Consider the following 53,875-nt stretch of genomic DNA (forward strand, 5'->3'; position numbering starts at 1 on the left):
CCCGGTCGCCAGCGGCGCGGTAAGCCGCAGGCAGGCATGGGTCTGGCTCGTCGCGCTCAGCCTCGTCGGCCTCGTGGTGCTGCTGCAATTGCGCTGGCAGGCGCAACTGGTGGCGCTGGCGAGCCTCGCTGCGGTGGCCGCCTATCCGTTCATGAAGCGGATCACCTGGTGGCCGCAGGCGTGGCTGGGCCTGGTCTTTTCGTGGGGATTGCTCGTCGGCTGGACCGAGGTGCGGCTCGCGGACTGGGACGCGCTGGCGGCGCTTTATACCGGCTGCGTGTTCTGGGTGATCGGCTACGACACGATCTACGCGCTTCAGGACCGCGAGGACGATGCGCTTGTCGGCATCCGTTCGAGCGCGCTGCGTCTCGGCGGCAGGGTACGCGCCGGTGTTGCGCTGTTCTACCTCGGCGCCGTCGTCCTGTGGGCGCTGTCCTTCTGGCTGCTCCGGCCGGACTGGGTGGCGCTGCTTGCGCTCGCACCCGTGGCGCTGCACCTTTTCTGGCAGGTTGCAACGCTCGACCAGGACGATCCGGACAATCCGCTTGCGCGCTTCCGGTCCAATCGCTTCGCGGGGCTGCTGATGGCGCTTGCCTGCTGGGTCGTGGGCAACGCGGGGGCCTGAGGCGATGTGCAATCTCTACCGAATGACCCGCGGCATCGACGAGGTCGCGCAATTGTTCGATGCCCTGCCCGACAGGGGCGCGAACTTCGGCGAGGAAGTCTACCCAGGCTATCCGGGCGTTGTCATCGCCGAGGGGCGGGCGCGGGCGATGACATGGGGTTTCCCTCTGGTGCTCAAGGGCAGGAAGGGGCAGCCGCTCAAGCCCAGGCCCGTCAACAACGCGCGCGAGGACAAGCTGACCGGCGGCTTCTGGGCGCCCAGCTTCCGCGCCCGCCGCTGTCTCATCCCGGTAAGCGCATGGGCCGAGGCGGAAGGGGAGCGCGGCCGGATGACGCGGACCTGGTACTCGCTCGGCGGCGGAGAGCCGTTCGCCGTCGCCGGACTGTGGCGTCCCACCGCCGAATGGGGCGATGCCTACTCGATGGTGATGACCGATTCCTGCGCGCAAATGATCGACGTGCACGACCGGATGCCCGTCGTCCTGATGCCCGAGCACTGGCAGACCTGGCAGCACGGGGGCGAGGAAGAGGCGCTTGCCCTGTGCCGCGCCTGCGACCTGCCCCTCGATATCGAACGAACGGCCGAAAAGTGGACGGGCGCTCGCTAGTCCGCGCGCCGCTTCGCCATCTCGGCCACGTACTCCACCGCCTTCCAGTGCCCGCCCACCGGATCGTCGGGCGGGTAGATGTCGAGCGGGACCACCGGCGAAATGCCGCGTTCCTCGTAAACCGCGCCATCGGGCGCGGCGAAGGTTTCGTTCGAGAGTTCGAGCAGCCATCCGTTGGGCAGGGGTTTGGGCAGCGGCGTCGAGAACGCCCCGCGCGTCGGCATGCCGACCTGCACGACCTGCGGCAGTTGCCGGAAGGCAAGCGTCGCCAGTTCTCCGCCACTGACCGTCACGTCGCTGGTCATCAGGTAGACTGGCCCCGCAAATCGCGGACCTTCTACCGGTTCGATCTCGTGCGGGAAGGGGGCCTGCCCCGAGTTTTGCGCATGTGTGGTGAAGGCGATGAATGGTTCGCTCGTAAAGCGCGCAGGCAGCAATTTGGCGACGCGGTCCCAGCCGCCGCGATTGTTCGAAAGGTCCAGGATCACCGCATCGAGCCCCGCGAACGAGGCAAGCGCTTCGTCCAGAATGCGGTCGAGTTCGGCATGTTCGGCCCGCGCCCAGCCGGAGGATGCAAAGTCCTCGCGGTCGGTAAAGCCGCCCATCACGAATAGCTGCAGGTAGCCGATGCGGTCGTCGATGGTGCCCCACACGATGCGCCCGTTCCCGTCGACTTTCGAGGTCGGGCCGAGCCTCTCCTTCGTCTGTGCGATCAGCGCCGAAAGCCACGCGCTCTCGCCGCCCTCGCTTTCGCGGATGCGCGGCAGGATCTTGCCCTGACCGTCCTGTATGCGGCGGCGCTCACCACCGACCGTCCCGATCAGCTTAGTGTGGCTGTCCGACAGGCCGTCCATGAACGAGGCAAGCGCTTTCCACAGCTGCACGTCGGTCATGCCGGGCCGGATCGTGCCCTCCAGCCTTGCCGCGCGCCCGGCGAAACCGGGCGGACGGCGGTCGAAGAAGGCATAATGCCGCTCGAAGTGATCGAGGAAAGCCGCCGCAACGGCCTGCGGCGAGGTATCGGCAGGGGAAGCACACCCCGCAGGCAGCGCCTCGATCCGGTCGAAAACGACGTTCGTGTCGCCTTCGAGCAACTGGAAGATTGCGGTATCTCCGTCCGGCAGCATCCTGAACCAGCGATACCGGGTAGAGTCCATCTCGCTTTGCGGACCCCCGGTTCCGGCAGGACGGTAGCAGGCATTGCCTTCCTGATAGCGGATTGCGCCCGTTTCGCCGATGTCGAGCACCCAGCCGTAGCCACGCGATCGCCAGACGCCGCGCACCGCAGGGTCGGTGGTGCCGTCTTGCGAAGCGATGGGGCGCATCGGCCCGGCATCGAGCCAGGGGCGGTCGCCTCCGGTGACCGGCGCCGCAGCGACGGTCGTCACCGCAAGCACCAGCGCGCCGGCGACTCGGATCAGGTGGGTGCGGTACCGGTCATGAAGCATGGCCCCAGCCTACCGGACGTAGCGGTATCGGCAAGCGACGTGCTTTCGGCTTGGGCGCGGTTCCCGGCTCACGCGGCTCGCTTTGCCCATCGGGACCGAAGATCGGGCGGGTGAGGATCGGCTCATTCATAGCTGACCACCTCGAATTCGATCCCGTCCCAGTCGAAGAAGTAGAACCTCCGGCCGGGCTCGTAGTCGCCGTGGCTGAACGGTTCCAGCCCGGCCTCGATCACCGTGCGCTCCGCCAAGTCGATGTCGTCGACGAGCAGGCCGAGGTGGTTGAGCGGGGCGCCCTTGGAAAAGCGCTCGTGCGGCTGGCGATCGGTGTAGAGCGCGATGTAGTCGAGATCCTCTCCGACGTGGATCGTCTCGCCGCCGTTCATCGCCGGACCGCGCCACCGTTCACGCCATCCCAACAGTTTTTTCAACAGCTCTGCCGAGCGGTCGGGATCGCTCACGGTCAGGTTTGCATGCTCCAGTCTGCCCTTTGCCACTTCCCGTTCTCCTTTCGATTCATCAGTTTGCAACACTGGCGTTGCACGCGGCGAATCACCGCGCTTGTGCAATGTGCAACCTCAAGCTAAGTTGAGGTCAAGCAATTGTGGGAAACCGATGCCCGAAGACCGTTTCATCACCATCGGCACGCTTGCCAGGCGCACTGGCGTGGCGGTTTCGGCGATCCGTTTCTACGAGGAGAAGGGGCTGCTCCAGGCACTTCGCACGAAGGGCAACCAGCGCCGCTTCATGCGCTCCGACATCCGGCGGATCAGTTTCATCCTGATCGCGCAGAAGCTGGGCCTCGGCCTTGCCGAGATCGAGACTGAACTTGCCAGGCTGCCGCAGGGTCGCACGCCGACCGTGGCCGACTGGCAGAAGGTCAGCCGATCGATCCGCAAGCAGCTCGACGCAAAGATCCAGCTTCTGACACTGACGCGAACCAAGCTCGACCAGTGCATCGGCTGTGGCTGTCTCAGCCTGTCGAAGTGCCAGCTCTACAACAAGGACGACCGGGCGGGCGCGGCGGGGCCGGGACCCCGCTTCGTGCTCGACTGACGGCTACTCGGCGGCGAGCAGTTCCGCTTCGCCGAGGTCGACGCTGACGAGGCGCGAAATGCCTTTTTCGACCATGGTGACGCCGAACAGGCGGTGCATCCGGCTCATCGTCACGGCGTTGTGCGTGACGATGAGGTAGCGCGTCTCGGTTTCCCTCACCATCGCGTCGAGCAAGTCGCAGAACCGCTCGATGTTGGCATCGTCGAGCGGCGCGTCGACCTCGTCCAGCACGCAGATCGGCGCCGGGTTCGTCAGGAACAATGCGAAGATAAGCGCGACTGCCGTCAGCGCCTGCTCGCCGCCCGAAAGCAGGGTGAGCGACTGGAGCCGCTTGCCGGGTGGCTGGGCATATATCTCCAGCCCTGCCTCCAGCGGATCGTCCGAATCGATGAGCGCCAGATGCGCCCGCCCGCCTTCGAACAGCCGCGTGAAGAGCCGCTGGAAATGCCCGTCGACTGCCTCGAACGCGGCGCGCAGGCGTTCGCGCCCCTCGCGGTTCAGGTTGCCGATCGAGCCGCGCAGCCGATGCACCGCCTCGGTAAGTTCGGCCTGCTCGGCAAGACTTTGGCCGTGCTTTTCCTCGGCTTCGGAAAGTTCGTCCGCGGCGACGAGATTGACCGGCCCGATCCGCTCCCGGTCGGCGACGAGCTTGTCCATCGCTGCCGATTCCTCCGGCGCGCCCGAGACGTCGGCGGAGGCGAAAGCGTATCGTTCGGGCAGGACCGGCGGCGGGCACTGGAAGCGTTCGCCCGCGATGCGGTTCATTTCGTTGCGGCGTTCCTCCTCGTTCTCGGCGCGCGTCGCGGCGGCGGCGCGATGCTCGCGCGCACCGGCGAGCGCCTCGGTGGCCTCGGCGAGCGAAGCGTCGGCTTCGCGTCCCGCCGCGTCGGCCTGCGCCATCGCGGCTTCGGCGTCGGCCAGTTCCTTTGCGATCCGTTCGCGAACGGCATCGCCCGCCTCGATCTCGCGCATCAGCGATGCCGGTTTCGCGGCGACGATGGCGCGTTCCTCCTCGATCTCGTCGAAGCGGCGTCCCATCTCGGACAGGCGGCGGGCGGCATCGCCCGCGCGCGTTTGCCAGCCCCTGATATCGGCGCGCTGCGAGGCCGTGCGCTCGCGCGCGACGGCCAGCGCCTGGTCGTGCGCCGCGACCGAAGCGGTGGAGGCCTGCAAGGTGGCGCGTGCGGCATCGTGCTTTCCCTGCGCCGCTTCGAGGGCCGCGCGCCCGGCATCGGGCGCGGGAAGGCCGTCGAGTTTCGCTTGCGCCGCCGCCAGTTCCTCGGCGGCCTGCTCGCTGCGCCCGGCAAGGTCGCGCTCGGCCTCGTCGAGTTCGGCGCGGCGGGCGGTCTGGCGGGCAAGCGCGTCCTCGGCGCGGTCGAGCGCCCGCAGGGCGCCGCGTTCCTCCTCCGCTGCCTGCGCCACGGAGCGGTCCCCGGCGACGATTGCCGATTGCAGGCCGGAGAGCGACTGCTGCACTTCGGCCTGCCGCGCCTCGGCCTCCTCGGCGCGGGCGCGGCGCGCGGGCAGCTCGGCCTCGAGTTCGACGAACCGGTTTTCCGCTTCGAGCCGTGCGGCTTCGGCAGCGCCTTCGCCCCGTGCGACGAAGCCGTCCCACCGGCGCAATTCGCCGGTTCGCGTAACCAGCCACTCGCCCGGAGAAAGCGCGCGCCCGTCGTCGGTATCGACCACGTGGACGAGCGCAAGCCGCGCCGCCAGTTCGTCGGGGCAATCGGTGACGTGCGCCGCAATGCTGTCGGGCACCGCGCCCGGCACCGGAGCCGCCGTCCAGAACCGCCCGTCGCTGCCTTCGGGTGGCTTGCCGAGCGGAGCCCTGGCATCGCGACCGAGCACGGCTGCAAGAGCGCGTTCGTAGCCGGGAGCGGCCCGCACCCGGTCGATGGCGAGCGGCAAGCCGTGCTTCGCATTCGCCTGCTTCGCCCTCGCCTCGCGGTCGCGTTTCAGGGCCGAGTGTTCGCGTTCGATCCCGGCGAGGTCGGCACGTGCGGAGGCGAGCTCCGAGGCCGCGGCGTCGCGATCCGACTGGAGCCGTGCCTTGCGGTCCTGCAGGTCGGAGAGGCCAGCGCGCGCCTGCTCGAGCGCGGCCTCAGCGGCAGTCAGCTTGGATCGTGCGTCCTCGACCGCTTCCTGCGGATCGCCTTCTGAGCGGAGCGCCTCGCGCCGGGCTTCGATCCGCGCCTTCTCCTGCGCGATCCGGTCAACACGCGCCCCTGCCGAACCGATTTCGGACTCGGCGATTCGCCACTCGGCCTCGACCCCGGCCTGTTCCGCCGTCGCCTGCGCCAGCGCCAGTTCGGCCGCGCGTGCCGCGCGCTCCGCATCCTCGAGCGCACGGGCAAGGGCGGGACGACGGGCCTCGTCCTCGGCAAGCCGCTTCTCGCCCTCGGCGACTTCGACTTCCAGCTTTTGCAACGCCCCGGCGGCATCGCGGGTCAGGCGGTCGGCATCGCCCCGGTCTTCCTCAAGCCGCGTGCGTTGCCGCTCCAGGTCGGCGAGCTTCTCTTCCGCTGCCTCGAGCTGGCTGGAAAGCGCCGCCATGCGATGTCCGTGCGCACTGGCATCGTCGCGGCGGTCGGCAAGCTCCTCGCGCGCATCGGCCAGCCGCTTCGCCGCTGCGGCCTGCGCATCCTGAGCCGTCTTCACCGAACCCTGCGCCTCTGCCACGCGAGCATCGGAGGCTTTCGCCTCGGCCCGCGCCGCGTCCGCCGCCGCCGCCGCATCGCGCCAGCGCGCGAAGACGAGCCGCGCTTCGGCCAGCTTTATCCTATCGGACAGCGCCTTGTACCGCTCCGCCGCGCGCGCCTGCCGCCTGAGCGTCGCCATCTGCGTATCGAGCGCGTTCATCATGTCCTCGAGCCGCGACAGGTTCGCCTCGGTCGCGCGCAGTTTCTGTTCGGCGTCCTTGCGCCGCGCGTGGAGCCCGGCGATGCCTGCTGCCTCTTCCAGCATCTGGCGGCGTTCGGCGGGCTTTGCCGCGATGACGGCGGCGATGCGGCCCTGGCTGACCAGCGCGGGCGAATGCGCGCCGGTCGCCGCATCGGCAAAGATCAGCGAGACGTCCTTGGCGCGCACGTCCCTTCCGTTGACGCGATAGGCGCTGCCCGCGCCCCGCTCGATCCGGCGGACGACCTCGAGGTCGTCACGCGCGTCGGTCTCCGCCGAAAGCACGACTTCGGCGAAGGCACGGGGCGGGCGACTCTCGGTCCCGGCGAAGATGACGTCCTCCATCCCGCCGCCGCGCATCGACTTGGGCGAGCTTTCGCCCATGACCCAGCGGATCGCTTCGAGGAGGTTGGACTTGCCGCAGCCGTTGGGGCCGACGACCCCGGTCAGGCCCGGTTCGATGCGCAGTTCGGCGGGCTCGACGAAGCTCTTGAAACCACTGAGCTTGAGCCGCTTGATGCGCATCGGGGCGTTACCGTGCCGTCATCCGCGCGATCCTATCGCGCCCCGGCGTTCTCGAGGCGGGCCTTCACCTCGTTCCAGGTGTTTATGTCAAGCTTGCTGCCATTGAGGAAGAAGGTCGGCGTGCCGGTGATGTTGAACTGCTCGCCCTGGTCCTGTGCCTGCTGGGCAAGCTGCGATGCCGCCTCGGCATTCGACAGGCACTGGCGCGCCTGATCGGCCGAAACTCCGCGCGCCGCGAAGAAGTCGATCAGGCCTGCCATCTGCGCGATCGCCACGCCGCGCCGCTCGGGCGGCTGTTCGACCGCGCTGGAGAAGGCGCCTTCGCCCGCCGACTGGACCTGCTCGAACATCTGGGGCTGATAGGCGAAGACCTGGTCGGTCAGCGCGAAATAGCTTTCGGGCGCGCCGCATCGGGTAAGCTGCGCGGCGGTCAGGTCGATGGGGTCGCGAACGAAATTGCGCATCTCGAAGCTGACACGACCGCTGTCGACCATCTGGCGCAGTCCCTCGGCACTCGCTTCGGCGAAGTCGGCGCAGTGCGAGCAGGTCAGCGAACCGTACTCGACCAGCTTGAGCGGAGCTTCCGGATTGCCCATGAGATAGCCGCCGCCCTCGGTCTGCGAGACCGTTTCGCTCCACGTCTGCCCTTCGGGAGCCGCGATTTCGGCAATCGGCTCACCTGCGGCGGCGGTTGTCTCCCCGGCCTCGGTGCCACCCGAGCACGCCGCCAGCGCAAGGGCGAGCGGCGCGGCGAGCAGGCCGGATGAGACGGAACGGAAACGCGAGCGGGTCATGGCATGTCCTTCGGTGAAGTGAGGTAGGCTAGGCGTGCCCGGTGTGCTCCGGAAGCGGACCGGGCGGTCCGGGCGGGAGAATTCCACAGAAATCGGCGATTTACGGAGCGATCAGTCCTTGATTTCGGCATCGATGGCCTGGTTCAGGCCCTGCCAGGTGTGCGTGCCTTCGAGGACCACGCCGTTCATCGCGAAGCTGGGCGTACCCTGCACACCCGATTCGATGGCGCTCTGCGTCTGGTCGAGCAACTTCTTCATCGTCGCTTCGTCGGCAAGGCATTCGTTCGTCCGGGTACGGCTGAAGCCGCGCGCTTCCATGATCGAATAGAAATCGAAATCGGCGGCGATGGCGCGCATGCGCTGGGGTACCGGGCCTTCGCTCCAGCGCTGGCGCTGCTGCGTGCTGGCGGACTGGATCTTCGGCAGCCACTGCTCCTGGCTGCCGAGAAAATCGTTGTGGCGGCGGAAGAAGCCCTCGGGCTCGCCGCAATTGGTCAGGAGCGCGGCGGCAAGATCGACAGGATCGCGCAGCAGGTGGTGCACTTCCAGCGAGACCGTGCCCGGCTGTACGTAGGCGAGGCGCAGCGGCGCTTCGGACTCGATCTGGAAATCGGCGCAGTGCGGGCAGGTGTAGCTGACGTATTCGGTCACCTTCACCGCCGCTTCCGGGTTGCCGAGCGTGTGCGTGCCGCTTTCGGCGACGCTGACCGTCGCGGTCCAGTTCGCGTGCGGCTCGTCCGTCGCGGCGACGGATATGGCAGCGACCGCGCAGATCGCGGCGATGGGAAAGAAGCGCATGTCCTAGTCCTGTCCTTTCGAGCCCATGCTGCGCGCCAGCGATTCGAGCACTGCGCGCAGTTCGGGATCGCCGATATCGCGCAAACTATCGCCCAGTTCCACAGGAACCGGCTTGAGCGACGGCGGCGCAGCCCGCTTTTCCTCAGCAGGGGGCGCCTTAACCTGTCCTTGCCGAAGCTTGACCCGAGCCACCGCGTTGTACCCGAAGAAGCGGTTCACCCGCTCGACGATCTCGGGGACGACATGCTGGATCAGCGGCGCGTGCGCGGGAAGCACGACGAGCTGGAGGATACCTTCGCTCTTCTCGCCGGGAGGGAAGCGGATCGATTCGGGGACGCACACGCGCGCGTGCTCTCGCCCGACGATCTCCGGCCAGCGCGTGACGACACTCGACTGCACGAAGCCGAAGCGGCGAAAGGCGGTGCGGCCGATCTCCGGCATCAGTTCGCTGATCGAGCGCGCGGGGCCGCCGCGCGGCCGCTCGTAGCGGCGCGCGCCGGGCTTGCCCTTCCTGCTTTCGCGATCCCGTTCCATTGCGGCGGCAGCAATGCCATAGCGTCGGCATGGATGCCAGTTCGACAACCGTTTTGGCCACCGGGTCGGCCACGGGGATCGCCCGGCGTCTGCTCGACTGGTACGACGAGCATGCCCGCGACCTGCCCTGGCGCGCGCGTCCCGGCGCGGCAGCGCCCGGGCCCTATCGCGTCTGGCTGTCCGAAGTGATGCTGCAGCAGACGACCGTGCAAGCCGTGCGCCCCTATTTCGAGCACTTCACCGCGCGCTGGCCGACGGTCGAGGCGCTGGCGGCGGCGGACGAGGGCGAGGTGATGGCGGCCTGGGCCGGGCTTGGCTATTACGCGCGCGCCCGCAATCTCGTCGCCTGCGCACGCGAGGTGGCGGCGCGGGGCGGCTCGTTTCCCGATAACGAGGACGGATTGCGCAAGCTGCCGGGGATTGGTGCGTACACGGCAGCGGCGGTGGCGGCGATCGCGTTCGGGCGACGCGCTGTGGTGATCGATGCAAATGTCGAGCGGGTGGTTTCCCGCCTGTTCGCGATTTCCGATCCGCTACCCGGTGCGCGGAGCGCGATACGCGAGGCCGCCGATGCGATCACGCCGGACGAGCGCGCAGGCGACTTCGCACAAGCGATGATGGATCTCGGTTCCGGCCCGTGCACCGCGCGCGACCCGGCCTGCCTCCTCTGCCCGCTGTCGCAGCATTGCGCAGGCCGTGCCGAGGGCGATCCCGCGCGCTTCCCGGTCAAGGCGCCGAAGCGAGCCAAGCCTGTCCGGCAGGGGCGCTGCTTCTGGATCGAGCGCGACGGCGCGGTCTGGCTGGTGCGCCGGCCGGGCAAGGGGATGCTGGGCGGGATGCGCGCCTTCCCGGACGACGGATGGCACGCGGGCGAGGACGGCTCGGGAGAGCCGCCGCTGCCGGGCGACTGGCAACCGGCGGGACGCGTTCAGCACGGCTTCACGCACTTTGCGCTCGAACTGGCGTTGATGACGCTCCATACCCGGGCGCAACCGGAAGGCGACGGCGAGTGGTGGCCGGTCGCCGACATCGGGAACGCCGGCCTGCCAACGCTGTTCGCAAAGGCGGCGCGGCTGGCGCTGTCGCAGCGAGAGGAAATGGCATGACCATCGTGCAGACCGAGACAGACAGGCGCGCCTTCGTTCGCGGTTCGCTGCTGGCGGGGCTGGGCGTCCTTGCCGCGCCGCGGCTTGCGCTGGCGAGGAGCGATGCGGACCTGCTGCCCGCCGTCACCGAGGTGATCGAGCGGTGGGTCGGGCCGGGCAAGTTTCCCGGCATTGTCGCATCGCTCGGCCTGCCGGGACGCGAGGCGCAGTACGTCGCGCGCGGCAGCGAGGGCTTCACCGATCCCGATCCGATCGGCGCCGACAGCCTTTTCCGCATCTATTCGATGACCAAGCCGGTCACCGGCATGGCGACTATGATGCTGATCGCGGAAGGCAGGCTGGGGCTCGACCAGCCGCTTCACGAGATCCTGCCGCAGTACCGCGAGATGAAGGTGCAGGCGACGCCCGACGGGTCGGTGACCGACGTCAGGCCCGCTCGCACTCCGATCACGATCCGGCACCTGCTCACCCATACCTCGGGACTGGGCTACACGATCATCCAGAAAGGCCCGATCAGGGCGCTGATGGAGGAAAAGGGACTCGTCGCCGGACAGATCGCGCGGATAAAGCTGCCCGGCATATTTCGCGGCGCCACCGTTGGCAGCCTCAAGCTGTTCGCTGACCGCCTCGCCGACGTGCCGCTGGTTTACGAGCCGGGCACGAAGTGGAGCTATTCGCTCGGCCTCGACCTCCTGGGCAGGGTGATCGAGGTCGTCGGCGGCACGCCCTTCGACCGCTTCCTGCACGAGCGCATCTTCGAACCCACGGGAATGACGAGCACGTGGTTCCGCGTACCCCGGTCGCAGGCGCACCGGCTCGCGACCAATCACGCGATGTTCGCGGGACGGCTCATCCCGTTCGACAAGCCGGGCAATTCGATCTTCCTCGACGAACCGGCATTTCCCTTCGGAGGTTCGGGCCTCGTCTCCAGCCCCCGCGATTACGACAGGTTCCTGCGCATGCTCGCGGGTTTGGGTGAAATCGACGGCACGCGGGTGATGCCGGCCGAGGCAGTCCGGCTCGGCACCTCGAACCTGCTCCCCGCTGGGGTGGAAGGCCCCGCGCTGATGATGCCGAAAAGCGATTTCGGAGCAGGAGGCCGCGTCGGGATCGGGGAGGAGGCAGGCATCTACGGCTGGGCAGGTGCCGCCGGCACGGTCGGCATGGTCGACGTCAGCCGGGGGTTGCGTTCCTCGATATTCCTGCAATTCATGCCGCCCGACGCCCTGCCGATCCTCAACGAATTCCAGCACGCGCTACGCAGCGACGTCATGCGGCTGGCCGAAAGGAATACATGAACGTCTCGATCGCCTTTGCCGGATCCCGCATAGACCGGGCCGATCACGTCCGCGCCGACCCGGAAAGGCTCTCCGGCCTGATCAATCCGCGCGCGCGCCTGCTGCGCATGAACGGCCTGTCGCCGGTGGTCTCGACCGAAGGAAGCCTCGAATGGGGGACACTCGCGGAGGCAGCGGACGATGCCGACCTCGTCTTTCTCGGGCTCGACGGGGAATGCGCGTGCTTCGCCCAGGTTCCGACGTCGCTCGGCGGCGATCCCGGACCGGCAAGTCGCGAGATGCGCTCGGCGATGGCGATGCTCGGCGAATCGGACCTTGCGACGTTCGGCGGTGCGCGCAGCCTGTGCGACTGGCACGCGCGGCACCGCTTCTGCGCGCGCTGCGGCAGCGAGACGAAGATCGGCAAGGGGGGCTGGCAGCGCACCTGTGTGTCGGAGAGCTGCGGCGCGCAGCATTTCCCGCGCGTCGATCCCGTCACGATCATGCTCGTCGAGCACGAGGGGCGGGTGCTTCTGGGGCGTCAGCCGCGCTTTCCGAAAGGTTTCTATTCGGCACTCGCCGGCTTCGTCGAACCGGGCGAATCGCTGGAAGAAGCCGTCATGCGCGAGACGCTGGAGGAAGCGGGGGTGAGAGTCCGCGATGTCGAATACGTCGCGAGCCAGCCTTGGCCGTTTCCGTCCTCGCTGATGATCGGGTGCTTCGCGCATGCCGACGATCCCGGAATCGTTGTCGACGAGACCGAACTGGAAGACGCGCGCTGGTTCGAGCGGGCCGACGTGGTCGAGGCGCTCGAGGCCGAGGAACGCGGCGGGCCGGGCCGTGCGTTCACCGCACCGCCGGCCTACGCGATCGCGCACCTGCTGATGAAAAGCTGGGTCGGGCGCGGCTGACTGCGCGCTGCGTTCAGGGGTTGGTCTTGGGTTGGGGCTCGCTCTCGGCCTCGTCGCTCTTGCGAACGCGTTCGACTTCGGGATCGGCGTCCTTCACGTGATGCTTTTCGGCGCGCTTGCCGACATCGCGTTGCAGGTTGCCGCCCGCCGAACCGGCCTGATCCGGCGTGTCGCGGTCGGTCATGCGGTCGATGAGATCGTTGTCGGGGTGGCGTGACTGGCGTTCGGGCATGGTTCTTTCTCCTTTGCCCTCACAACGAGCCGCCTGCCGCGCAGGTTCCGACCGCGCGGTCAGACGAGGCCCAGCTTCGCCAGTTCGCCGACAAGGCGGGGCGGCAGCGCTTCGCCTTCCATGTCCCCGTCGAGATCGCGCGGGGCAGCCTCGGCCTTGAGGTACCGCCAGCCCTGGTGCGCCCGCTTGGCGCGCGGTTCGACGGCAATGAGGCGCGGTTCGAGCCGGATGTCCCAGCGGCCGTCCTGCCGCTGCTCGAAACCGATAAGCGGCGAGCGTCCGACGATGGCATGTTCGTGAATCCAGAAGAGCGAGCCGCCGTTCATCTCCTCGTGCCGCTTGGGCAGGTAGCGAGTGGACAGGCGCGCCTCGGCATCGTGGCTTTCCAGCCAGCGCCTTAGCGATGCGGCGCTTTGCGCCCCGTAGGCGATCTTGGTCATGTGAAGCGGCATCGGCTTCCAGATAGGAAGCGCGCGCGGCCCCCGCAAACGTCAGCCGACCAGCCCGCTGACGACGGCAAGCCCGAGGAATGCGAAGAACCCCATCGAATCGGTGATCATGGTGACGAACACCGAGCTGGCGACGGCGGGGTCCTGCCCCAGCCGCTCGAACAGGACAGGGACGACCACGCCCGCAAGGCCCGCGGTCAGGATGTTGATGATGACCGCCAGCGCGATGACCGCGCCCAGCATCGGCGAGAATATCGCCGCCGTCGCCAGCCCGATCAGCACCGCGACGGTAGCGCCGTTGAGCACGGCGACGCGCGTTTCCCGCCAGAGGATGCGCCTGGTGTTCGACCGCGTAAGCTGGTTCATCGCGATGGCGCGGACCGAGACCGCCATCGTCTGCGTACCGGCGTTGCCGCCGATCGAGGCGACGATGGGCATGAGGATCGCCAGCGCGACGAGCTGTTCGATTGCGGCCCCGAACATCGCGATGATGAGGCTGGCGATCAGCGCGGTGCCGAGGTTCGCGACCAGCCAGCGCACGCGCGAGGAGTAGGCGTCGCGGATCGGCTCGTTGATGTCGCCTTCGCCCGCGCCCGAAAGGAGCAGCACGTCCTCACCCGCTTCGGCCTGGACGATGTGGACGATGTCGTCGACCGTCATCTGCCCGACGAGGCGACCCGATTCGTCGACCACCGCAGCGGAAATGAGCGCGTACTTCTGGAAGCGCAGCGCGACTTCCTCCTGGTCCATCATGACCGGAATCAGCGTCTGGTCGCGCGTCATCACGTCGCTGAGGGGGACGTGGCGGGGCGTGCGCATGATCCACGAAAGCGCGCAGGTGCCCAGCGGACGGTGCGCCGGATCGACCACGAAGACTTCCCAGAAGTCGGTCGGCAGGTCCTTGTTCTCGCGCAGGAAGTCGATCAGGTCGCCGACCATGAGGTGCTCGGGAACCGCGATGAAGTCGCGGCTCATCAGGCGGCCGGCGGTCTCCTCGGGATAGGCGAGCGCCGCCTCGATCGCGGCACGGTCCTCGGGCTCGAGTTCGGCGAGGACGGCGCGCTGGTCGTCGCGGTCGAGGTCCTCGATCATCGCGACGGCGTCGTCGGTTTCGAGTTGTTCGGCGATGCCCGCCACAATCTCGGCCGGGAGGTTGGCGAGGAGCTGCTCGCGAACGTAGTCGTTCAGCTCGGCGATGACTTCCGCGCTCATCTGGTCGCGGATGGCGCGTGCCACGTCGAGCCGCTGGTCCTCCTCGGTCAGCTCGAGAAGGTCGGCGATGTCGGCGGGGTGCAGCGGCTCCACGAGTTCGTAGGCGCGGTCGTAGTCGCCCTCGCGCACCGCCTCGTGCACGTTGCGGACGAATTCGGGCTTCAGGCGGTTTTCCTCGTCGAGGCTCTCGCTTTCCGGCTGCTCCCCGGCGGGCCGTTCGCCGTCTTCGAGCACCACGTCTTCGAGATCCTGCGGAGTCATGCGCGCCGGTCTACGGCGGCCCGCGCCAAAAGCAACCGTCCGAAAAGCGGCGGGCGTGACTTTGCGATGCACGCCCCTATATCGGGCGCGAACACGCACAGGAGATTCCCATGGCCGACGAATACCTCACCCTCACGCTCGACACCGGCAACGGCGAAGGCGGCGACGTGAAGATCAAGCTTCGCCCGGACCTGGCCCCCAACCACGTCGAACGAATCAAGGAGCTTGCCGGAGAAGGCTTCTACGACGGCGTGAAGTTCCACCGCGTGATCGACGGCTTCATGGCGCAGGGCGGCTGCCCGCATGGCACCGGCACCGGCGGATCGGAAAAGCCCGACCTCGATGCCGAATTCAATGCCGAGCCGCACACGCGCGGCGCCTGCTCGATGGCGCGCACCAGCGATCCCAATTCGGCGAACAGCCAGTTCTTCATCGTCTTCGACGACGCCACGTTCCTCGACAGGCAGTACACCGTGTGGGGCAACGTCGAGGAAGGAATGGAACACGTCGACGCGCTGCCGCAGGGCGAGCCGCCGGCCAGTCCCGGCACCATCACCAGGGCGACCGTCAGCGAGGGCTGATGGCGAGCGGTGGCGGGCGGGTCAGTCGGCCGCGCCCGCCTCGATCCCCACGAGTTCGCGGAAGCGCTCGCGCTCGGCCGGGCTCAGGTCATCGATCTTGCGCGGTTTGGGCAATTCGGCGGTGACCGCCCCGACGCGCTCCATGATGCCGGGCATCTGCTCCATGATCCTGGGCACGAAGTCCTGCATCTTGCTCATCACTTCGGGCGCAATGAAGATCTGCATCGATTGCCGCGCGTACTTCGCGCCTGCCGGCGTGGCGAAGAACGCGTTCATCTCCCCCAGCTCGTCCGCCGTGAAGCGCGACGCGTAGGCTTCGACCAGCCCGGCGCGGATCGAAGGCTCCATCGCGGACATGAGCTGCGTCATCTCGTCCATCATCACCGCGTTGGTCAGCCGCATCCGCTCCTCGTGAGCCGGATCGACAAGCTCCATCAGCTCCTGGAGGGTGCCATCGCCCAGCCTTGCGATTCGCTCCTGCTCGATCCCGCTGGCCGCGAGGAGGCTCTTGAGCGGCAGGGTGCCGATGCCCTTCATCATCTGGTCCTGCACCTGCGCCATCGATTCGTTCATGATCCGCGCATAGGTGCCGAGCGGCAGGATCGCGTCGACGGTGGTTCGAGCTGCCTCGGCGCTGCCTGTTTCCGCCTGCGCATTCGCCACCACCGGCACGGCGAACAGCGCGATCGCCGCGATGCCCCGTCCGATCCCTTTCATGATCCGTTACCTCCTTGCCCTGGTTCCCGCAGCGACATTGCGGGGGTGGCATGCTCCGGTCAAGCGACTGGCGGGATCAGCCCGCGCCGGCTGCGGAAGCGCCCGACCTGGACGACGAGCACGGCGACGAAGATCAGCCCGGCGCCCGCCCAGCCAAGCGGCGAAAGGCGCTCGCCCAGCAGGAGGATGCCCGCCATCGCGGCAAAGACCGTCTCCAGCGACATGATGATCGTCGCCTCGGCAGGCGGCGCGTGGGCAAGCGCTATCGCCATTATGCCGAAGCCCAGCGCGCCCGATACCAGGCCGACGAACAGGATGTCGGGCCAGGCCGCCGCAATCCCTGCCAGGCTGCCGCCCTCGCTCGCCAGCGCGACCGGAATGGCGACCAGCGCGACGAGGGCGAACTGCAGGCAGGTGTAGCCGAACGGCCGGCCCTGGCGCGCAGCCGCTTCGGTCACGAGGATGTGCATCGCCCACCCGACCGTGGAAACCGCGACAAGCCAGTCGCCGGTTGAAAGGCCGCCGAACGAGGCTCCTCCGAGCAGCCAGCTTCCCGCGAAGGCGAGCGCCACGCCCACCCAGACGACCGGCAGGGGCGCGCGGCGATGGACGAGCCAGACCATCAGCGGGACCATCACCACGTAAAGCGAAGTCAGCAGGCCCGCATTGATGACCGTCGCCGTCACGATTCCCGCCTGCTGCAGGAAACCCGCCGTAAGGAACGCGAACCCGCCCATCGCGACGATCAGCAGGAAGCGGCGCGGCGAGGGACCCTTGGCCGCCCGCTCGCGCCATGCAAGCGGGGCCAGCGCGAACGCCGACACCGCCGCACGAAGGCCGATGAACAAGAGCGGCCCGATATGCGCCATGGCGTTCTTCTGGAAATAGAACGCAAGGCCCCAGACAAGCGCCGCCGCCAGCAGCAGCAAATCCGCGTAGATGCGTTTCATCGGCCGGCGAGAACGCGCATCGCCGTCACAGTCCGGCGCCGAGCATCCATTCGTGGAAGATTTTCACGGGCCGGGTTTCGAGGTCCTTCGGCCGGCAGACGAACCAGTAGCTATATGGACTTTCGACATCGATATCGAACAGGCGCGCCAGCCTGTCGTCGCGCGATCGCGTGAAATGGTCGTCGTGCATGATCGCGATGCCCAGGCCCTGCGCCGCGGCTTCGAGGATCAGCTGGCCCGAATCGAAGTGGTCGATCGCCGCAGGCTGCAGGTTGCGCAGGTCCATCGCCTCGAGCCAGGCGTGGAAGCTTTCCGGCAGGTCGTTGTGGATGAGAAATGTCTGGCCGGACAAGGCGTCGCGATCGGGCACAGGCCCGATTTCCTCGGCAAGTTCCTTGGAGACGATCGCGTAGACGCGGTTGTGATCGAGCCGGACCGAATAGAACGACGGATCGGGCCGGTGCGCGAGGATGATTGCCGCATCGAGCGTATCGCCGACTTTCGTGTCCGAATGCGGGCTGGTGTCCATGTCGATATGCAGGCGCGGGTGCAGCTTGCGCAGTTCGGGCAGGCGAGGGAACAGGCGCTGCCCGCCGAAGAGCGACGGCACGCCCAGGTGCAGCCGCAGGACCTTGGCATTCTCGATCTGCGAATCGACCGCGTCGGAAAGCTCTTCGAGCTTGGGCGCGACCACGTTGTAGAACGCCTGCCCTTCCTCGGTCAGCTTCATCGACTGGTGCTGGCGCGTGAACAGCCGCTTGCCGGTGAATTCCTCGAGCGCGGCGACCCGTCGCGACAGGGCCGAGGGCGATAGCGCGAGCTCGTTCGCCGCGGCTTTCGCCGAGCCAAGTTTCACGACACGAACGAACGCTTCGAGGGCGCGCAGGGGTGGCAGTCGGCGTACCGGCAATCCAGTTTTTCCTGTTCGAAGAATTGGCGTTCCCAGTCAGGAACTTATGCTTCCTCAATCTCCGTCACTACGGGAGGGTGCAACCGCAGGCGCGTCACATGACGTTCGTTGCCTGCGACGACTTCAATTCGCCAGCCGCTGTCATGTTCCAGAATAGTGCCAACTTCCGGAACCTGTTCGGCAAGAACGAACGTCAGACCTCCGAGAGTATCCACCGCTTCCTCGACTTCCGCAAGGCGCGGATCGATCTTCTCGGCGATGTCTTCCAGTTCGACGCGGGCGTCGGCTTCCCACAGGCCGTCTTCCAGCGGAACCAGCAATTCCTCGGGCGCATCGTCGTGCTCGTCCTCGATCTCGCCGACGATTTCCTCGACGAGGTCCTCGATGGTGATGATGCCGTCCACGCCCGAATATTCGTCGACCACCACGGCAAGGTGCGTGCGGCTCGCGCGCATGTCGGCGAGCACGTCGAGTGCCCCGCGCGCCTGCGGCACGTAGAGCGGCTGGCGCATCAGGCTCTTCCAGTCGCGCGGCGGCGTCTTGCCGCTGGCGAGGAAGGGGAAGACATCCTTGATCAGCATCATGCCGATCACGTCGTCGAGGGTGTCCTCGTAGACCGGCAGGCGGCTGTGGCCGTGCTCGGCGAAGGCGGCGACCATCTCGTCCCAGCTTGCCGAGGCCGGAACCGCCGTGATCTCGCCGCGCGGGATCGCCACGTCGTCGGCGTCGTGCTCGCTGAAGTGAAGGAGGTTGCGCAGCATCTGCCGTTCGAGCGGCGAAAGGTCGCCGCTGGCAGAGCCGCTCTCGGCCTCGTCTTCGTGTTCGTTGATCGCTTCCTCGATCTGCGCGCGAAGCGACTGCTCGCCTTCGCCGCGGTCGAAAAGTCGTCTGATGGAGCGCCAGAGCGCGGGGCTACTGTCCGGGTCTCCGGCAGCTGGATCGCCAACGCGGCCATTGTCGGCCATGATCGTTCGGTTGCCTTCTATGTTGCGTCAGGACGTTCATATGGGTTTTCGATGCCCATGAGGGCAAGGGCCTTTATCTCCGCTTCCTCCATCGCGCCAGCCTCTTCCTCGCCCAGTTCGTGATCGTGTCCCGCGAGGTGAAGCAGGCCGTGGACGATGAGGTGTGCCGCATGCGCATCGAGAGAGACGCCCTTTTCCGCCGCTTCGCGGGCGCAGGTTTCGCTCGCCAGCGCAATGTCGCCGAGCATTTCGGGTGGTCCTTCCGGCGCGAGCGCGAGCAGGTCGGCGCGCCCGATCATCGGGAAGGAGAGCACGTTGGTCGGCTTGTCCTTTTCCCGCCAGGTGCGGTTGAGACCCCGAATTTCCGCGTCGCTTGTGAACAGCAGGCTTGCCGAAAGCCGCGGATTCGCAAGCTCCGGCGCAATCCGCACCGTTGCCTCCGCGACGCGGATCGCCAGCGCCTCCCAGTCCGTGCCGCCGGGCCAGCCCGCTTCGACCGAGCAGTCGAGGTCCATCGCAGGCGCCCGGACCGATCCTATCCCGCCGTGCCTTCGTAGGCATCGACGATCCGGCCCACGATCGGGTGGCGTACGACGTCCGCGGCGCCGAAGCGCACGACCGATATGCCCTCGACACCCTCGAGCCGGTTGACCGCGTCGGCGAGGCCCGAGTGCGAATCGCCGCCTGGTATGTCGACTTGCCGGGGGTCTCCGCACACGACCATTCGACTGTTCTGGCCGAATCGCGTGAGGAACATCTTCATCTGCGCGGGCGTGGTGTTCTGCGCCTCGTCGAGGATCACGAAAGCCTCGCCCAGCGTGCGGCCGCGCATGAAGGCGATGGGCGCGATCTCGATCTCGCCGCTGGCGATCCTCCGCTCGACCTGCTCGGGCGGCATGCAGTCGTAGAGCGCGTCGTATAGCGGGCGCAGGTAGGGATCGACCTTCTCCTTCATGTCTCCGGGCAGGAAGCCGATGCGCTCTCCCGCCTCGACCGCCGGTCGCGACAGGATCAGGCGCTGGACGCTGCCGGTGATCAGCTGGCTGACCGCCTGCGCCACCGCGAGGTAGGTCTTGCCGGTGCCCGCCGGGCCGAGCGCGAAGATGATGTCGCTGCGGATCAGCGCGCGCATGTAGTCGATCTGGGTGGCGGAGCGCGGGACGATGGTCTTCTTGCGCGTGCGGATCATGATCGGCGGCGCGCCGCCGCTGTCGTCGCCGGTGATGATGCCTTCCAGCGTCGGCTCGGCCGACATCGCGATCAGCGATTCGACCGCGCCGGTATCGAGATCGTGCCCCTGGGCAAGCCGCTGGTGCATCGATTTCAGGACGTCGCGCGCCCTTGCGACCGCTTCCTCGGGCCCTTCGATCTGCACCTTGTTGCCGCGCGCCGCGATGTAGACGCCGAGACGGTTCTCGATCTGCACAAGGTTTGCGTCGAACTGCCCGAACAGCGCGCCGAGCACGGCCACTTCCTCGAATTCGACTTCGGTCCTTGCGCGTCGGGGAGCGTCGCGGCGATTCGCGGGCTTGTCGATTGCAGCCTGTTCGGTGCGGGAAGCTTTGCGACTCATGCCATCCTTTCGCTGGGTGCCGGATACAGGTTGCGACGGCTGTCGCGCTTGCGCAAGCGCCGGTGGACGCGCATAGTCGTGCTATCCACGAGCCGAGTGGAGGGCGACATGAAAAGAATTGCGCTGTTGCTTGCGGGCATCGCTGTCCTTGCAGGCTGTTCGAGGGGTGAGGACGTAGCCAGCACTCCCAGTCCGGAGGAACTGGCGCAGGCGGGCGTGCAGGCCTGGCTTGAGCGAAAGTACGGGGCCCACCAGGACGTGCGCTATGCGCTGGGCTGGGCGGACCTCGACGGCGACACGATCGACGAGGCCATCGTCTACGTTGCGGGACCGATGCTGTGCGGCACCGGCGGGTGCAGCGCGCTGGTCCTGACCCGCGAGGGAGAGCACTGGCGCGCCGTCATGGAGACCAGCATCTCGCGCACGCCGGTGACCATGCTCGACAGCCGCACCAACGGCTGGCGCGACCTCACCGTCGACATCAGCGGCGGCGGCGGTCCTTCGGGCACGGTCAGGCTCAAGTACGACGGCGATGCCTATCCTTCGAATCCCAGCATGGTCAAAGGCGGTCTCGGAGCCGAGCAGGGGGCGGTGCTGATCCCGATCGATCCCGAGTACGTCCAGCTAAACTAGCGCGCGTTCGAGCAGGCGACCGCGCAGCGAGTTCGGCCCCGCCTCGGCGAGCTCGACGGTGACGATGTCGCCGATCGCGGCCTCGCCCTCGAAGAACACCGATTGCAGCCAGGGCGACTTGCCCAGCCACTGGCCGGGCAGCTTTCCGCGCCGTTCGACGAGGACCTCGCAGGTCCGCCCCGTGCTCGCTTGGTTGAAGGCAAGCTGGTCGCGGTTGATCGCCGCCTGCAGGCGCTGCAACCGCTCGTCCATGACTTGGCGGGGGACCTGTCCGTCCATCGTCGCGGCAGGCGTGCCGGGTCGCGGCGAGTACTTGAAGCTGAACGCCTGCGCATAGCCGACCGCGTCGACCAGCTTCAGCGTTTCCCCGAACTCGGCCTCCGTCTCGCCGGGGAAGCCGACGATGAAGTCGCCCGAAAGCGCGATGTCGGGCCGCGCCGCGCGGAAGCGGTCGAGCAGGGCGAGGTAGCTGTCCACCGTGTGGCTGCGGTTCATCGCCCCGAGCACGCGGTCGCTGCCCGACTGCACCGGCAGGTGGAGATAGGGCATCAGCTTCGCGATCTCGCCGTGCGCGGCGATCAGCGCGTCGGTCATGTCGTTGGGGTGGCTGGTCGTGTAGCGGATGCGGGCGAGGTCGGGCATTTCGGCCAGCGCCGCGACGAGGCCCTCCAGGCCGACGCCGCGCCCTTTCGCGTCCTCGCCGGTCCAGGCGTTGACGTTCTGGCCGAGCAGCGTGATCTCGCGCGCGCCGCCTGCGACCAGCCTTTCGGCCTCGGCCACGAGGTCGGCGAACGGGCGGGAGGCTTCGGCGCCGCGCGTGTAGGGCACCACGCAATAGGTGCAGAACTTGTCGCACCCTTCCTGCACGGTGAGGAACGCGGTCGGCCCCGACTTGCGGCGCGCGGGCAACGCGTCGAACTTGGTTTCGGCGGGCATGTCGGTGTCGGTCGAGCGCCTGCCGTCCGCGGCATCGCGCACCATCGCGGGCAGCCGGTGGTAGGCCTGCGGTCCGACGACCATGCGCACCGACGGCGCGCGCGCCATGATCTCCTCGCCCTCGGCCTGCGCGACGCAGCCGGCGACGGCGATCAGCGGGGACGAGCCGTCCTCGCGCTTGAGCCGGCCGATGTCCGAATAGACCTTCTCTGCGGCCTTTTCGCGGATATGGCATGTGTTGAGCACGACGAGGTCGGCATCCTCGCCCTCGGGCGCGGGCGACAGGCCGTCCTCGGCAAGCATCTCGGCCATGCGCTCGCCGTCGTAGACGTTCATCTGGCAGCCGAAGCTCTTGACCCTGTAGGTCCGGGGTTTGTCGGTTGTCTGCATGCGCGGCCCGTTAGCGGATTTGCGCGGGTTTGGACAGGGGGAGGCCGCTGGTGCCGCCGTCCGGGCGAAGTTGACGAAGGCGACACCCTGTCGCCCTGCCGAAATGCGAGCAAGTATCGGAAAAAGCGTGGAAAATCGTCCCCGCGGTGAAGTTGACACCTGTCATTGTCGATTTTCCTCGTCTTCGCGCGACTGCACAGGCCGCCGCTATCGCATCGACGGCCGATGTAGGACAGTTCGCGCTGCGCGCTCGTTCGGCGTGGCACCGGGCGGCTTGCCGGGTTAGGCAGGCGCATGGAAACCGGATTCGCACACTCGCTCGGCAAGGCGGCGCTCGTTGCCGCGATCATGTTCGCGCAGCCCTCGCATGCGCAGGAAGATTGGCGGCAAGTCGGATCGGTGGCGCACCTGCCCGCGCTTGCCGGCGATTATTTCGCGCTGGATTCGCGGGAAGTGGGGCGCACATACCACATCTTCGTCCGGCTTCCCGAAGGATACGATGCGAAGCCCGACGCGCGGTATCCGGTGGTCTACATGCTGGACGGCGATTCGACTTTCCCGATGCTCGCGCCGATGCACCTGCTCATGCACTACGACGACAAGCTGCCCGAGGCGATCCTGGTGGGCATCGCCTACGGCAGTTTCGATCCGTCGATCAACAAGCGGCACATCGATTACCGGCTGAAGATGGACGACGGGACGCCCGGCGGCTCCCCGCAATTCCTCGACATGCTTGAAAAGGAGCTGGTGCCGCGCATAGAGGCGAAGTTCCGCACCGATCCGGACCGCCGCGTGCTTGTCGGCCAGAGCCGGGGCGGCAGCGCGGTGCTGCAGGCGGCATGGCGCAAGCCCGGCCTGTTCTGGGGCCACCTGGCCAGCAATCCGGGCCGCGAGTTCGAGACCCGGCTGCTCTACGGCATGGACCTGCCACCGCCCGACAAGCCGAGGAACGGCTACCTGATCCTGGCGTCGGGTTCGGCGGACTGGGACTACCTGCGCGGCACCGCCATCGAATGGCGCGACGCCATCGCCGCGCGCGACGACCTGCCGTGGGACACGCGTTTCGTGAACGTCCCCGGCGGCACCCACGCCGCCGACCTCGGCAACGCCTACCGCGCCGCGATGCGGATCATGTTCGGGACACCCGAATGACCGCAATCCTGATCATCGGCGGGCTGGTCCTGCTCGCGCTTGGCGGCGAACTGCTGGTGCGCGGGGCGGTCGGCATCGCCAACCTGCTCAGGGTCTCGCCGCTGCTCACCGGGCTGACCATCGTCGGCTTCGGCACCTCGATGCCCGAACTCGTCACCGGCATAGAAGCGGCGCTGGCGGGCGCACCGGGGATCGCGGTGGGCAACGTGGTCGGCTCGAACATCGCCAACATCCTGCTGATCCTGGGCGTGACCGCGGTCATCGTCCCCCTCGCGATCGACCCGAGGGCGTTCCGTCGCGACGGACTGGCCGTCGTCGCCTCCACGCTCGCGGTCGTCGCCTTCGCACTGCTCGGAGAGATCGGCCTGGTCGCGGGCCTGTTCCTGCTCGCCGTGCTCGTCGCCTATCTCGTCTGGGCCTATCTCGGCGAGCGGCGTTCGCCCGACGAGGAGGGCGAGATGCTCGAACACATCGCGCAGGACGCGGCCCCGAAGACGCGGAGCTGGCCGCTGCTTGCGGCGATGGCCGTGGGCGGCATCGCGGCGGCCATCTTCGGCGCGCAGTTCCTGGTCGAGGGCGCGATCGTGCTGGCCCGCGAATGGGGTGTCTCCGAAGCGGTGATCGGCCTTTCGGTCGTCGCCATCGGGACCTCGCTGCCTGAACTGATCGCCTGTTCGGTCGCCGCGCTGCGCCGCCATGCCGACGTCGCGCTCGGCAATGTCGTGGGCTCGAACATCTACAACGTGTTCGGCATCCTCGGCGCGACGGCGGTGGTCAAGCCGCTCGCCGTCCCGCCCGAGATCGCCGCACTCGATGCCTGGGTGCTGCTGGGGGTCACCGCGCTGCTCATCCTGTTCCTGCGGACCGGCTGGACGCTCAAGCGCTGGGAAGGCGCGGTCTTTGTCGCGCTCTACGTCGCCTACTGCACCTGGCTATTCGTCGGCGGCAGCATCGCGCAGGCATAAGGACCCGGCAGCCGCGAAGAATCCGATTTTGTGCAAGCGTACTTAGCAGGTTGGAAACGAACTCCTGCTAGGCCCGGCCCATGTCGGGGCAGAGCCAGTTTTTCATCCTGATACCAGCGATGTACGTGTTGTTCACGCTCGCGCTGGCAATCGTCGCGGTGGTCGACCGCCGGCTGGTCTCGGCACGCTGGGCGGCGCTGGGCTTCGCCATCGCCGGCGCTTCGATCATCGTCGACGGCTATCGCGAGCCGGGCGGCGACCGCTGGGTCTCGTGGTTCACCGTCGCGACGCACTTCCTGCCCTTGCTGATCATGTTGCAGGCGTTCCTTTCGCGCCATCGCCGCAATGCGCCCGCATTTGCCGCGATCCTGACGATGATGGCTGCGGTCTTCGTCATGCCCGACATGCCGTGGGCACCGCCGCACTGGCTGCGCGGAGTCGCCGTGCAGGCGACATGCACCACGATCATCGCCGCCGGGCTGCCCGCGCTCTGGGCCTTGCGACGCGAAGCGCCGGTCGACTGGATCGCCTTCGGCGTGGTTGCAGGCGCGGCGCTGTCCTATGCCGGGCGCACGGTCGTCATCTTCCTCAACCCCATCGGCGACAGTCAGGCCGACGTCGTCGCGTTCTACGAGGGGCTGAACATCGCCTTCCACTCGATGAGCGCGCTGATGGGCATGTCGGTGGGCATCGTGCTCCTCATGACCATCGGCTACGACATGCTGCGCGGCCGCATCGAGGAAAGCGAGATCGACCCGCTGACCCAGCTCGGCAACCGCCGCCGCTTCGAAAAGCGCATTGCCGAGGACGGCGCTGGACGCAGGCGGGTGGGCGCGGTGCTCGTCATCGACCTCGACCACTTCAAGCGCGTGAACGACCAGTTCGGGCACGATGCCGGGGACGAGATCCTGCGCGCGGTGGGTGCGAAGCTCAACGCGCTGTTCGAGGGGCTGGGCACCGTCTGCCGCACCGGCGGCGAGGAATTCGTCGTCCTCCTCGACGATCGCCATGCCGAGGCGGTATCGGCGCTCGCCCTGTCCGCACGGGCGGGGATCGCGGCCCTCTCGTTCGACGGCCAGCTTGCCGGGACGGGCGTGACCGCCAGCGTCGGTTTTCATTACCGCGCCGGCGACGAGGACGTGCCGACCTCGATCCGCTACGCCGACCAGGCGGTCTACTGCGCCAAGGCCGACGGACGCGACCGGGTGGTGTCGGCCGCGAAGGTCAGGGGATTGCAAACGCTGCGCGCCGTCGCCTGAGCGGCACGGCGCATCGCGCATTGCAGCGCCCTGTTTCCCAAACCGTGCAAACCGGCTAACGGCGCGTGCCATGTCCGATACGCCTACGCTCTACGCCCGGTTCACCGAAAAGCTCGACGCCGTCCTCGCCGCCCTCGAGGCGGAGGGGCACATGCCGCCCGATACGCCGCGCCGCGCGGTGACGGTCGAGCCGCCGCGCGATCCCTCGCACGGAGACCTTGCGACCAACGCCGCGATGGTGCTCGCCAAGCAGGCGAAGACCAACCCGCGCGCGCTTGCCGGACTGATCGTCGAAAAACTCGCCGCCGATCCCGACGTGACGAGCGCGGAGATCGCCGGTCCCGGCTTCATCAACCTGCGCGTCGCGCGCGAGGCCTGGCTCGCCGAACTGCGCGCGGTGGCGGAGCTGGGCGCGGACTACGGCAAGTCGACGATGGGCGCTGGCAGGACGGTCAACATCGAGTATGTCTCGGCCAACCCCACCGGGCCGATGCACATGGGCCACTGCCGCGGCGCGGTGGTCGGCGATGCGCTGGCGAGCCTGCTCGAATTCGCGGGGCACAAGGTCATCCGCGAATACTACGTCAACGACGCGGGCGGGCAGGTCGACGTGCTCGCGCGCTCGGTTCATGTCCGCTACCGCGAGGCGCTGGGCAAGGACGTGGGCGAGATTCCCGAAGGCCTCTACCCCGGCGACTACCTCGTGCCCGTGGGCGAGGCGCTGGCGGAGGAATTCGGCGACCGGTACCTGGCCGCGCCCGAAAGCGAGTGGCTCGTCCCGTTCCGCGAACGCGCCGTCGCCGCGATGCTGGAAATGATCCGCGCCGACCTCGCGCTGCTCGGCATTCACCACGACCTGTTCTCATCCGAGGCCGAACTGCAGGCTGCCGGCAAGCCTGCCGAAGCCGAGGCCTGGCTGCGCGAGCGTGACCTCGTCTACGACGGCATGCTCGAGGCGCCCAAGGGCAAGACGCCCGAGGACTGGGAGCCTGTCGAACTGCCGCTGTTCCGCTCGACGAAGTTCGGCGACGACCAGGATCGCCCGATCAGGAAGTCGGACGGCAGCTGGACCTATTTCGGTGCCGACCTCGCCTATCACTACCAGAAGGCGCAAGGCGCGGACGCGCTCGTCGATATCTGGGGCGCGGACCATGCGGGCACGGTCAAGCGGATCAAGGCCGCCGTCGCCGCGATGACCGGCGCGGACGGCGATGCCGTGCCGTTCGAGGTCAAGCTTGTCCAGATGGTGCAGCTCCTGCGCGACGGGCAGCCGGTGAAGATGTCGAAGCGGTCGGGCACGTTCGTCACGCTCGCCGACGTCGTGCGCGAGGTGGGCAAGGACGTGGTGCGCTTCACCATGCTGACCCGCAAGCCCGAGGCGCAGATGGACTTCGATTTCGCGAAGGTGGTCGAGGCATCGAAGGACAACCCGGTCTTCTACGTGCAGTATTGCCATGCGCGCGTCTGCTCGACGCTGCGCAAGGCGGCTGCCGAGGACCTCGCGCCGTCGGACGGGCACCTCGAGCTGCTCGGCGAGGAGGAACTGGAGATGGTGAAGCTCGCCGCCCAGTTCCCCCGCATCGTCGAGGCCGCCGCCACCGCGCGCGAGCCGCATCGCATCGCCTTCTTCCTTCACGATCTGGCCGCCGCGCTTCATGGTTACTGGAATCTCGGTAACGATCGCCCGGACAAGCGGTTCATCGTGGTACAAGATGGTAACCTTAGTCGTGCTAGGCTTTTCCTGGCGGCCCAGATCGGGCAGCTCGTTAGGAATGGTCTGGCGCTTCTGGGCGTCGAGGCGGTAGAGGAAATGTAGCCATGTCGATGTCCGACACGTTTGGACCGCACGATCGCGACGAGGATTATCCGGGCCGGGACGATACCGGGCACGGGGATCGCGACGAACCGTTCGAGACGACCGAGGAGCATCTCGCGCCTCCCGAGGATGAACCCGTCGCGGAGCATGAGCCCGTCGCCGAGGACGCGGCCGGGCCGTACCGGTCAGACGAGCTCGAACTCACCGAGGAGGAAGAGCGGCTCCCCTGGCTCGAGGGCGACGACGACGATATCGACGAAGGCGGCTACGCCACCGGCCAGCTCGTCATGCTCGCGCTGCTCGGCATCGCCGCGCTGGCGCTGATCTTCGGCGGAATCTGGTGGGCGACCCGCGACAAGGGCGAGCCCGGCCTGGTGGCCGAAGGCGGCGTGATCGAAGCGCCCGACACGCCCTACAAGGAAAAGCCCGAGAATCCGGGCGGCAAGACTTTCGAAGGCACCGGCGACACCAGCTTCGCGGTTTCCGAGGGCGAAACCCGTCCCGCGCGGCTGGGCCAGGACGATGCTTCTCCCAAGCCCGGCTTCGATACGCTCGACAAGGGCGCGCAGAAGAAGGCAGCCGCCGAAAAGGCCCCGCCTGCCGAGAAATCCGCTGCCCCCGCCGCGGCCTCGGGCAGCGACGATGCCGCGTCCGCGCCTTCGGGACCGGGCGTGCAGGTCGGCGCGTTCTCGACGCGTGCGCTCGCCGAATCGGGCTGGAGCAAGCTTTCGGCGCAGAACGAGGTGCTTTCGGGCATGCGCTACCGCATCGTCGAGGGGCGCGCCGACATCGGCACGGTCTATCGCCTGCAGGCGCTCCCCGGCGATGCCGCCGCCGCGCGCTCGCTGTGCTCGGACCTCAAGGCCGCGGGCCTGAGCTGCCAGGTCAAGAACTGATCGCGAGCGTACCGGGGAGGCGCCGCACCGGCGGCGCTTATCCCCGGCGAAGCGGCAGCCGGAACTTGCGGAAACCGCGCGATTCTGCGATTCTCGCGCAATGCTGCCTGCGATTTTCGGCCTTTCCGGCACCGAGCTGACCGCCGACGAACGCGCGTTCTTCAGGGACGCGGACCCTGCCGGGTACATCCTGTTCGCGCGCAATTGCGAAAACCGCGCGCAGCTTCGCGCGCTGACCGACGCGCTGCGCGACCTCCACGGGCGCGAGCGCCTGTTCGTCTGCATCGACCAGGAAGGCGGGCGCGTCTCGCGGATGAAACCGCCCGAGTGGCTGGCATTCCCGCCGGGCGACACGTTCAGCAAGCTGTACGAGATCGCGCCCGCCAGCGCGATCGAGGCGGCGCGGGTCAACGCCGAGGCGCTCGGCATCGACCTGGCCGAGGCCGGGATCACCGTCGATTGCCACCCGGTGCTCGACCTGCGGCACGAAGGCGCGCACGACGTGATCGGGGATCGCGCGCTCGGTTCGGACCCGATGCGCGTCGCCGCGCTCGGCCGGGCGATCCTTGCAGGGCTTGCCCGCGCAGGCGTTACCGGCTGCGTCAAGCACTTGCCGGGCCACGGGCGTGCGGGCGCGGACAGCCACAGGGAACTGCCCACCGTCGAGGCCACCGAGGACGATCTTGCCGAGGACCTCAAGCCTTTCCAGGCGCTCGCCGACGCGCCCATCGGCATGACCGCGCACGTGCGCTACACTGCGTGGGACCCTGAAAATGCCGCCTCGCTCTCGCCCATCGTCGTCCGTGAGGTGATTCGCACGAAGATCGGCTTTGCCGGGCTGCTCCTGTCGGACGACCTCGACATGGAAGCGCTCGACGGCACGGTGCCCGAACGGGCCGAGAGGGTGATCGCGGCGGGCTGCGACATCGCGCTCAACTGCTGGGCGAAGTTGGACGACATGGTGGGCATCGCGCAGCGGCTGCCCGCCATGACGGACGAGGCGACGCTGCGGCTCGACCGCGCGCTCAAGGCCTCGGGCGACGGCGGTGCCGCCGGCAACCAGGCCGAACTCATCGCAAAGCGCGATTCGCTCATCGAGATGGCGGAGCGGCAGGCGTGAGCGTCGACTTCGCCGGAAGCGAGCTTTCCGGCGCGGCGTCCGCGCCCGACGGGTCCGACGACTGGAGCGTCGCCGCCACCGCCGAGGAGCGCGACGATGCGCTCTACCTCGAACTCGACGGGTGGGAAGGCCCGCTCGACCTGCTGCTCGACCTCGCAAGGCGGCAGAAGGTGGACTTGCGCGGGATCTCGATCCTCGAACTGGTCGACCAGTACCTGACCTACATCGAGCGGGCCGAGGCGCTGCGGCTGGAACTCGCCGCCGATTACCTCGTGATGGCGGCCTGGCTCGCCTACCTGAAAAGCGCGCTGCTGCTACCGAAGGAAGAGCAGGAGGACCCGAGCCCGGAGGAACTGGCGCTGCGGCTGCAACTGCGGCTCCAGCGGCTCGGCGCGATGCGCGAGGCGGCGGCGCGGCTGATGGCGCGCGACCGGCTGGGTCGCGACGTCTTCGCGCGCGGCGCGCCCGAGGGCCTGCGCGTCGACCGCAGGAACCGCTGGCAGTGCGACTGGTATTCGCTCGTCCAGGCCTACGGGCAGGTCAAGGCGCGCACGCAGCCCGTGGTCCACTTGGTGCGCGAGCGCGCGGTGATGACGCTCGACAGCGCGTTGTCGCGGGTTTCCGCCATGCTCGGCGTCAATCTCGACTGGATGGAACTGCGCGATTTCCTGCCGCCGCATGCCGAACCGCAGCTGCGTCGCTCGGCGCTCGCTTCCAGCTTCGTGGCCGCGCTCGAACTGGCGCGCACCGGCAAGGCCGAACTGGCGCAGGACGAGACATTCGGACCGCTGCGGCTGAAGGCGGTGCGGGCATGAGCCCGCCCGACGACCTCGTCCGCGCGGTGGAAGCGACGCTGTTCGCGGCCGAGGAGCCGATGACGGCAGAGGCGATCTCCACGCACCTCGGCGATGCCGACGTCAAGGCGGCGCTGGCCGAGCTTTGCGCGCACTACGAGGGTCGGGGCGTCCGCCTCGTCGAGCGGGGCAGGCGCTGGCAGTTCCAGACCGCGCCCGACCTTGCCCACCTGTTGCGGCGCGAGCGGATGGACGTGCGCCGCCTGTCGCGCGCGGCGACCGAGGTGCTGGCGATCGTTGCCTACCACGAGCCGGTGAGCCGCGCCGAGATCGAGGCGATTCGCGGCGTGCAGACCGCGAAGGGCACGCTCGACGTGCTGCTGGAGGCGGGCTGGGTGCGCGTTGCCGGGCGGCGCGAGGTCCCCGGACGCCCGGTGATCTACGCGACGACGCCCGATTTCCTCTCGCACTTCGGCCTCGCCTCGCGCCGCGACCTGCCGGGGATCGACGAATTGCGCGCGGCGGGGCTGCTCGACCCGGTCGACGACGACCTCGTCGCCGAGGAACTCGAACGCGGCACCGACAGGGAACCCGCGACCGGGGAAAGCGCCGACAGCGACTGACTGGCGCCGGCGGGCGCGATCGCCTATATCGGGCGCGTGAACGCGAACAAGGTATCGAGAAAATGAATATCGGCCCCTGGCAACTCCTGATCGTCGCGCTGGTCATCCTCGTGCTGTTCGGCCGCGGCCGGATTTCCGAGATGATGGGCGATTTCGGCAAGGGGATCAAAAGCTTCAAGAAGGGCATGACCGACGAGGAAAGCGCCCAGGAAAAGCCCGCAGCCCCGCCGCCGCAGATTTCCCAGCAGACGCCTCCGCCCGCCGAAAGCAAGCCCGCGACCTCCTCCGCCCCGGCGCCCGCCGAAAGCGGAAGCGCGCACTCGGGCAATTGACGCCCCGCCGCTCGCGGCGAATCAGAGCCTGAGCCATGTTCGATATCGGCGCCGCCGAACTGCTGCTGATAGTCGTGGTCGCGGTCCTCGTGATCGGGCCGAAGGACCTTCCGCTCGCCATGCGCACGGCAGGACGCTGGATCGGCAAGATGCGCCGCATCTCCGGCCACTTCCGCGCCGGCATCGACACGATGGTGCGCGAGGCCGAGATGGAGGACATGGAGAAGAAGTGGCGCCAGCAGAACGAGGCGATCATGAAGGCGCATCCGCAGGCGGCCGACCATGACGTCAACGAGATGGCGCCGATCTCCGCCGACGACGCGGTGAAGAGGTACGACGAGCCGGCTCCCGCTCCCGTCGAGGAGCCGAGCGCCGGCGAGACCGGCAACGAGAAGCCCGAGGCCGCGAAGCCCGCCGAAGTGGACGCCGAGCCGCAGCTGCCGCTGCCGCCGCGCCGCTGACATGCTGAAGGTGAAGGACATCGACGATTCGCAGGCGCCGCTGCTCGACCACCTGATCGAGCTGCGCAACCGGCTGCTGCGCTGCGTCCTCGTCCTCGCGGTCGCGTTCGGGATCTGCCTCTATTTCGCCGACGACATCTTCGGCATCCTCGTGCGCCCGCTGACCGAGGCCTTTGCCGAAGGGCAGGGACGGCTCGTCTACACGAAGCTTTACGAGCAGTTCTTCGTCAACGTGAAGGTCGCGCTGTTCGCGGCCTTCCTCGTCAGTTTCCCGGTCATCGCCAACCAGCTCTGGGCGTTCGTCGCGCCGGGCCTCTACGCGCGCGAGAAGAAGGCGTTCCTGCCCTTCCTGGTCGCGACGCCGGTACTGTTCGCGCTCGGTGCGTCGATGGCCTACTTCGTGGTGATGCCCACCGCGTTCCGCTGGTTCCTCGGCTTCGAGGGCGAGGCGGGCGGTCTCCAGCTCGAGGCGCTGCCCGCGACGGGCGACTACCTCAGCCTCGTCATGCAGTTCATCTTCGCCTTCGGGGTGAGTTTCCTGCTGCCGGTCCTGCTGCTGTTGCTCAACCGCGCGGGGATCGTCACGCGCGCCCAGCTGGTCGGCGCTCGCCGCTACGTGATCGTCGCGATCTTCGGCGTGGCGGCGATCATCACCCCGCCCGACGTCGTCTCGCAGCTGCTGCTCGCAGGGCCGCTGATCCTGCTGTTCGAAGGCTCGCTGATCCTCATGCGCATCGGCGAGAAACGCGCGCGGGAAGAGGCTGAGGCGAGCGAGCCCGGCACGTCGGACGTGTGATGCGGGCCAGCTTTCGCTGGCGCGGTTCCGGGAATGATTTTCGTCAGGCCAGCGTTTGCTGGCGCGGCACCTGCCCTCTCCCCCACCCGGCCACCCATAGGATACTGGCGCTAGGTGGCCGGGTGGGGGAGAGGGCCGGTGCCGCATCGACGTCAGCCGATCAAGGAACTCGCCGTATCGACGTCAGTCGATCAAGGAACTCGCCGCTTCGACGTCAGTCGATCAAGCAACGCGCAGCCGGTCGATCGAGGCACCCGGTCAACGCCCCTCTGCCGGGCGGGAGGTTTCCTTGACCTGGTAAAGCATCTTGCCGCCAACCCAGGTCTGAAGCACCCGCGCAGCGCGCAGTTCGGCGGGTGAGGCGAGCAGCGGGTCGACATCGATCATCACGAAATCGGCGCGCAGGCCCGGCGCGATGCGGCCAAGCCGTCCTTCGGCGAACAGCGAATGGGCCGCCCCGGTGGTGTAGCCCGCCAGCGCGTCCTCGCGCGCGATGCGCTCCTGCGGCTGCCAGCCCATGAATGGCTGGCCGTCTTCGTCCTGCCGGGTGATCGCGATCGCCATGCCCTCGAGCGGCTGTGGCGGCTCGACCGGGACATCCGAGCCGAAAGCCAGCGTCGCACCCGTCGCGGCGATCGACTTCCACGCATAGGCCCCTGCGAGCCGTTCGGATCCGAGCCGGGCTTCGGCCATCGCGGCGTCCGATGTCTGGTGACGCGGCTGCATCGAAGCGACGATGCCGTGCCGCCCGAAGCGCGCGATATCGGCGGGATCGACCACCTGCGCATGTTCGATCCGCCAGCGCCGGTCGCCGGTATAGGTTTCGGTCAGCTCGTCGATGGTGTCGAGCACGACCGCGTTTGCCTCGTCCCCGATGGCGTGGACCGCGACCTGGAAATTGTCGATGGCGGCACGGCTCATCAGGTTGCCGAGCTGCGTCTCGTTCATGCGCATGAGACCGGAATTGTCCGGATCGTCGGCGTAGGGCGCTTTCAGCGCCGCCCCGCGCGAGCCGAGCGCGCCGTCGACGTAGAGCTTCACCCCGTTCAGCTTCAGCCGGTCCTCGTAGAGCCAGGGCGTCGGTCCCGGCCCGCCGATCAGCGTCATCGCGTCGGTCCCGGCGGCATAGGAGACGATCCGTACCTGCAGCGACCCGGCGTCGCCTGCGCGGCGATAGGTCTGCCAGTCCTCTATCGAAGTGCCCATGTCGGCGATCGTCGTCACACCGTTCCTGAGGAGGACCTGCTGCGCTTCGGCCAGTGCGAGGTCGCGGTCCTCGGGGCGCGGCGTCGGCACAACTGCCTCGACGAGCTTCGCGGCGGCATCGACGAAGACGCCTGTGGGAGCCTGCGATCCGGCGACGCGCTCGATCCGCCCGCCCGCAGGGTCCGCGGTCCTTGCGGTGACGCCCGCCGCCGAAAGCGCCGCGCTGTTGGCCCAGCCCGCATGGCCGTCCACCCGCTCGAGCCAGACCGGGCGGTCGCTCACCACTTCGTCGAGGTCGGCGGCGGTTGGGAAGCGGCCGAGGCCCCAGGTCTCCTGGTTCCAGCCGGTGCCGAGAATCCACGGGCGGTCCGGGTGCGCGGCGGCATAGGCGGCGATCATCGCCTGCGCCTCGGCAAGCGTGTCGGCCGAAGTCAGGTCGAGCGTCAGTTGCGCGAAGCCGAGGTCCATGACGTGCCCGTGCGCGTCGATCATGCCGGGCAGCAGGGTGCGACCGCGTCCGTCCATCGAATAGTCGACCTTGCCGGGCCGCTTGTCGCGCCGGCCGTAGACCTGTTCGATGCACCCGTCGTCGCCGACGAGGACCGCGTTGAAGCGCTCGACCTCGCCGTTCTCGTCGAGGGTGATGCCGTTGACGTTGTCGATCAGGACGTCGGCACGGACAGGGCCGGAGACTGCGACCGAAACCGAAGCCGCGAGCAGTGCGGCGAATGCAATACCCCTCACGCCTTGCCCTTCCTCGGCAGGCGGCGGATCAGCGCGCTGGTGTCCTGGCGGCCACCCCCCATCGCCTGGACTTCGGAATAGAACTGGTCGACGAGCGCGGCGACCGGCAGCGATACGCCGAGGCCGCGCCCTTCCTCTATGGCGAGGCCGAGGTCCTTCCTCATCCAGTCGACCGCGAAGCCGAAGTCGAATTCGCCGGCGACCATCGTTTCCCAGCGGTTGTCCATCTGCCAGCTTTGCGCCGCGCCGCCCGATATCGCCTCGTAGACCTTGGCCATGTCGAGGTGCGATGCCTCGGCGAAGCGCACTGCCTCGGCCAGCGCCGAGACGATCCCGGCGATGCAGATCTGGTTGGCCATCTTGGCCGACTGGCCCGCGCCCGCCTTGCCGACGTGGACGACGCGCGCCGAGTAGGCCGCCATGATCGGGCGCGCCGCCTCGATCGCGTCCTTGCGCCCGCCGCACATCAGCGTGAGCGTGCCGTTCTCCGCGCCGATCTGGGACCCCGTCATCGGTGCATCGACGCAGTGGATGCCCTTGTCGCGCGCCTCGACCGCGACTTGCCGGGCGATGCGCGGGCTGACCGTGGTGTGGTCGATGAAGACCGAACCCGCCGCCATCTGCGTGAACACGCCGTGCGGGCTGAGCACGACGTCGGCCAGGTCGTCGTCGTCGCCCACGCAGGTGATCACCGCGTCCGCGCCGGTCGCGGCTTCGGCGGGGCTTTCGGCGACGCGCACGTCCAGCGAGGGGTTAGCCTCTCGCCAGGCGGAGAGGCGCGCGGGGCTGCGGTTGTAGATGGTCAGCGTGTGCCCGGCGCTGCCGATGTGGCGCGCGATCGGCCCGCCCATCACGCCGAGGCCGAGGAAGGAGACTTTGCGTTTCTGGCTCATGCTTGCCTCTCTAGCCTGTTTTGCGCCCGTGCAAACCGCAAGAAGGCGGCAGGGCGGAAGCTTCCCTTACGAGCCACTTTCCTTTACGGCCCCGCCGATGAACCAGCCCGCGCTCAGGACCGCGCCCGATGAGGGCCAGACGCTTACCGCCGACCACGTGCGCGCCGCCGCCGCCCGGATCGAGGGCGCCGTCGTGCGCACGCCGACGCTGCGCAGCATCACGCTGAGCCAGATCACCGGCGCGGAAATCTGGCTGAAGTTCGAGAACCTGCAGTTCACCGCCGCCTACAAGGAGCGCGGCGCGCTCAACGCGATGCTCCACCTGGACGAGGAAAAGCGCCGGCGCGGCGTGATCGCGGCTTCGGCGGGCAACCATTCGCAGGGGCTGTCCTACCACGGCACGCGCCTCGGCATTCCGGTCACCATCGTCATGCCGCGCACGACCCCGACGGTGAAGGTGATGCAGACCGAGAGCGTGGGCGGCAAGGTGGTGCTCCACGGCGAGAACTTCGACGAGGCCTATGCCCACGCCCGCAAGCTGGAGACAGAGCTTGGCCTCGCCTTCGTGCATCCGTTCGACGAGCCGCTGGTCGCCGCCGGCCAGGGCACCGTCGCGCTCGAGATGCTCGAGGACGTGCCCGACCTCGAGGTGCTGGCGCTGCCGGTCGGCGGCGGCGGGCTGGCCTCTGGCATGGGCACGATCGCGCGCGACATCAATCCGGACATCGGCCTGATCGGTGTCGAGGCCGAGCTGTTTCCCTCGATGTACAACGTCCTCAAGCACGACAAGCGCCCCTCGGGCGGGGACACGCTGGCCGAAGGTATCGCGGTAAAGGAGCCGGGACGCTTCACCTCGAAGGTGCTCGACGGCCTGCTCGACGATTTCGTGCTGGTGTCCGAACCCGAACTGGAAACCGCGCTGGCGCTGCTACTCCAGATCGAGAAGACCGTGGTCGAGGGTGCGGGCGCGGCCGGCCTTGCCGCCGTCCTTTCGCATCGCCACCTGTTCGAGGGGAAGAAGACCGGCATCGTCCTGACCGGCGGCAACATCGACACGCGGCTTCTCGCCAACGTGCTCCTGCGCGACCTTGCGCGCTCGGGGCGGCTCGCGCGGCTGCGCATCTCGCTGCAGGACAGGCCCGGCGCGCTGTTCAAGGTGATGGAGAAGTTCGACCGCTACAACGTCAACATCATCGAGATCTACCACCAGCGCATCTTCACGCACCTGCCCGCGAAGGGCCTCGTCACCGACATCGAGTGCGAGGCGCGCGACCGCGAGCAGCTCGACGCTCTCGTCGACGCGCTGGAGGCCGATGGCTACGCGGTAAGCCAGGTCGGGGTGAACTGACGCGCCCCCTGGCGCACGGCCGATGCGAATTGCGCGGAACGCACCAAATCCGCTCGCCAACCGTGCAATTGTGCAAATTAAGGGTCGGTTAGGCTTATTTCTTGGTTAAAACCCTTTCAACGCGGGGGGGGGATGGGCATAGTCGGGTCAAGCAATTTCGAACCCGCTCCGGCAAGAGGACCAAGAGTGCGCCCGTGACGGCACCTGTACGCTTTCCCCGATTTTTCGTGACGAGCCCCGCGCCGTGTCCGTACCTGCCGGACCGCAGCGAGCGGAAGGTGTTCACGGAGCTGAAGGGGCCGCATGCCGACGCGCTCAACGATGCGCTGGGACGCATCGGCTTTCGTCGCAGCCAGACCGTCGCGTATCGGCCCTCGTGCATCGACTGCAACGCCTGCGTGTCGGTGCGTGTCGTCGCCGAGGAATTCCAGCCGTCCTCGACCCAGAAGCGCAACCTGAAGCGCAACGGCGACCTGATCGCGACGCTGTGCCGCCCGTGGTCGACGAACGAGCAGTTCGAGCTTCTGCAGCAATATCTCGGTGCGCGGCATCCGGGCGGCGGCATGGCGACGATGGACGAGGTCGATTTCGCCGACATGGTCGAGCACACGCCCGTCACCAGCTACATGATCGAATACCGCGAGCCCTCTTTCGACGGCGTGACGCCGGGCCGCCTCGTCGGCGCCTGCCTGACAGACCGGCAGGGAGACGGGCTGTCGATGATCTACAGCTTCTACGATCCCGGACACGAAAGCCGGCAGGGCCTGGGCAACTACATCATCCTCGAGCACATCCGCCGCGCCAAGAAGATGGACCTGCCGTTCGTCTACCTCGGCTACTGGGTCGATGGCTCGCCCCGCATGCAGTACAAGGTGCGCTATCGCCCGCTCGAGCGGCTGACCCGCAACGGATGGGAGCGCATCGCGGCGGACGAGCAGGACGAACTGATCGCCAGGGCGGTGCGCAACGCGCAGGACAAGGCGAAGGAGCCGGCAGGCGGGGCCAAGGACGGCATGCCCGGCTCGCAGGACCAGTACCGCTTCTCGGACTGATCAGCCGGGATAGGGCGAACCTTTCAGCAATCCGGCAAGGTGGGCGGCGTTGGCCGCGACCATCGCGGCCGTGCTGTCGATCCTGTCGGGCACCTTGTCGAGATCCTTGAAGTCGACCGAACCCATCGCCTCTCCCACCCAGTAGCTGACAGCGCTTGCCGGGATGGTGAAGCCGGTGTCGGACAGCGACTGGAAGATCTGCGAGGAGGCCCAGTGCGCGCCGTCCTCGTTGCCGACGATCGCGGCGACGGCGACTTTCGAATAGCTGGGCATGCGGCCGGCATCGTCGGTTTCGCCCATGAACGCGTCCATGCGTTCGAGCGCGCGCTTGGCGACGCTGGAGACCTGGCCCATCCAGATCGGCGTGCCGAAGACGAGGATGTCGTGGGCGAGGATTTTCTCGCGGATCGCCGGCCAGTCGTCGCCCTTGCCCTCGTCGGACGTCACGCCGGGTTTCACGTCGTGCGCGGCGATGCGGATCGTCTCGGCAAGCGTTACGCCGTGGGCGGCGAACTTGTCCCCGAGAAGGCCGATCATCCGGTCGGTGGAGCTTTCGCCCGACGGCTTGAGCGTGCAATTGATGGCGATGGCGGTGGGTGCGTCTGTCATTCCGGTTCCTCGTTGCTTGTCAACGCAATGCAGGCGCTCGCGCGTCGGTTCCGAAACTCGTCGGGTGACGCGGCAGCGCGCGCCTGGCACAAACGAAAAGGCCCCCGCAAATTGCGAGGGCCCTCCCGCGCCGAAGCCGCAAGGGGGAGGGCCTCGACTGCGTGGCGCGTGGCGTCTTATTCCATCTCGTCGGCGCGCTCGTTCAGCGCCTCGGCGCGGTCGTCGCCGATATCGTCGACCTGCTCGGCGCGTTCGTTCAGCATGTCCTCGCGCGCGTCGGTATTGGCCTCGTCGGCCATTTCCTCGAGCTGTCCGGCGCGGTCGTCGCCCATGTTTTCCACGGCGTCGGCACGCTCTTCGAGCATGTCGCCCTGTTCCTCGACCGCCGAATCCTGGCCGCAGGCGCCAAGCAGCGCAAAGGCGGGCAGGGTGGCAAGCATGACAAGTTTCTTCATATCTCAATTCTCCTCTTCTGCATTGTCTCACGGGTCGCGGTCGCGGAAGCGGCCTGCGCGGAGCGTGGTCCAGTGCGATTCCGGGCACCGGGGCACCCGCGGAAACCCTTCCGGGTTACGTGTTCAATCCCGCAGGCCGCACACTGTTCCGAGAAAGTTCCGGATTCGCGGGTCGCATAGTGGCTGCAGCGAGGTTCCGTTTGTCGCACTTGACGCCCGGATTAACCTTGCGACTAACAGTCCGGCAGGTAACGTTAATGTGCAGGAAAGGATGGCACGAACACGGACGTCACACGTGCGGCCGTTGGCTCGCGCGGACCTGAATTCTGTAATGAGGGGGCATCGACGACCGGGCGGTCCGGAAGGGGGATCGTCGCCAGTGGCGCGATCGGGTCCGGTTGGTCGGTACTGAAGGAGAGACGTTTATGAATATCAAGGCGAACAAGGCAGGCGTGCTTGCTGCAACCGCCATGCTGGCGGTTCCGGCTGCCGGCATTGCGCAGGCGCAGGAAATGGACCCCCGCACGTCCTACACGCAGGGAGCCGCTTACGAGACCACCGTCTACGGCACGCCGCCTGCGGACCTTTCCGACCTGCGCCAGGGTGCCGAGGTCGAGGGTTTCATCTCCGCGCGCAGCGGCGAAAAGGTGCAGATCACCGCGCCCGGCGGCGCGAGCACCGTCGTCCTGCTGAGCGAGGCGACCGAGATTCGCTCGACCGGCGGCTTCCTCGGCCTCGACCGCGACCGGCTCGGCACCGACTCGCTGCTCAACGGCCTGCCCGTCACCGTCGACACGGTTGAGTGGGGCAGCAACCTTGTCGCCAGCCGCATCGAGCTCAAGTCCAAGGACCTGAAGACCGCGGCGATGATCCACAACGGCACCGATCAGCGCTTCGTGCAGAACGAGGCCGCTACCGAGGCGCTGCGCGGCCGCATGGGCGACATCGACCAGTACAACATCAAGGGCACGACCAACGTGAACTTCGATGTCGGCAGGTGGAACCTGTCCGAGCAGGCCAAGGCCGACCTGTGCTCCACCGCCGCGCAGGCCGAGGGCATGGACAACGCGCTGATGCTTGTCGTCGGCTACACCGATTCGACCGGCAGCGAGGAATTCAACCAGCAGCTCAGCGAACGTCGCGCGGGCCGGGTGGTCAACTTCCTGCAGCAGCAGTGCGGCTGGAAGCCCTATCGCATGCTGACGCCCACCGGCATGTCCGAAGCCGATCCGCTGGCTCCCAACGACACTGCCGCCGGCAAGGCGCAGAATCGCCGCGTTGCGGTGAACATCCTCGTCAGCAAGAGCGTCGACGGACTGTAAGACGAACGGACGGGGGCGGGCCTGACCCGCTCCCGCCTTTCAAACGGCTTTAATCGCGCCGCAATGGCCCTATGCTGTCCCGTACCGACCACGGAGGGACAGGCGATGAGCATCGAAAGTTTTGCAGGCGACGTTCTCGACAGGGAACACCCCGAGTACGAGAAGGTCCGTCCCGGCTGGAACGGCATGATCGATCGCAGGCCGGCGCTGATCGCGCGCTGCTCATCGGTCGAGGACGTCGTCGCGGCGGTTCGCCATGCAGCGGCGAACGGGCTCACCGCAGTGGCGCGGTGCGGCGGACATTCCGTATCGGGCGCTTCGCTTCCCGAGGACGGCCTGCTGGTCGATCTCGGCGGGCTGAAGGCGATCTCGGTCGATCCCGAAAAACGCATTGCCCATGTCGGCGGCGGTGTCCTGCTCGGCGAGATGGACGCGGCGACGCAGGAACACGGCCTGGCCGTGACCGCCGGCGTCGAGCCCGAGACAGGCGTCGCCGGGCTGACGCTGGGCGGCGGCATCGGTTTCCTCGTCCGCAAGCTCGGCCTCACCATAGACAGCATGATCGGCGCGCAGGTCGTGCTTGCCGACGGCACCGTCGTCGAAGCCGGGCCGGAAAACCATCCCGACCTGTTCTGGGCGCTGCGCGGCGGCGGCGGGCAGTTCGGCATCGTCACCCGCTTCGACTTCCGCGTGCACCCCATCGGCCCCGACGTGGTCGTCGCGCAGGCGTTCTACCCGATCGACAAGGCGCGCGAGGTGATGCACTTCGTCAGCGAATACATGCGCGGGGCGCCGGACGACGTGACCATGCTGCCCGTCTTCACCACGGTGCCCCTGGTCGAGCCGTTCCCCGCCGAATGGCAGGGCAGGCACGCGGTCGCCGCCATCGCCTGCCACGTCGGAGACATCGAGGCAGCGAAGGCCGATCTCCGGCCCGTGCTCGAACAGGGCGACATGATCTTCGGCTTCGTCGATACGGTGAAGTACGTCGATTTCCAGAAGACCTTCGCCGGGGCGGCACCGCACGGCGAGCGTTTCTACTGGAAGTCGATCTTCGTCGAGGACATCAGCGACGAACTGGTCGACCTGCTGGTCGACGGCCTCAAGGGGCTGCCGGGCGAATACTCGAACATCTTCATGGAAACGCTGGGCGGAGCTGCGGGCCGCGTCGCAGTGGAGGAAACCGCCTTCGCCAACCGCAAGGCGCGCTTCAACCTCGGCATTTCCGCCGGCTGGAGCGACCCGGCGCGCGACGACGAGATCGTGGGCGCCGCCCGCGCCCTGTTCGACAGGCTCCGGCCCTTCTCGGACGGGACCGTCTACCTCAACTACCTCGACCGCGACGAGACCGCGCGCGCCGCCGAAGGCTTCGGCCCGAACTACGCCCGCCTCGTCGAGGTAAAGCGCCGCTACGACCCCGAGAACCGCTTCGGCGGCGTCCTTGGCGGAGCCGGCTGAGCGCACGGCACCGGCCCGTCGACCCGATCGTACGGTTTAGCGAAAACCGAAGGGGCGCCCGGATCGCTCCGGACGCCCCCCTCGGTGATAGCCTGGCCTGATGCGTGTCAGGAGCTGTAGTACATGTCGAACTCGACCGCCGACGGGGTCGTTTCGTAACGCATGACTTCTTCCCACTTGAGCTCGCAGTAGGCCTCGATCTGGTCGGCGGTGAACACGCCGCCCTGGATCAGGAAGTCCTGGTCCGCCGCGAGTTCCTCGAGCGCTTCGCGCAGCGAGCCGCAGACCGTCGGCACTTCGGCCAGCTCGGCGGGCGGAAGGTCGTAGAGGTTCTTGTCCATGGCTTCGCCCGGGTGGATCTTGTTCTTGATCCCGTCGAGGCCCGCCATGAGCAGCGCCGCATAGCACAGGTAGGGGTTGGCCATCGCGTCGGGGAAGCGGAACTCCACGCGCTTCGCCTTTTCGCCCGCACCGTAGGGAATGCGGCACGAGGCCGAGCGGTTGCGCGCCGAGTAGGCGAGCAGGACCGGTGCCTCGTAGCCCGGGACGAGGCGCTTGTAGCTGTTCGTCGTCGGGTTGGTGAAGGCGTTCAGCGCCTTGGCATGCTTGATGACGCCGCCGATGAAGTAGAGGCAGTTGTCCGACAGGCCGGCATAACCGTTGCCCGCGAAGGTCGGCTTGCCGTTGTCCCAGATCGACATGTGCGTGTGCATGCCCGAACCGTTGTCGGTCATGATCGGCTTGGGCATGAACGTCGCCGTCTTGCCGTATGCCTGCGCCACCATGTGCACGACGTACTTGTAGATCTGCATGCGGTCGGCCGTCTCGACGAGCGTGCCGAAGGTCAGGCCGAGTTCGTGCTGGGCGGCGGCCACCTCGTGGTGGTGCTTGTCGCACGGCAGGCCCATCTCGAGCATGGTCGCGACCATCTCGCCACGGATGTCCATGGCGCTGTCGACCGGCGCGACGGGGAAGTAGCCGCCCTTGGCGCGCGGACGGTGAGCCAGGTTGCCGGTTTCGTATTCCTTCTCGGAATTGCCGGGAAGCTCGACGTCGTCGATCTTGAAGCCGTTGCCGTTGTAGCCGTCGTAGAAGCGAACGTCGTCGAACATGAAGAACTCGGCTTCGGGGCCGACGTAGACCGTGTCGCCCACGCCCGACGCCTTGACGAAGGCTTCGGCGCGCTTGGCGGTGGAGCGCGGGTCGCGGGCGTAGAGGTCGCCGGTCGACGGCTCGACGATGTCGCAGAACAGGATCATCATCGGGGTGGCGCTGAACGGATCGATGTAGACGGCATCGAGGTCCGGCTTGAGGATCATGTCGGATTCGTTGATCACCTTCCAGCCGGCGATCGAGGAGCCGTCGAACATCAGGCCGTCTTCGAGCTCATCCTCGCTGAGCACCGAGGCGACCATCGAAAGGTGCTGCCACTTGCCCTTGGGGTCGGTGAACCGCAGGTCGACCCACTCGATCTCCTCGTCCTTGATGCGCTTGAGGATGTCCTTTGCACTAGCCATTGCCGTAGTTCTCCAATTTTCCCTCCGCCGGGGAGGGGACAGGGGTGGATGTCTTTGTCGAGGGGCGGGCCCGGCCCCCTTGTCGGACCCGCCCCCCGTATCCGGTCCCCGGCGCCGGACGGCGCGGGGTCGGACCGAAAGCCTTAAAGCGCCGCGTCGTCGCGTTCGCCGGTACGAATGCGCACGGCGCTCTCGATCGGGACTACGAAGATCTTGCCGTCGCCGATCCGGCCGGTCTGCGCGGCATTGGTGATCGCCTCGAGCACGTTTTCGACGAGTGCGTCGGAGACCACGACCTCGAGCTTCACCTTGGGCAGGAAGTCCACGACGTATTCGGCGCCGCGATAGAGTTCGGTGTGGCCCTTCTGGCGACCGAAGCCCTTCGCCTCGGTAACGGTAATGCCCGACACGCCCACTTCGTGGAGCGCTTCCTTCACTTCGTCGAGCTTGAACGGCTTGATGATTGCTTCGATCTTTTTCACTACCGAGGAACCCCCTGCACATTGTCCCGGCCCCGCCGACCGGCGGTCCGGATTTCCAATGCCTCCGGCCTATCCATCAAGAATCGTGCCATCGGCGCTGAACCGTTGGTAGGACATGCGACGGGCCGGGAAAAGCCCGGATTCAGACGATTCGAACCCGGATGCGGGACAAAAGGAAATTTTCGGTCCGGCTTCGGGCGCGCGTACCGTGGTCAATTTCCGGGCACCGCTGCCCAATAATTAAGCGATGATTAAAGTCGCAGGCCCGTCGTCTCGTCGAGACCGGCCATCAGGTTGAGGTTCTGCACCGCCGCCCCGCTCGCGCCCTTTCCGAGGTTGTCGAGCACGGCGACGAGCCGCGCCTGCCTGCGGTCGATGGATGCGCAGACATACAGGTCAATCGTGTCGGTCGGCTCCATCGAACGGCGCAGCAGGATCTCGCCGGGCGTATCGTCGCGCACCGTCACGATCGGGCTGCCGCCGTAGGCCTGGGCCAGCGCGGCGCGCATGACCTCGGGGTCCGCCACGGTATCGCCCATCGCCTCGAGCGGGAGCGGCACCTCGAGCACCATGCCGCGGTGCGCCGGCACGACCGACGGCGCGAAGACCGGCGCGATGGACAGCCCTGCATGCTTCTTCATCTCGGGCACGTGCTTGTGGCCGAGCGCGAGGCCGTAGGTGCGAAAGGCGATGTCGGGATCGTCCTCGAACCGCGCGATCAGCGCCTTGCCGCCGCCCGAATAGCCCGACACCGCATGGCAAACGTAGGGCCAGTCGGCGGGCAGGAAGCCCGCGCGCACGAGCGGGGCGAGCAGCATGATGAACCCGGTGGGATAGCAGCCGGGATTGCTCACCCGGCCAGCCGCCGCCACGTCCTTCGCGCCGACGACTTCGGGCAGGCCGTAAGTCCAGCCGAGCGAGGTGCGGTGCGCGGAAGAAGCGTCGATCACGCGCACGCGCGGGTTCTCGATCATGCCGACGGCGTCGCGCGCGGCATCGTCGGGCAGGCAAAGGATGACAAAATCGGCGCCGTTCAGCGCCTCGGCGCGCGCTTCGTCGTCCTTACGGCGCTCCTCGGAAAGCGTGACGAGGTCGAATTCGGAGCGGCCTGCGAGCCGTTCGGCGATTTCCAGCCCGGTCGTCCCCGCCGCACCGTCGATGAAGACCTTTGCACTCATGCCTGCGCCAGCGCGTCCAGCGGCAGGTAGCCGACGAAGCCATCCTCGCCGAGCTGGCCCCAGGCCCATGATCCCGCGATGTCGAGCACGTTGAAAGTCTCGCCCGCATTTACTTCGCAGATCGCCTCGTGCTCCTCGCCGGGGGCGCTGCGCAGCGGCTTCGCCATTGTTACGGCGTGCGGCATCGGCACGGCATAGTGCGGCACGAAATAGCGCCCGGCGAGGCGGATGTGCGCAAGGTCGCCGCGCACCGGCAGGTGGCCCCGTTCGGCGCTCTCGCTCCGGCCCGAAAGCGCGAAGGATGCGCCGGGCTTCGTCTCACGCACGTAAGGGTCGGCTTCCACCAATGTCGTTTCGCCCCGTTGAAAGAAGATCGGCGCGCTTAGACCGCACTCGTTGTCCATGCAAGTTCACCCGTACCGTGCCTGCAGCATCCGCCAGGCCGCGCGCAGGCCCAGCGCCTCGCCGCCCTTGGGCCGCCCGGGCTTTGCCGCGGGACGCCACGCGAACGTATCGAAGTGCGCCCAGTCCGCCCCTTCGGCCACGAACTTGTCGAGGAACAGCGCCGCAACGGTCGATCCGGCGAAACTGTTGGCATGCGCGTTGCCCATGTCGGCGATGTCGGACTTCAGCCACTCGCGGTAGGCATCGTGGAGCGGCAGGCGCCAGCACGGATCGTCCGCCGCCTCGCCCGCCGAAAGCAGGGCGGACGCAGTCTCGTCGGTGCGCGCGAACATCGCCGGCAGGTCCGGCCCGAGCGCGACGCGCGCCGCGCCGGTCAGCGTGGCGAAGTCGATGGTGAAGTCGGGATCGTCCTCGCCGGCGCGGGCGAGCGCGTCTGCCAGGATGAGGCGTCCCTCGGCATCGGTGTTGCCGATCTCGACGCTGATTCCCTTGCGCGACTTCAGGACATCTCCGGGGCGGAAGGAATTGCCCGAGACCGCGTTCTCGACCGCCGGCACCAGCAGGTGGAGGCGCACGGGCAGCGCGCTTTCCATGACGAGGCGGGCCAGGGCGAGGGCATGCGCGGCTCCGCCCATGTCCTTCTTCATCAGCAGCATGCCCGAAGCGCCCTTGATGTCGAGCCCGCCCGAATCGAAGCACACGCCCTTGCCGACGATGGCGAGGCGCGGGTTCTTCGGATCGCCCCATTCGAGCTCGATCATGCGCGGCGCGTGGCTGCGCGCGGCGGCGCGGCCGACCATGTGGACCATCGGGAACTCGCGCTCGAGCATGTCGCCCTTGGTGACGCGCAGGTCCGCCTTGAACGCCCTGGCGAGGACTTCGGCCTCGCCCTCAAGCCGTTCGGGGCCCATGTCCTCGGCAGGCGTGTTGACGAGGTCGCGCACGAGCATGGTCGCCTCGGCCTCGGCAGTGACGGCCGCAATGCCCTTTGCATCGGTGGTCAGGAGGATGCGAGGCCCCGGTTCGTCGTCCTTCGAGCGATAGCGGTCGAACCGGTACTGGGCGACGATCCAGCCGAACATCGCGGCTCCCGGCTCCGTTCCTTCGAGGCGATAGGTACCGGCGGGCAAGGTCTCTGCCAGCCTGGCGAGGCACCAGCTCGAAAGCGACTGCCTGTCGGCCACGCCGCCCGCGGCGAACCAGCCGTCGCCGTTGGGAACGATGGCATGCGTGTTGCCATCGCCATCGAACTTCTGCCCGGCGATCGCGGAGCGCTGCCCGGCGGACAGCGATTTCAGGAAATCGTCGAACCCGTCCTTGTCGGCGAGGCGGATGGTGATTGCGTCCTGGCCGCGATCGGGCTGGATCAAAGCGTCTTTGTCGTTCATTCTGCCAGCATCACTGCCAAAGCCGCGCGGTTTGCGCGAGAGGAAAATCAGATGCAGCGCCCCCATCCCCTTGTCCTCGCCGCTTTGATCCTAACCGCCTGCGAGGGGCAAGGTTCCTCTGCCGAAGCTGCAGGCGCGCCTGCCGGGGCTGCCTCCCCTGCCGCGACCGCGACCGCTTCTGCCGGCGATGGAAGTGCCGAAGCGACCGCCACCGCCGATACGGACGGCGCGCGCGATGTCGATGTGGAAAACGACCTCTACCTGTTCGAATATTCCTGGCCGGGTGCGGCGGGCCGCATTCCGGGCCTGCGCGACGAGCTCGACAAGCGCATGTCCGATGCGCGCACCGAGCTTGCCGCCCGCGCCGAGGAAGAGCGCAAGTACGCGGCCGAGAACGACTTTCCCTATCGCAAGCATTCGAGCGGCACTGCCTGGCAGGTAGTGACCGACATGCCCGGCTGGCTCTCCCTGTCTGCCGAAGGGTACACCTTCTCGGGCGGCGCGCACGGCATGACCTTCTTCGACACGCTGTTGTGGGACAAGGAGGCGAACCGCCTGCGCGAGCCGGTTTCGCTCTTCTCGAGCCCGGTCGACCTGCGCGAGACGATCCGTCCCGCCTTCTGCGACCTCCTCGACAAGGAACGGGCGAAGCGGCGCGGCGGCGTGGTCGACAGGGGCAGCGGCACTTTCAACGAATGCATCGACCCGGTCGACAGCACGGTCATCCTCGGCTCGTCGAACGGCAGGACGTTCGACCGAATCGGCGTGCTCGTCGGCCCTTACGCTGCGGGCCCCTATGCCGAAGGCACGTACGAGATCACGCTGCCGGTGACCCGCGACATTATCGATGCAGTGAAGCCCGCGTACCGGGACAGCTTCTCGATCAGGCGCTAATGCCTCGCAATTCCGGCGAGCAGGCGCTACATCGGGGCCCATGACGCAGTACCAGACAATCGACGACGCCGACACCGTCCTTCGCGACGGCACGATCAAGCTTCACGGGCCCGATGGATTCGAGGGCATGCGCAAGGCGGGCAGGCTCGCCGCCGAAATCCTCGACGCGCTCGCACCGATGGTGCAGCCGGGGGTGACCACCGGCGAACTCGACGATGTCGTGCGCCGGATGACGCTCGATGCCGGGGCCGTTCCCGCCACGATGGGCTATCGCGGATACGCGCACAGCTGCTGCATCTCGATCAACCACGTCGTGTGCCACGGTATTCCTTCGGACAAGGCGCTGAAGGACGGCGACATCCTCAACATCGACGTGACCCCGCTGCTCGACGGCTGGCATGGCGATACCAGCCGGATGTACCTTGTCGGCGACGTTCCGCTCAAGGCGAAGCGGCTGGTCGAGACGACTTACGAGTGCCTGATGATCGGCATCGAAAAGGCGAAGCCCGGTGCGCGGCTTGGCGATATCGGCGCGGCGATCCAGCAGCACGCGGAAAAGAACCGCTACGGCGTGGTGCGCGAGTTCTGCGGTCACGGCCTTGGCCGCCTGTTCCACGACGCGCCCGAGGTGGTGCACGCAGGCAGGGCCGGCACCGGCCCCGAACTGCGGCCCGGAATGTTCTTCACCATCGAGCCGATGATCAACCTCGGCAAGCCGCCGGTGAAGCTGCTGAACGATGGCTGGACCGCCGTAACGCGCGACAAGTCGCTTTCGGCGCAGTTCGAACACTCGATCGGCATCACCGAGGACGGCTGCGAGATTTTCACCGAGAGCCCCAAGGGCCTGCACAAGCCGCCTTACGGTTGAGCGACTGTCCCGCCGGTCCGGCGCGGCTGCCTACCTGGAAGGCCAGGCGTTCTCGAGATAGAAACGGGCGACCGGCTTGTTCTGCTGCCCGTAATCGGCCCCGATAATGGTCGCGATCCTGTCGCGATCCGCCTTGCCGGTGACGATCTGGCCGGTCAGGACCTGCTTCGCGCCTGCCGCGGACAAGCCGAGCTTCTGGAGATTGCTTGCCGCCATGGGGTGCTGCTTCGTCGCGTCGACCATCGTCCGTCTCCTCGAAAGAGCCTGCCGCAATTGAGCGAGTCCCGCGATCCTACGCCTCGAAACGCCGAAAGGAAAGTATCGCCCTAGTTCCGCGACGCCCTGACCGCAGCGCCGCCGGCGAACGGCACCATCGCGATCAGGACGAGGCTGACCGCGCCGGTCAGTGCAAGGCCGCTTTCGCCACCGGGAGCGAGGCTGCCCGCGCCGAAGATGAGCAGCGGCACCGCCATCGGGATGACGAGCAGGCCGGCAAGCGCCGCGCCCCCGCGCAGGCCCGCCGTCAGCGCCGCGACGATCACGCCGAGCGCGGCAAGGCCCGGCGTTCCCGCCAGCAGGCCAAGCTCGACCGTGGCCAGCGTATCGGCGTCGAGGCCGAGCAGCGCAGCGGCGGGTACGGCGGCCAGCATCAGGGGCGGGCCGAAGCTCAGCCAGTGGGCGAGCACGCGCACCGCGATCACCAGTTCCTCGGCAATGCCGCGCAGCGCCCACTGGTCGAAGAAGCCCATCTCGATGTCGGGTTCGACCAGCCGGTCGAGCGGCAGGATCGCGGCGAGCAGCGCCGCCACCCAGATCACCCCGCCGCCCGTGCGCGCCAGCAGCGGCGCATCAGGCCCGACCGCGAAGGGAAACAGCATCGCCACGGCAAGGAAGAACAGCACCGGCAGCGCCGAGCCGCCACGCCGCCCGCCGATAAACAGCCGCGCGAGGTCCCGCCGCAGAAGCGCCGCCAGCCGCCCGCTCATGCCGCATGCTCCGCCATGTCGATCCTGCGCAGTGCCGGCAGCGCGAATTCCTGGTGCGACGCGATGACGCAGATGCCGCCCGCCGCGCAGTGCTCGGCGACGAGTTCGCGCGCCAGCGCGGCGGCGCTCCGGTCGAGGCCGTTGAGCGGCTCGTCGAGAAGCCACACCGGAGCATCCTGCCCGAGAAGGCGGGCAAGCGCGGCGCGCTTCTTCTGCCCGGTCGAAAGGTAGCGCACCGGCACGTCGGCAAGGTCGGACAGGCCGAGCCGCGCAAGTTCGTTGTCGGTCGGACCGTCGATCCTCCGCCAGAACGCCAGCGCCTCGCCCAGCGGCAGCAGCGGGTCGAGCGCGGGCCGCTCGTCCACGAGGCCGCAGGCGCCGGTCCGTTCCACAGCGCCCCCGAATGCCTGCATCAGGCCGGCCACGATGCGGATGAGGCTGGACTTGCCGATACCGTTCGGCCCGACGAGCTGCAGCGCTTCGCCCGGCTCCAGCGCGAAGGATACGCCGGCGAACAGGATACGCTCGCCCCGCCGGCAGGCGAGGTCACGGGCGGCGAGGCGGCACTCTTGCATGGGGCATCGCGATAAGGGAAACCCGGCAGGCTGCCAAGAACGAGGAAGACCCATGGCGATTGCCCGACTGACCGACGCCGAGCGCGACGCCGCGCTCGACAAGCTTTCCGGCTGGACCCTGCGCGACGATGGCCTTGCGATCACGCGCTCGCTGAAGTTTTCGGACTTCAACGAGGCCTTCGGCTTCATGACCCGTGTCGCGCTCCATGCCGAAAAGGCGGACCACCATCCCGAATGGTTCAACGTCTACAACAAGGTGGAGATCACGCTTACCACTCACGACGCGGGCGGCCTGAGCATGCGCGACGTCGCGATGGCGGAGTTCATCGATTCGGTGGTCTGATCGGGTTTCCCGATCGACTGGCGTCGGTGCGGCACGCGTTTCTTGATCGATTTGCGTCGATAGCGGCACCGGCCCTCTCCCCCACCCGGCCACCCAACGGCAGTATTCTATGGGTGGCCGGGTGGGGGAGAGGGCCGGTGCCGCGCCAGCGAAAGCTGGCCTGACAGACAAGAATTCTCCTTGCCGCTGCCCGGCTTATAACGCCGGGTTGTTGTAGCAGTGCCAGGTGAAGATCGCCGCCGCGCCGCGCCAGGGGCGCCAGCCCTCGGCGAGCGCGCGGGTCTGCTTCTCGTCGGGCCGCAGTTCGAGACCGAGGATGCGGCCGATCCCGACCTGCACGGCCAGGTCGCCCGCTGGCCAGATGTCGGGACGTCCCTCGGCGAAGAGCAGGTAGATCTCGGCCGACCAGCGCCCGATGCCTTTGATGCGGGTGAGTTCGGCGATCGCCGCCTCGTCGTCGGCGGGGAGGTTCTCCAGCACGAGCTCGCCCGACTGCACGAGTTCGCACAGCGATCGGGCATAGCCCTGCTTCTGCCGCGAGAGGCCGCAGGCGCGCAGCGCGTCGTAATCGGACGCGACCAGCCTGTCCGCCGGGACGCCTTCGCCAAGGTGCGCCTCGAGCTTGTTCCACACCGATGCGGCGGCGGCCACGCTCACCTGCTGGCCGACGATCGTGCGCAGCAGCGTCGCGTAGCCGGTCGGGCGGATGCGCGGTTCGGGATAGCCTGCAAGCTCGAGCGCGCGGGCCATTGCCGGCTCCGCCTTCGCGATCGCATCGAGCCCTTCGCGGATTTCGCCTGCCTGCAGTCCCAACCCATCCTCCGGTGCCTTGCCGCTCCAGCGACTTGCCAAAGCGGGCGGCAGCCATTAGCAGCCCGCCCCAAGGGCCGCCATAGCGGCGAGGAAAAAGGGATACAGGGCCATGCCGAAGATTACCGTCGTCACCCGCGCCGGCGACGAAACCGTACTCGACGCTTCCGAGGGCATGAGCCTGATGGAAGTCATCCGCGACAACGGCTTCGACGAACTGCTCGCGCTGTGCGGCGGCTGCTGCAGCTGCGCCACCTGCCACGTGCACGTCGATCCCTCCTTCTCGGGCGAGCTTCCCGAGATGAGCGAGGACGAGAACGACCTGCTCGACAGCTCGGACCACCGCAACGAGCATTCGCGCCTGTCGTGCCAGATTCCGGTCACCGGCGCCCTCGAGGGCCTTAAGGTCCAGATCGCGGAAGAGGACTGATCGGGTCCGCGCCCGCGCAAAGCGTTTGCGCGGCGCGGCTTCTCGCCCTACGTCACGGTTATGACCGGCGCGCCCGTTCGCAACGCATCGCTCGACCTTATCGGCAACACGCCGCTCGTCCTGCTTGAGGGGCCGAGCGAGGCTGCGGGCTGCGAGATCTGGGGCAAGTGCGAATTCGCCAACCCCGGTGCGTCGGTAAAGGACCGCGCTGCGCTCTGGATCATTCGCGACGCCGAGGAACGCGGTGAGCTCAGGCCCGGAGGAACCATCGTCGAGGGCACGGCGGGCAATACCGGCATCGGCATCGCGCTTGTCGCCAATGCGCTCGGCTATCGCACCGTCATCGTCATGCCCGACAACCAGTCGCGCGAGAAGATGGACACGCTGCGCGCGCTGCGTGCCGAGCTGGTGCTGGTGCCGCCCACCAAGTTCGCGAACCCCGGCCATTTCGTCCACACCTCGCGCCGCCTTGCCGAGGAAACCGAAGGCGCGGTCTGGGCCAACCAGTTCGACAACACCGCCAACCGCAAGGCCCATATCGAGAGCACTGCCGAGGAACTCTGGGCGCAGATGGAAGGCCGGATCGACGGCTTTACCTGCGCGGCGGGCACCGGCGGGACGATCGCGGGCGTCGGCATGGGCCTGAAGGCGCACGACGAGAAGATCACCGTCGCGCTTACCGATCCGCACGGGGCCGCGCTCTACAACTACTACGCCAATGGCGAGCTCAGGGCAGAGGGTTCCTCGGTCGCCGAGGGCATCGGGCAGGGCCGGATCACCGCCAACCTCGAAGGCGCGCCGATCGATACGCAATTCCGCATCTCGGACGAGGAGGGCCTTGTCTGGGTCCGCCGCCTGCTCGCCGAGGAAGGGCTGTGCCTCGGCCTGTCATCGGGCATTAACGTTGCAGGCGCGATAGAACTGGGACGCAAGCTCGGCCCCGGTTCGCGGATCGCGACGATCCTGTGCGATACCGGCTTTCGCTACCTGTCGAGCCTCTACAACCCGCAGTGGCTCGAAGCGAAGGGGCTGCCGGTGTTTCCCTGGCTGGAAGGCAAGGACGGCTGACCAATGGCGAGCGAACCGCCCAAGGCAATGGTTCCTTCGGTGCAGGCCCCGCAGCATTTCGTACCGCCGACAGGGCGCGAGATGCGCACGCAGGCGGTTCATCGCCTTCAGGTCGGGCTGCTCGGGCTGTGCGCGATGCTGCTGCTCGTCGGTCTCGCCAATATCGTGATGGACCGCGCAAGGCTGGTCGAGGAACGCGACCCGGTCGAGGAAATCATCGCCGCCCAGCAGGAGGAGGCGAAGAAGCCCGCGACCGATCCGCTCGCCGATATCGGCGTCGTGCCCGCCGCCGACCCGAGCGCCACGCCGGAGCCGGTCGAGATCGAGCCGATCGAACCCGGGCCGGTCGAATAGGCTTGCCGCACCGCCGGTCGTTCATCGCCGCGCTGGCCTGTGCCTCGCTGCTGCTGGGAGCCTGCACGCGCGAGCACGAGACCGAACCCGCACCCGACCGGGAAACCCGCGAAACGATCGGCCTGTTTACCAGCCTGCCGATCTTCTGGCGCGAGGCCGGTTCGGTCTCGGAGTTCCTCGGCGAGGCAGGTGCGCCGCACTGGGCGCGGCAGGCGATCGAGCAGGATGCGCGCCTCGTCCCGCTCGACACGCTCGCCGGGAAGGGCAATGCGGGAAAGCCGGGGACGCTGCCGCTCGATACCGATGCGCTGCTTCTGCTGGCGCAGCCGCGCCCGCTTTCGCCCGACGAGAACGTCGCGCTCGACGACTGGGTGCGGGCAGGCGGCACGGTGATGCTGTTCGTCGATCCGATGCTGACCGGGCATTCGATCTACGCGCTGGGCGATCCGCGTCGGCCGCAGGACATCGCGATGCTTTCCCCGATCCTTTCCCGCTGGGGCCTCGAACTCCGCTTCGACGAGGAACAGCCGGAAGGCGGGCGCATGGTCGAGGCGCTTGGGGCGCAAGTGCCGGTGAACCTTCACGGAACGTTTCGTGTGATCGATCAGGAAAGTTGCGAGCCGGGGAAAGTCGGGGATGAAGCCGGCGGGCTCGTCGTGACCTGCCGGATCGGCAAGGGGCGGGTGGTCGCCATCGCCGACGCCGCGCTGTTCGAGGAAACCGGCGAGGACGCGGCGCGCGCCGCGGCGCTGAAGACGATCCTGGAATCGGCGCGCCGCTGAGCGACCGACTCGCACCCGGGGAAAACCGGGGAGGCGAGCCCGACATCCCGGCGATTCGGTCATGAGCGCGCGATTCGCCGGGGAACAAAGGAAAAACAGGCAGCCA

General features: G+C 67.7%; 59 protein-coding genes (1 of these 59 cut by a window edge). 30 read left to right on the forward strand and 29 right to left on the reverse strand.

What is annotated here, in order from left to right; all coding sequences use genetic code 11:
• Positions 1 to 625, forward strand: partial view of a 4-hydroxybenzoate octaprenyltransferase gene (ubiA, locus tag FHS75_RS07475; RefSeq protein ID WP_179407052.1) — the 3' portion only. Its footprint begins 299 nt before the window's first position; only the last 625 of its 924 coding nucleotides appear in the window; its start codon lies beyond the left edge, outside the window; it ends in the stop codon at positions 623 to 625.
• Between the two features lie 4 nt (positions 626 to 629).
• Complete coding sequence (locus tag FHS75_RS07480; protein WP_179407053.1) at positions 630 to 1,232, forward strand: SOS response-associated peptidase; 603 nt, start codon at positions 630 to 632, stop codon at positions 1,230 to 1,232.
• Here FHS75_RS07480 and FHS75_RS07485 read toward each other — a convergent pair.
• Both FHS75_RS07485 and FHS75_RS07490 read right to left on the reverse strand, forming a co-directional pair.
• A complete protein-coding gene (locus FHS75_RS07485) occupies positions 1,229 to 2,680 on the reverse strand; it encodes a S41 family peptidase (RefSeq protein WP_179407054.1) in 1,452 nt (483 codons plus the stop codon). The two genes, FHS75_RS07480 and FHS75_RS07485, sit on opposite strands and share 4 nt — an antisense overlap.
• 122 nt (positions 2,681 to 2,802) lie before the next feature.
• A complete protein-coding gene (locus FHS75_RS07490) occupies positions 2,803 to 3,174 on the reverse strand; it encodes a VOC family protein (RefSeq protein ID WP_179407055.1) in 372 nt (123 codons plus the stop codon).
• Between the two features lie 118 nt (positions 3,175 to 3,292).
• On the opposite strand from FHS75_RS07490, the gene soxR reads away from it, so the two are divergent.
• The gene (gene soxR, locus FHS75_RS07495; protein WP_179407056.1) at positions 3,293 to 3,733 is read left to right on the forward strand and encodes a redox-sensitive transcriptional activator SoxR; all 441 of its coding nucleotides are present in this window, start codon (positions 3,293 to 3,295) and stop codon (positions 3,731 to 3,733) included.
• Positions 3,734 to 3,736: 3 nt separating this feature from the next.
• Here the strand turns inward: soxR and FHS75_RS07500 are convergent, their stop codons facing one another.
• The 4 genes from FHS75_RS07500 to FHS75_RS07515 all read right to left on the reverse strand — a co-directional run bounded on the left by FHS75_RS07500 (position 3,737) and on the right by FHS75_RS07515 (position 9,285).
• Positions 3,737 to 7,159: a chromosome segregation SMC family protein gene (locus tag FHS75_RS07500; protein ID WP_179407057.1), complete on the reverse strand. Its 3,423-nt coding sequence runs from the start codon at positions 7,157 to 7,159 to the stop codon at positions 3,737 to 3,739.
• A 32-nt stretch (positions 7,160 to 7,191) separates the two neighbouring features.
• Positions 7,192 to 7,953, reverse strand: a complete 762-nt coding sequence (locus tag FHS75_RS07505; RefSeq protein ID WP_179407058.1) for a thioredoxin domain-containing protein — start codon at positions 7,951 to 7,953, stop codon at positions 7,192 to 7,194.
• 111 nt (positions 7,954 to 8,064) lie between these two features.
• The gene (locus FHS75_RS07510; protein WP_179407059.1) at positions 8,065 to 8,751 is read right to left on the reverse strand and encodes a thioredoxin domain-containing protein; all 687 of its coding nucleotides are present in this window, start codon (positions 8,749 to 8,751) and stop codon (positions 8,065 to 8,067) included.
• Between the two features lie 3 nt (positions 8,752 to 8,754).
• Complete coding sequence (locus FHS75_RS07515; RefSeq protein WP_179407060.1) at positions 8,755 to 9,285, reverse strand: DUF721 domain-containing protein; 531 nt, start codon at positions 9,283 to 9,285, stop codon at positions 8,755 to 8,757.
• A gap of 29 nt (positions 9,286 to 9,314) precedes the next feature.
• Here FHS75_RS07515 and FHS75_RS07520 point away from each other — a divergent pair, with 29 nt between their 5' ends.
• Genes FHS75_RS07520 through nudC form a run of 3 tightly spaced genes read left to right on the forward strand, consistent with a single transcriptional unit; the run spans position 9,315 to position 12,579 of the window.
• Positions 9,315 to 10,391 (forward strand): A/G-specific adenine glycosylase, encoded by a 1,077-nt coding sequence (locus FHS75_RS07520; RefSeq protein WP_179407061.1) that lies wholly within the window; start codon positions 9,315 to 9,317, stop codon positions 10,389 to 10,391.
• Positions 10,388 to 11,689: a serine hydrolase domain-containing protein gene (locus tag FHS75_RS07525; protein ID WP_179407062.1), complete on the forward strand. Its 1,302-nt coding sequence runs from the start codon at positions 10,388 to 10,390 to the stop codon at positions 11,687 to 11,689. Before FHS75_RS07520 ends, FHS75_RS07525 begins: the two co-directional genes overlap by 4 nt.
• Positions 11,686 to 12,579 carry an NAD(+) diphosphatase gene (gene nudC / locus FHS75_RS07530; RefSeq protein ID WP_179407063.1) on the forward strand — a complete coding sequence of 298 codons (894 nt, stop codon included), beginning with the start codon at positions 11,686 to 11,688 and terminating at the stop codon, positions 12,577 to 12,579. The genes FHS75_RS07525 and nudC overlap by 4 nt, the downstream gene beginning before the upstream one ends.
• Before the next feature lie 13 nt (positions 12,580 to 12,592).
• Here nudC and FHS75_RS07535 read toward each other — a convergent pair whose 3' ends face one another.
• The 3 genes from FHS75_RS07535 to mgtE are packed head-to-tail and all read right to left on the reverse strand — an operon-like array spanning position 12,593 to position 14,733.
• Positions 12,593 to 12,811 (reverse strand): hypothetical protein, encoded by a 219-nt coding sequence (locus tag FHS75_RS07535; RefSeq protein WP_179407064.1) that lies wholly within the window; start codon positions 12,809 to 12,811, stop codon positions 12,593 to 12,595.
• Positions 12,812 to 12,870: 59 nt separating this feature from the next.
• Positions 12,871 to 13,263, reverse strand: a complete 393-nt coding sequence (locus FHS75_RS07540) for a DUF1489 family protein (protein ID WP_179407065.1) — start codon at positions 13,261 to 13,263, stop codon at positions 12,871 to 12,873.
• 39 nt (positions 13,264 to 13,302) lie between these two features.
• On the reverse strand, positions 13,303 to 14,733 hold the full coding sequence (mgtE, locus tag FHS75_RS07545; RefSeq protein WP_179407066.1) for a magnesium transporter: 1,431 nt from the start codon (positions 14,731 to 14,733) through the stop codon (positions 13,303 to 13,305).
• A gap of 110 nt (positions 14,734 to 14,843) precedes the next feature.
• Here mgtE and FHS75_RS07550 point away from each other — a divergent pair, with 110 nt between their 5' ends.
• Positions 14,844 to 15,314, forward strand: a complete 471-nt coding sequence (locus tag FHS75_RS07550; protein WP_179407067.1) for a peptidylprolyl isomerase — start codon at positions 14,844 to 14,846, stop codon at positions 15,312 to 15,314.
• A 21-nt stretch (positions 15,315 to 15,335) separates the two neighbouring features.
• On the opposite strand, the gene FHS75_RS07555 is transcribed toward FHS75_RS07550, so the two are convergent.
• The 6 genes from FHS75_RS07555 to FHS75_RS07580 are packed head-to-tail and all read right to left on the reverse strand — an operon-like array spanning position 15,336 to position 20,429.
• Positions 15,336 to 16,031 carry a DUF2059 domain-containing protein gene (locus tag FHS75_RS07555; RefSeq protein ID WP_179407068.1) on the reverse strand — a complete coding sequence of 232 codons (696 nt, stop codon included), beginning with the start codon at positions 16,029 to 16,031 and terminating at the stop codon, positions 15,336 to 15,338.
• A 59-nt stretch (positions 16,032 to 16,090) separates the two neighbouring features.
• A complete protein-coding gene (locus tag FHS75_RS07560) occupies positions 16,091 to 16,981 on the reverse strand; it encodes a DMT family transporter (protein ID WP_179407069.1) in 891 nt (296 codons plus the stop codon).
• Positions 16,982 to 17,006: 25 nt separating this feature from the next.
• Positions 17,007 to 17,891, reverse strand: coding sequence for a LysR substrate-binding domain-containing protein (locus FHS75_RS07565; RefSeq protein WP_179407070.1), 885 nt, complete (start codon positions 17,889 to 17,891; stop codon positions 17,007 to 17,009).
• A 44-nt stretch (positions 17,892 to 17,935) separates the two neighbouring features.
• A complete protein-coding gene (locus FHS75_RS07570) occupies positions 17,936 to 18,856 on the reverse strand; it encodes a hemolysin family protein (RefSeq protein WP_179407071.1) in 921 nt (306 codons plus the stop codon).
• A gap of 17 nt (positions 18,857 to 18,873) precedes the next feature.
• A complete protein-coding gene (gene ybeY / locus FHS75_RS07575; RefSeq protein ID WP_179407072.1) occupies positions 18,874 to 19,371 on the reverse strand; it encodes an rRNA maturation RNase YbeY in 498 nt (165 codons plus the stop codon).
• Positions 19,372 to 19,391: 20 nt separating this feature from the next.
• Entirely contained in the window at positions 19,392 to 20,429 is a 1,038-nt protein-coding gene (locus FHS75_RS07580) for a PhoH family protein (RefSeq protein ID WP_179407073.1), read from the reverse strand.
• Positions 20,430 to 20,537: 108 nt separating this feature from the next.
• Between FHS75_RS07580 and FHS75_RS07585 the strand changes: the two genes are divergently transcribed.
• On the forward strand, positions 20,538 to 21,062 hold the full coding sequence (locus tag FHS75_RS07585) for a hypothetical protein (RefSeq protein ID WP_179407074.1): 525 nt from the start codon (positions 20,538 to 20,540) through the stop codon (positions 21,060 to 21,062).
• Here the strand turns inward: FHS75_RS07585 and miaB are convergent.
• The gene (gene miaB / locus FHS75_RS07590) at positions 21,054 to 22,388 is read right to left on the reverse strand and encodes a tRNA (N6-isopentenyl adenosine(37)-C2)-methylthiotransferase MiaB (RefSeq protein WP_179407075.1); all 1,335 of its coding nucleotides are present in this window, start codon (positions 22,386 to 22,388) and stop codon (positions 21,054 to 21,056) included. The two genes, FHS75_RS07585 and miaB, sit on opposite strands and share 9 nt — an antisense overlap.
• Positions 22,389 to 22,682: 294 nt before the next feature.
• Here miaB and FHS75_RS07595 point away from each other — a divergent pair, with 294 nt between their 5' ends.
• From FHS75_RS07595 to tatC, 11 genes are all read left to right on the forward strand, one after another.
• Positions 22,683 to 23,540, forward strand: coding sequence for an alpha/beta hydrolase (locus FHS75_RS07595; RefSeq protein WP_179407076.1), 858 nt, complete (start codon positions 22,683 to 22,685; stop codon positions 23,538 to 23,540).
• A complete protein-coding gene (locus FHS75_RS07600) occupies positions 23,537 to 24,505 on the forward strand; it encodes a calcium/sodium antiporter (protein WP_179407077.1) in 969 nt (322 codons plus the stop codon). Before FHS75_RS07595 ends, FHS75_RS07600 begins: the two co-directional genes overlap by 4 nt.
• A gap of 80 nt (positions 24,506 to 24,585) precedes the next feature.
• Entirely contained in the window at positions 24,586 to 25,764 is a 1,179-nt protein-coding gene (locus FHS75_RS07605; RefSeq protein WP_179407078.1) for a GGDEF domain-containing protein, read from the forward strand.
• Between the two features lie 70 nt (positions 25,765 to 25,834).
• Positions 25,835 to 27,580: an arginine--tRNA ligase gene (argS, locus tag FHS75_RS07610; protein WP_179407079.1), complete on the forward strand. Its 1,746-nt coding sequence runs from the start codon at positions 25,835 to 25,837 to the stop codon at positions 27,578 to 27,580.
• An 8-nt stretch (positions 27,581 to 27,588) separates the two neighbouring features.
• Complete coding sequence (locus FHS75_RS07615; RefSeq protein WP_244959011.1) at positions 27,589 to 28,476, forward strand: SPOR domain-containing protein; 888 nt, start codon at positions 27,589 to 27,591, stop codon at positions 28,474 to 28,476.
• A gap of 100 nt (positions 28,477 to 28,576) precedes the next feature.
• Complete coding sequence (gene nagZ, locus FHS75_RS07620) at positions 28,577 to 29,596, forward strand: beta-N-acetylhexosaminidase (protein ID WP_179407081.1); 1,020 nt, start codon at positions 28,577 to 28,579, stop codon at positions 29,594 to 29,596.
• On the forward strand, positions 29,593 to 30,411 hold the full coding sequence (locus FHS75_RS07625; RefSeq protein WP_179407082.1) for a segregation and condensation protein A: 819 nt from the start codon (positions 29,593 to 29,595) through the stop codon (positions 30,409 to 30,411). The genes nagZ and FHS75_RS07625 overlap by 4 nt, the downstream gene beginning before the upstream one ends.
• A complete protein-coding gene (scpB, locus tag FHS75_RS07630) occupies positions 30,408 to 31,013 on the forward strand; it encodes an SMC-Scp complex subunit ScpB (RefSeq protein ID WP_179407083.1) in 606 nt (201 codons plus the stop codon). Before FHS75_RS07625 ends, scpB begins: the two co-directional genes overlap by 4 nt.
• 62 nt (positions 31,014 to 31,075) lie before the next feature.
• Positions 31,076 to 31,345, forward strand: a complete 270-nt coding sequence (locus FHS75_RS07635; protein WP_179407084.1) for a Sec-independent protein translocase subunit TatA — start codon at positions 31,076 to 31,078, stop codon at positions 31,343 to 31,345.
• Between the two features lie 35 nt (positions 31,346 to 31,380).
• Positions 31,381 to 31,806, forward strand: a complete 426-nt coding sequence (tatB, locus tag FHS75_RS07640) for a Sec-independent protein translocase protein TatB (RefSeq protein ID WP_179407085.1) — start codon at positions 31,381 to 31,383, stop codon at positions 31,804 to 31,806.
• A 1-nt stretch (position 31,807) separates the two neighbouring features.
• Complete coding sequence (gene tatC, locus FHS75_RS07645; protein WP_179407086.1) at positions 31,808 to 32,602, forward strand: twin-arginine translocase subunit TatC; 795 nt, start codon at positions 31,808 to 31,810, stop codon at positions 32,600 to 32,602.
• Between the two features lie 258 nt (positions 32,603 to 32,860).
• Here tatC and FHS75_RS07650 read toward each other — a convergent pair whose 3' ends face one another.
• Together FHS75_RS07650 and FHS75_RS07655 are read right to left on the reverse strand one after the other, a co-directional pair.
• The gene (locus FHS75_RS07650; RefSeq protein ID WP_373284974.1) at positions 32,861 to 34,552 is read right to left on the reverse strand and encodes an amidohydrolase; all 1,692 of its coding nucleotides are present in this window, start codon (positions 34,550 to 34,552) and stop codon (positions 32,861 to 32,863) included.
• Positions 34,549 to 35,445, reverse strand: coding sequence for an NAD(P)-dependent oxidoreductase (locus FHS75_RS07655; protein WP_179407087.1), 897 nt, complete (start codon positions 35,443 to 35,445; stop codon positions 34,549 to 34,551). The genes FHS75_RS07650 and FHS75_RS07655 overlap by 4 nt, the downstream gene beginning before the upstream one ends.
• A 97-nt stretch (positions 35,446 to 35,542) precedes the next feature.
• Here FHS75_RS07655 and FHS75_RS07660 point away from each other — a divergent pair, with 97 nt between their 5' ends.
• Together FHS75_RS07660 and FHS75_RS07665 are read left to right on the forward strand one after the other, a co-directional pair.
• Positions 35,543 to 36,793: a threonine ammonia-lyase gene (locus tag FHS75_RS07660; protein ID WP_179407088.1), complete on the forward strand. Its 1,251-nt coding sequence runs from the start codon at positions 35,543 to 35,545 to the stop codon at positions 36,791 to 36,793.
• A 194-nt stretch (positions 36,794 to 36,987) separates the two neighbouring features.
• Positions 36,988 to 37,845 carry an arginyltransferase gene (locus FHS75_RS07665; protein WP_179407089.1) on the forward strand — a complete coding sequence of 286 codons (858 nt, stop codon included), beginning with the start codon at positions 36,988 to 36,990 and terminating at the stop codon, positions 37,843 to 37,845.
• Here FHS75_RS07665 and FHS75_RS07670 read toward each other — a convergent pair whose 3' ends face one another.
• A complete protein-coding gene (locus FHS75_RS07670; protein ID WP_179407090.1) occupies positions 37,846 to 38,454 on the reverse strand; it encodes a flavodoxin family protein in 609 nt (202 codons plus the stop codon).
• A 176-nt stretch (positions 38,455 to 38,630) separates the two neighbouring features.
• A complete protein-coding gene (locus FHS75_RS07675) occupies positions 38,631 to 38,909 on the reverse strand; it encodes a hypothetical protein (protein ID WP_179407091.1) in 279 nt (92 codons plus the stop codon).
• Between the two features lie 425 nt (positions 38,910 to 39,334).
• Between FHS75_RS07675 and FHS75_RS07680 the strand changes: the two genes are divergently transcribed.
• A complete protein-coding gene (locus FHS75_RS07680) occupies positions 39,335 to 40,231 on the forward strand; it encodes an OmpA family protein (protein ID WP_179407092.1) in 897 nt (298 codons plus the stop codon).
• A gap of 105 nt (positions 40,232 to 40,336) precedes the next feature.
• Positions 40,337 to 41,689 (forward strand): FAD-binding oxidoreductase, encoded by a 1,353-nt coding sequence (locus FHS75_RS07685; protein ID WP_179407093.1) that lies wholly within the window; start codon positions 40,337 to 40,339, stop codon positions 41,687 to 41,689.
• A gap of 107 nt (positions 41,690 to 41,796) precedes the next feature.
• On the opposite strand, the gene glnA is transcribed toward FHS75_RS07685, so the two are convergent.
• From glnA to FHS75_RS07710, 5 genes are all read right to left on the reverse strand, one after another.
• Positions 41,797 to 43,206, reverse strand: a complete 1,410-nt coding sequence (gene glnA, locus FHS75_RS07690; protein WP_179407094.1) for a type I glutamate--ammonia ligase — start codon at positions 43,204 to 43,206, stop codon at positions 41,797 to 41,799.
• A 143-nt stretch (positions 43,207 to 43,349) separates the two neighbouring features.
• The gene (locus FHS75_RS07695; RefSeq protein ID WP_179407095.1) at positions 43,350 to 43,688 is read right to left on the reverse strand and encodes a P-II family nitrogen regulator; all 339 of its coding nucleotides are present in this window, start codon (positions 43,686 to 43,688) and stop codon (positions 43,350 to 43,352) included.
• A gap of 251 nt (positions 43,689 to 43,939) precedes the next feature.
• Positions 43,940 to 44,866 (reverse strand): N-acetyl-gamma-glutamyl-phosphate reductase, encoded by a 927-nt coding sequence (argC, locus tag FHS75_RS07700; RefSeq protein ID WP_179407096.1) that lies wholly within the window; start codon positions 44,864 to 44,866, stop codon positions 43,940 to 43,942.
• Positions 44,863 to 45,192, reverse strand: coding sequence for an SH3 domain-containing protein (locus FHS75_RS17820; protein ID WP_342356008.1), 330 nt, complete (start codon positions 45,190 to 45,192; stop codon positions 44,863 to 44,865). Before FHS75_RS17820 ends, argC begins: the two co-directional genes overlap by 4 nt.
• An 84-nt stretch (positions 45,193 to 45,276) precedes the next feature.
• A complete protein-coding gene (locus FHS75_RS07710) occupies positions 45,277 to 46,659 on the reverse strand; it encodes a leucyl aminopeptidase family protein (protein WP_179407098.1) in 1,383 nt (460 codons plus the stop codon).
• Between the two features lie 51 nt (positions 46,660 to 46,710).
• Here FHS75_RS07710 and FHS75_RS07715 point away from each other — a divergent pair, with 51 nt between their 5' ends.
• Positions 46,711 to 47,553, forward strand: coding sequence for a DUF4163 domain-containing protein (locus FHS75_RS07715; protein ID WP_179407099.1), 843 nt, complete (start codon positions 46,711 to 46,713; stop codon positions 47,551 to 47,553).
• Positions 47,554 to 47,593: 40 nt separating this feature from the next.
• Positions 47,594 to 48,421, forward strand: coding sequence for a type I methionyl aminopeptidase (map, locus tag FHS75_RS07720; protein ID WP_179407100.1), 828 nt, complete (start codon positions 47,594 to 47,596; stop codon positions 48,419 to 48,421).
• Between the two features lie 30 nt (positions 48,422 to 48,451).
• Here map and FHS75_RS07725 read toward each other — a convergent pair whose 3' ends face one another.
• From FHS75_RS07725 to ccmA, 3 genes are all read right to left on the reverse strand, one after another.
• Positions 48,452 to 48,664: a hypothetical protein gene (locus FHS75_RS07725; protein WP_179407101.1), complete on the reverse strand. Its 213-nt coding sequence runs from the start codon at positions 48,662 to 48,664 to the stop codon at positions 48,452 to 48,454.
• 83 nt (positions 48,665 to 48,747) lie between these two features.
• The gene (locus FHS75_RS07730) at positions 48,748 to 49,407 is read right to left on the reverse strand and encodes a heme exporter protein CcmB (RefSeq protein ID WP_179407102.1); all 660 of its coding nucleotides are present in this window, start codon (positions 49,405 to 49,407) and stop codon (positions 48,748 to 48,750) included.
• Positions 49,404 to 49,982: a heme ABC exporter ATP-binding protein CcmA gene (ccmA, locus tag FHS75_RS07735; protein WP_179407103.1), complete on the reverse strand. Its 579-nt coding sequence runs from the start codon at positions 49,980 to 49,982 to the stop codon at positions 49,404 to 49,406. The genes FHS75_RS07730 and ccmA overlap by 4 nt, the downstream gene beginning before the upstream one ends.
• Before the next feature lie 52 nt (positions 49,983 to 50,034).
• On the opposite strand from ccmA, the gene FHS75_RS07740 reads away from it, so the two are divergent.
• A complete protein-coding gene (locus FHS75_RS07740; protein ID WP_179407104.1) occupies positions 50,035 to 50,325 on the forward strand; it encodes a 4a-hydroxytetrahydrobiopterin dehydratase in 291 nt (96 codons plus the stop codon).
• Positions 50,326 to 50,520: 195 nt separating this feature from the next.
• Here the strand turns inward: FHS75_RS07740 and FHS75_RS07745 are convergent, their stop codons facing one another.
• Entirely contained in the window at positions 50,521 to 51,138 is a 618-nt protein-coding gene (locus FHS75_RS07745; protein ID WP_179407105.1) for a DNA-3-methyladenine glycosylase family protein, read from the reverse strand.
• Between the two features lie 109 nt (positions 51,139 to 51,247).
• Here FHS75_RS07745 and FHS75_RS07750 point away from each other — a divergent pair, with 109 nt between their 5' ends.
• From FHS75_RS07750 to FHS75_RS07765, 4 genes are read left to right on the forward strand one after another with little or no spacing between them, the layout of a single operon-like run.
• The gene (locus tag FHS75_RS07750) at positions 51,248 to 51,565 is read left to right on the forward strand and encodes a 2Fe-2S iron-sulfur cluster-binding protein (RefSeq protein WP_179407106.1); all 318 of its coding nucleotides are present in this window, start codon (positions 51,248 to 51,250) and stop codon (positions 51,563 to 51,565) included.
• 60 nt (positions 51,566 to 51,625) lie between these two features.
• The gene (locus FHS75_RS07755) at positions 51,626 to 52,633 is read left to right on the forward strand and encodes a cysteine synthase A (protein ID WP_179407107.1); all 1,008 of its coding nucleotides are present in this window, start codon (positions 51,626 to 51,628) and stop codon (positions 52,631 to 52,633) included.
• 3 nt (positions 52,634 to 52,636) lie between these two features.
• Complete coding sequence (locus FHS75_RS07760; RefSeq protein ID WP_179407108.1) at positions 52,637 to 52,987, forward strand: hypothetical protein; 351 nt, start codon at positions 52,637 to 52,639, stop codon at positions 52,985 to 52,987.
• Between the two features lie 2 nt (positions 52,988 to 52,989).
• Positions 52,990 to 53,769: a DUF4350 domain-containing protein gene (locus FHS75_RS07765; protein ID WP_179407109.1), complete on the forward strand. Its 780-nt coding sequence runs from the start codon at positions 52,990 to 52,992 to the stop codon at positions 53,767 to 53,769.
• Positions 53,770 to 53,875: the final 106 nt, after the last annotated feature.

Origin of the sequence: Novosphingobium marinum, assembly GCF_013408095.1 — a bacterium.
GTDB lineage: Bacteria > Pseudomonadota > Alphaproteobacteria > Sphingomonadales > Sphingomonadaceae > Novosphingobium > Novosphingobium marinum.

Excerpts from the sequence above, each read along its gene's own strand:
- mgtE (WP_179407066.1), bottom strand. The coding sequence starts at position 14,733 with ATGACTCCGCAGGATCTCGAAGACGTGGTGCTCGAAGACGGCGAACGG.
- FHS75_RS07710 (WP_179407098.1), bottom strand. The coding sequence starts at position 46,659 with ATGAACGACAAAGACGCTTTGATCCAGCCCGATCGCGGCCAGGACGCA.
- tatB (WP_179407085.1), top strand. The coding sequence starts at position 31,381 with ATGTTCGATATCGGCGCCGCCGAACTGCTGCTGATAGTCGTGGTCGCG.
- FHS75_RS07485 (WP_179407054.1), bottom strand. The coding sequence starts at position 2,680 with ATGCTTCATGACCGGTACCGCACCCACCTGATCCGAGTCGCCGGCGCG.
- FHS75_RS07600 (WP_179407077.1), top strand. The coding sequence starts at position 23,537 with ATGACCGCAATCCTGATCATCGGCGGGCTGGTCCTGCTCGCGCTTGGC.
- nagZ (WP_179407081.1), top strand. The coding sequence starts at position 28,577 with ATGCTGCCTGCGATTTTCGGCCTTTCCGGCACCGAGCTGACCGCCGAC.
- FHS75_RS07685 (WP_179407093.1), top strand. The coding sequence starts at position 40,337 with ATGAGCATCGAAAGTTTTGCAGGCGACGTTCTCGACAGGGAACACCCC.
- FHS75_RS07740 (WP_179407104.1), top strand. The coding sequence starts at position 50,035 with ATGGCGATTGCCCGACTGACCGACGCCGAGCGCGACGCCGCGCTCGAC.
- FHS75_RS07730 (WP_179407102.1), bottom strand. The coding sequence starts at position 49,407 with ATGAGCGGGCGGCTGGCGGCGCTTCTGCGGCGGGACCTCGCGCGGCTG.
- argS (WP_179407079.1), top strand. The coding sequence starts at position 25,835 with ATGTCCGATACGCCTACGCTCTACGCCCGGTTCACCGAAAAGCTCGAC.
- FHS75_RS07505 (WP_179407058.1), bottom strand. The coding sequence starts at position 7,953 with ATGACCCGCTCGCGTTTCCGTTCCGTCTCATCCGGCCTGCTCGCCGCG.
- FHS75_RS07595 (WP_179407076.1), top strand. The coding sequence starts at position 22,683 with ATGGAAACCGGATTCGCACACTCGCTCGGCAAGGCGGCGCTCGTTGCC.
- FHS75_RS07510 (WP_179407059.1), bottom strand. The coding sequence starts at position 8,751 with ATGCGCTTCTTTCCCATCGCCGCGATCTGCGCGGTCGCTGCCATATCC.
- FHS75_RS07555 (WP_179407068.1), bottom strand. The coding sequence starts at position 16,031 with ATGAAAGGGATCGGACGGGGCATCGCGGCGATCGCGCTGTTCGCCGTG.
- ybeY (WP_179407072.1), bottom strand. The coding sequence starts at position 19,371 with ATGGACCTCGACTGCTCGGTCGAAGCGGGCTGGCCCGGCGGCACGGAC.
- FHS75_RS07605 (WP_179407078.1), top strand. The coding sequence starts at position 24,586 with ATGTCGGGGCAGAGCCAGTTTTTCATCCTGATACCAGCGATGTACGTG.
- FHS75_RS07520 (WP_179407061.1), top strand. The coding sequence starts at position 9,315 with ATGGATGCCAGTTCGACAACCGTTTTGGCCACCGGGTCGGCCACGGGG.
- FHS75_RS07525 (WP_179407062.1), top strand. The coding sequence starts at position 10,388 with ATGACCATCGTGCAGACCGAGACAGACAGGCGCGCCTTCGTTCGCGGT.
- FHS75_RS07715 (WP_179407099.1), top strand. The coding sequence starts at position 46,711 with ATGCAGCGCCCCCATCCCCTTGTCCTCGCCGCTTTGATCCTAACCGCC.
- miaB (WP_179407075.1), bottom strand. The coding sequence starts at position 22,388 with ATGCAGACAACCGACAAACCCCGGACCTACAGGGTCAAGAGCTTCGGC.
- glnA (WP_179407094.1), bottom strand. The coding sequence starts at position 43,206 with ATGGCTAGTGCAAAGGACATCCTCAAGCGCATCAAGGACGAGGAGATC.
- FHS75_RS07550 (WP_179407067.1), top strand. The coding sequence starts at position 14,844 with ATGGCCGACGAATACCTCACCCTCACGCTCGACACCGGCAACGGCGAA.
- FHS75_RS07750 (WP_179407106.1), top strand. The coding sequence starts at position 51,248 with ATGCCGAAGATTACCGTCGTCACCCGCGCCGGCGACGAAACCGTACTC.
- tatC (WP_179407086.1), top strand. The coding sequence starts at position 31,808 with ATGCTGAAGGTGAAGGACATCGACGATTCGCAGGCGCCGCTGCTCGAC.
- FHS75_RS07755 (WP_179407107.1), top strand. The coding sequence starts at position 51,626 with ATGACCGGCGCGCCCGTTCGCAACGCATCGCTCGACCTTATCGGCAAC.
- FHS75_RS07635 (WP_179407084.1), top strand. The coding sequence starts at position 31,076 with ATGAATATCGGCCCCTGGCAACTCCTGATCGTCGCGCTGGTCATCCTC.
- FHS75_RS07580 (WP_179407073.1), bottom strand. The coding sequence starts at position 20,429 with ATGAGTCGCAAAGCTTCCCGCACCGAACAGGCTGCAATCGACAAGCCC.
- FHS75_RS07655 (WP_179407087.1), bottom strand. The coding sequence starts at position 35,445 with ATGAGCCAGAAACGCAAAGTCTCCTTCCTCGGCCTCGGCGTGATGGGC.
- FHS75_RS07680 (WP_179407092.1), top strand. The coding sequence starts at position 39,335 with ATGAATATCAAGGCGAACAAGGCAGGCGTGCTTGCTGCAACCGCCATG.
- FHS75_RS07725 (WP_179407101.1), bottom strand. The coding sequence starts at position 48,664 with ATGGTCGACGCGACGAAGCAGCACCCCATGGCGGCAAGCAATCTCCAG.
- FHS75_RS07615 (WP_244959011.1), top strand. The coding sequence starts at position 27,589 with ATGTCCGACACGTTTGGACCGCACGATCGCGACGAGGATTATCCGGGC.
- FHS75_RS07670 (WP_179407090.1), bottom strand. The coding sequence starts at position 38,454 with ATGACAGACGCACCCACCGCCATCGCCATCAATTGCACGCTCAAGCCG.
- FHS75_RS07515 (WP_179407060.1), bottom strand. The coding sequence starts at position 9,285 with ATGGAACGGGATCGCGAAAGCAGGAAGGGCAAGCCCGGCGCGCGCCGC.
- FHS75_RS07760 (WP_179407108.1), top strand. The coding sequence starts at position 52,637 with ATGGCGAGCGAACCGCCCAAGGCAATGGTTCCTTCGGTGCAGGCCCCG.
- ccmA (WP_179407103.1), bottom strand. The coding sequence starts at position 49,982 with ATGCAAGAGTGCCGCCTCGCCGCCCGTGACCTCGCCTGCCGGCGGGGC.
- FHS75_RS07480 (WP_179407053.1), top strand. The coding sequence starts at position 630 with ATGTGCAATCTCTACCGAATGACCCGCGGCATCGACGAGGTCGCGCAA.
- FHS75_RS07585 (WP_179407074.1), top strand. The coding sequence starts at position 20,538 with ATGAAAAGAATTGCGCTGTTGCTTGCGGGCATCGCTGTCCTTGCAGGC.
- FHS75_RS07675 (WP_179407091.1), bottom strand. The coding sequence starts at position 38,909 with ATGAAGAAACTTGTCATGCTTGCCACCCTGCCCGCCTTTGCGCTGCTT.
- FHS75_RS07500 (WP_179407057.1), bottom strand. The coding sequence starts at position 7,159 with ATGCGCATCAAGCGGCTCAAGCTCAGTGGTTTCAAGAGCTTCGTCGAG.
- argC (WP_179407096.1), bottom strand. The coding sequence starts at position 44,866 with ATGAGTGCAAAGGTCTTCATCGACGGTGCGGCGGGGACGACCGGGCTG.
- FHS75_RS07570 (WP_179407071.1), bottom strand. The coding sequence starts at position 18,856 with ATGGCCGACAATGGCCGCGTTGGCGATCCAGCTGCCGGAGACCCGGAC.
- FHS75_RS07540 (WP_179407065.1), bottom strand. The coding sequence starts at position 13,263 with ATGCCGCTTCACATGACCAAGATCGCCTACGGGGCGCAAAGCGCCGCA.
- FHS75_RS07560 (WP_179407069.1), bottom strand. The coding sequence starts at position 16,981 with ATGAAACGCATCTACGCGGATTTGCTGCTGCTGGCGGCGGCGCTTGTC.
- nudC (WP_179407063.1), top strand. The coding sequence starts at position 11,686 with ATGAACGTCTCGATCGCCTTTGCCGGATCCCGCATAGACCGGGCCGAT.
- soxR (WP_179407056.1), top strand. The coding sequence starts at position 3,293 with ATGCCCGAAGACCGTTTCATCACCATCGGCACGCTTGCCAGGCGCACT.
- map (WP_179407100.1), top strand. The coding sequence starts at position 47,594 with ATGACGCAGTACCAGACAATCGACGACGCCGACACCGTCCTTCGCGAC.
- scpB (WP_179407083.1), top strand. The coding sequence starts at position 30,408 with ATGAGCCCGCCCGACGACCTCGTCCGCGCGGTGGAAGCGACGCTGTTC.
- FHS75_RS07535 (WP_179407064.1), bottom strand. The coding sequence starts at position 12,811 with ATGCCCGAACGCCAGTCACGCCACCCCGACAACGATCTCATCGACCGC.
- FHS75_RS07660 (WP_179407088.1), top strand. The coding sequence starts at position 35,543 with ATGAACCAGCCCGCGCTCAGGACCGCGCCCGATGAGGGCCAGACGCTT.